We start from the raw sequence: 56,471 nt of genomic DNA on the forward strand, positions 1-56,471 counted from the left end.
CGCAGATGGTGGCCAATATGCGCGTGGGCAATATGGATGGCTTTTGCGTGGGCGAGCCCTGGGGTCACCGCGCGATCATGGATGGCATCGGCATCACGGCCATCACCACCCAGGACATCTGGCGCGACCACCCGGAAAAGGTGCTGGGCTGCACGCAGGACTTTGTCAGCCGCCACCCCAACACCGCGCGCGCGGTGACCATGGCGATTCTGGAGGCGGGCCGCTGGATCGATGCCAGCTTGCAGAACAAGCAGAAGATGGCCGAGACCATTGCCGGCAAGGCCTATGTGAACACCAGCGTCGATGCCATCAACCAGCGCATTCTGGGCCGCTACCAAAATGGCCTGGGCAAGACCTGGGACGACCCCAACCACATGAAGTTTTTTGCCGAGGGCGAGGCCAGCTACCCCTACCTGTCCGATGGCATGTGGTTCCTCACCCAGCACAAGCGCTGGGGTTTGCTCAAGAGCCACCCCGACTACCTGGCTGTGGCCAAGAAGATCAACCAGACCGCCCTGTACAAGGAAGCGGCTGCGCAGCTGAAGATCGCCGTGCCCAAGTCGGACATGCGCAGCAGCCCGCTGATCGACGGCAAGGTCTGGGATGGCTCGGACCCCGCCAAGTACGCCGACAGCTTTGCCATCAAGGCCTGACAAGGAGAGCCCCATGCCCGCTGCATTGCGAGAGAGTGTTTCGCCCCTGCCCACGCCGGCCCCGGCCGAGCGCAAAGTGTTGTCCATCCATGAGCACATGGCGCGGAGTTTGCCGGTGGTAGCGGGCAGCCAGCCTGCTGCTGCCACGCCTGCCGTGCCTGCCGCCGCCAAGCGCGATATGGCTGCCCTTTGGCAGCAGCGCTTTGGCGCGCTGGTGCAAAGCCTGCTGCCGCCGGTGCTGGGCTTTGGCCTGCTGCTGGTGCTGTGGTCCATCGTCGCCCAGGGCAACCCCGGCATTCCGGGCCCGCAGGAGACCTGGGCCCAGGCGCAGGAGATCTTCCGCGATCCCTTCTACCGCAACGGCCCCAATGACCAGGGCGTGGGCTGGAATGTGCTGGCCTCGCTGCAGCGGGTGAGCATCGGCTTTGGGCTGGCGGCACTGGTCGGCATTCCGCTGGGCTTTGTCATTGGCCGCTTTGACTTTCTCTCGCGCATGTTCAACCCGGTGATCAGCCTGCTGCGCCCGGTGTCGCCGCTGGCCTGGCTGCCCATTGGCCTGCTGGTGTTCAAGGGCGCGAACCCGGCGGCAATCTGGACCATCTTTATCTGCTCGATCTGGCCGATGGTGATCAACACGGCGGTGGGCGTGCAGCGCGTGCCGCAGGACTATATGAATGTGGCGCGGGTGCTGAACCTGAGCGAATGGAAGATTGCCACGACCATCCTCTTCCCCGCCGTGCTGCCCTATATGCTGACGGGCGTGCGCCTGGCAGTCGGCACCGCCTGGCTGGTGATCGTCGCTGCTGAGATGCTGACCGGTGGCGTGGGCATTGGCTTCTGGGTCTGGGACGAGTGGAACAACCTCAATGTCAAGAACATCATCATTGCGATCTTTGTCATCGGCCTGGTCGGCCTGCTGCTGGAATGGGCGCTGATCCGCCTGGCCTCGGCATTCACTTTTGAGGAGGTCAAGGCATGACGCCCAATACGCCCAACATTCCCGCGACGCCCCAGGGCAAGTACATCGAGATCCAGCAGGTGGCGCAAAGCTTCAAGACCGCCAAGGGCCTGTTCCAGGCGCTGCAGGGCATCAACCTGGAGATTGCCCAGGGCGAGTTTGTCAGCCTGATCGGCCACTCGGGCTGCGGCAAATCGACCTTGCTGAACCTGATTGCCGGCCTCACCAGCCCCAGCGAAGGCACCTTGCTCTGCGCCAACCGCGAGATCAAGGGGCCGGGGCCGCAACGTGCCGTGGTGTTCCAGAACCATTCGCTGCTGCCCTGGCTCACCTGCTGGGCCAATGTACACCTGGCGGTGGAGCGGGTGTTTGGCGGGCGTGAGCGCAAGGCCCAGTTGGCTGCGCGTACCGATGCCGCGCTGGCACTGGTGGGCCTCACCCATGCAGCGCACAAGCGCCCCGGCGAGATATCGGGCGGCATGAAGCAGCGCGTGGGCATTGCCCGGGCGCTGTCGATGGAGCCGCAGGTGCTCTTGATGGACGAGCCCTTTGGCGCCCTCGATGCCTTGACCCGCGCCAAGCTGCAGGACGAGCTGCTGGAGATCGTTGCGCGCACGCGCAGCACCGTGGTGATGGTGACCCATGATGTGGACGAAGCCGTGCTGCTGTCCGACAAGATCGTGATGATGACCAATGGTCCTGCTGCGACGATTGGCGAGGTGCTGCCGGTGCCCTTGGCCCGCCCGCGCAACCGGGTCGCCTTGGCCGAGGATGCGCAGTACCAGGCCTGCCGCAAGGCGGTGATCGACTTTCTCTACACCCGCCAGGCCCATGTGGAGAAGGTGGCCTGATAAAGCCTACTTAGCTAGCAACAGGCGCTCTATATGGAGCGCCTTTTTTGTGCACGCAAATGAGGCGAGGCGGCGCCTGAGCCGCACAAAAAATGTGCAGCGCTGAGTTCGGCTGCTGGGCGCTCCCCGCATGTCAACTTGGTATGGAACTTGCATAGTCCTTGGCGTGGCCATGGCGGCCACCGGGTGGCGGTGCACAGTGGCGCTGCCGTCCAAAGACAAAGACGTCTATGCGCGCATGCCTGGCATGCGGCGCCTAGACGTCTTTTTTTTTGTGCTGCCCACGGGAAACGCTATGAAAAAAATCAAGTTGGTCATGGTTGGCAACGGTATGGCGGGTGTGCGTGCGCTCGAAGAGCTGCTGGCGCTGGCGCCGGATCTGTACGAGATAACGGTATTTGGCGCAGAGCCCCACCCCAACTACAACCGCATCCTGCTGTCGCCAGTGCTGGCGGGCGAGCAGACCCTGGATGACATCGTGCTCAACGACTGGCGCTGGTACGAGACGCATGGCGTGCGCCTGCATGCCGGCTGCACGGTGCATGCGGTGGACCGCGCCCGCCGCGTGGTGCATGCCCGCAATGCCGATGGTGAGGCGGTGACGGCCGACTACGACCGGCTGATTCTGGCGACCGGCTCCAACCCCTTCATGCTGCCCATTGCCGGCAAGGAGCTGCAGGGCGTGCTGGCCTACCGCGATATTGCCGATACCCAGGCGATGATCGATGCGGCCCAGCACTGGCGCCATGCAGTGGTCATTGGCGGCGGCCTGCTCGGGCTGGAAGCGGCCAACGGCCTGATGAAGCGCGGCATGCAGGTGGCGGTGGTGCATGCCGGTGAGTGGCTGATGGAGCGCCAGCTCGATGATCAGGCTGGGCAGCTGCTGAAGAAATCGCTGATCGAGCGGGGCATGCAGTTTTTCATGCAGGCGCAGACGCAGGAGCTGCTGGGCAATGCCGAAGGCCGGGTGCGCGCGCTGCGCTTTGCCGATGGCCGCGAGATCGACGCCGATCTGGTGGTGATGGCCGTCGGCATCCGCCCCAACACGGCGCTGGCCGAGGCCATGCACCTGCATGTGAACCGGGGCATTGTCGTCAGCGACACCATGCAGACCATCACCGACCCGCGCATCTATGCGGTGGGCGAGTGCGCGGCGCACCGGGGCATTGCCTACGGGCTGGTGGCGCCTTTGTTTGAGCAGGGCAAGGTGCTGGCCAACCACCTGGCCGAGATGGGCATTGGCCGCTACCAGGGCTCGCTCACCTCCACCAAGCTCAAGGTCACCGGCATTGACCTGTTCTCGGCCGGGGATTTTCAGGGCGGGGAGGGCACCGAGCAGATCGTGCTGAGCGACCCCTACTCAGGCGTCTATAAAAAGCTGGTGATCAAGGAAGACCGGCTGGTGGGCGCGTGCCTCTATGGCGACACGGTCGATGGCAGCTGGTACTTCAAGCTGCTGCGCGAAGGCCGCAGCGTGGCCGATATCCGCGACAAGCTGATGTTTGGCGAATCCAACCTGGGCGATGCCGGCCACCAGGGCCAGAACAAGGCCGTCGCACTGGCCGATGGCGACGAGGTCTGCGGCTGCAATGGCGTGAGCAAGGGTGCCATCTGCAAGGCCATCAAGGACAAGGGCCTGTTCACCCTGGACGAGGTGCGCAAGCACACCAAGGCCAGTGCCAGCTGCGGCTCCTGCACCGGCCTCGTAGAGCAGATCATCATGTTCACCGTCGGTGGCGACTATTCGGCATCGCCCAAGACCAAACCGATGTGCAGCTGCACGGAGCACGGCCACCAGGCGGTGCGCGATGCGATCCGCGAGCACCGGCTGCTGACGACTGACAGCGTCTTTCGCTTTATGGAATGGAAGACGCCCAATGGCTGCGCCAGCTGCCGCCCGGCCATCAACTACTACCTGATCAGCACCTGGCCCAAGGAGGCGCGCGATGATCCGCAAAGCCGCTTTATCAATGAGCGCAGCCACGCCAATATCCAAAAGGACGGCACCTACAGCGTGATCCCGCGCATGTGGGGGGGCGAGACCACGGCCGCCGAGCTGCGCCGCATTGCCGATGTGGTGGACAAGTACCAGATCCCCACCGTGAAGGTGACCGGCGGCCAGCGCATTGACCTGCTGGGCGTGAAAAAGGAAGACCTGCAAGGGGTGTGGAACGACATAGGCATGCCCTGCGGCCATGCCTATGCCAAGGCGCTGCGCACCGTCAAGACCTGTGTGGGCAGCGAGTGGTGCCGCATGGGCACGCAGGACAGCACGCAGATGGGCAAGGACCTCGAACGCGCGATGTGGCGCATGTATGCGCCGCACAAGGTGAAGTTTGCCGTCAGCGGCTGCCCGCGCAACTGCGCCGAATCGGGCATCAAGGATGTCGGCATCATCGGCGTGGATTCGGGCTGGGAGATGTACATCGCGGGGAACGGCGGCATCAAGACCGAGGTGGCGCACTTTCTCACCAAGCTCAAGACCGCCGAGGAGGTGCTGGAGTACACCGGCGCCTTCATGCAGCTGTACCGGCTGGAGGGCTGGTACCTGGAGCGCACGGTGCACTACGTGAGCCGCGTGGGGCTCGACCATGTCAAGCGCCGCATCCTGGACGATGCCGCTGGCCGCCAGGCGCTGTGGGCCCAGCTGCAGCAGGCGCTGGAAGGCGAGCCCGACCCCTGGTTCGAGACCGACAAGGCGGCTGTGGATCTGCGCCAGTTCCAGCCGCTGCCGGTGCTGCCCCCACTGCAGGCTACGCCTGCGCTGCCAGCCCTTTCCTCACCCCTCACCACCGCCGGCGCATGATGCTGCGCCACCAGGAGACCGACATGAATGAATGGATCACCATCTGCGCCATCGATGAGATTCCGGTGCTGGGCGCCCGCCGCGTCGCCCGCGCCCAGGGCCTGGATGTGGCGGTATTCCGCACCGCCAGCGGCGAGGTGTTTGCGCTGCTCGACCGCTGCCCGCACAAAGGCGGGCCCTTGTCGCAAGGCCTGATGTTTGGCAGCAGCGTGGCCTGCCCCTTGCACAACTGGACGATTGCACTGGCCACCGGCGAGGCCGCTGCCCCCGATGAGGGCTGTACCCCGCGCTTTGCGGTACGGCTGGAGGGCAGCGCGGTACAGCTGCGCGCCGATGAGCTGGCCGGGCATGCGCTGGCGCAGACCCGGCCTGTAGCAGGGCCGGTGGGCCTGGGGCGCTGCGGTTCTGCCGCCTCCAGTTGCAGCCCGTCGCCATCCTCCGTGGCCGCTTAAGGCTGCCCCACCGGACGGAGCCGCCCATGCAAGAGACCCGATCGACCTGTCCCTATTGCGGCGTGGGCTGCGGCGTGATCATCACGTCCGACGGCCAGCAGATCACCGCCGTGCGCGGCGACCCGGCGCACCCTGCCAACCTGGGCAAGCTCTGCACCAAGGGCAGCAGCCTGCACCTGACGGCAGCGCCCGCGCTGGCGCGGCAAAGCCGCTTGCTGCAGCCGATGCAGCGCCTGCAGCGCGGCGCCGCACCCGAGGCCCGCAGCTGGGACACGGCGCTGGACAGCCTGGCTGCCCAGCTGCTGCAGATCCGCGCCGACCATGGCCCCGATGCGCTGGGCTTTTACCTGAGCGGCCAGTTGCTGACCGAGGACTACTATGTGTTCAACAAGCTGGTCAAAGGCTTGCTGGGCACCAACAACCTGGACACCAACTCGCGCCTGTGCATGAGCAGTGCGGTGGCCGGCTACAAGGCCACCCTGGGCGCGGATGCGCCACCGGCCTGCTACGAAGACATCGACCTGGCCGGCTGCCTGTTCATCAGCGGCAGCAATATGGCCTGGGCGCACCCGATCCTGTTCCGGCGCGTGGAAGAGGCCAAGGCGCGCCATCCCGAGCGCAAGATCATCGTTGTTGACCCGCGCCGCACCGAGACCGCCGAGCTGGCCGATCTGCACCTGGCCTTGCAGCCGGGCACCGATGTGATGCTCTGCCACGGCCTCTTGCACATCATGCTGGCCCAGGGCTGGGCCGATGCGGCCTTTGTCGATGCGCACACCAGCGGCTTTGCGCAGCTGCATGCGATCGTGCGCGAAGCGACGCCGGAACGCGTGGCCCAGGTCTGCGGCCTGGCGCTGGCAGATCTCTACCTGGCCGCCCAATGGTTGGCCTGGGGCGGGGCCGATGCGCCGGGCAGCAATAGCGAGCGCCAGCCCACGCTCAGCCTGTACTGCCAGGGGCTCAACCAAAGCAGCAGCGGCACGGCCAACAATGCGGCGCTGATCAACCTGCACCTGGCCACCGGCCAGATCGGCAAGCCCGGCGCCGGCCCCTTGTCCTTGACCGGCCAGCCCAATGCGATGGGCGGGCGCGAGGTGGGCGGCCTGTCCAACCTGCTCAGCGCCCACCGCGACATGGCCAACCCGCAGCACCGGGCCGAGGTGGCCCAGCACTGGGGCGTGGATGCGGTGCCGGCGCTGCCAGGCAAATCGGCGCTGGAAATGTTCGAGGCCGCAGCCGATGGCCAGATCAAGGCCTTGTGGATTGCCTGCACCAACCCGGCGCAAAGCCTGCCCGAGCAGGCCATGGTGCGCCGTGCGCTGGAGCGGGCCGAGCTGGTGGTGGTGCAGGAGGCCTTTGCCCAGACCGAGACGACGGCCTACGCCGACTGGCTGCTGCCCGCCACCACCTGGGGCGAGAAACTGGGCACGGTCACCAACAGCGATCGCCGCATATCGCGGGTGCGCGCTGCGGTGGCCGCGCCCGGCCAGGCGCGCCATGACTGGCAGATTGGCGTGCAGCTTGCCCAGCGGCTCGAGCGCCATCTGCGCCCTGGCCGCCCCAGCCTGTTTGCCTATGACACCGAGCAGGCCGAGCGCGGCTGCGAAGCCATCTGGATGGAGCACCGCGACAGCACGCGCGGGCGCGACCTGGACATCACGGGCCTGAGCTGGGCGCTGCTGGAAGCGCAAGGCCCGCAGCAGTGGCCGCTGCCCAGCGGCGCGGCCCAAGGGCGCCAGCGCCTCTACAGCGATGGCCGGTTTGCCACCGGCGATGGCCGCGCGCGCTTTGATGCCCAGCCCTGGAAGCCGGTGGCGGTGCCGCGCGATGCGCAGTTCCCCTTCAGCCTCAACACGAGCCGGCTGCGTGACCAGTGGCATGGCATGAGCCGCACCGGTCAGCTCGGCCGCCTGTTTGCTCAGGCCAGCGAGCCCAGCGTGCAGGCCCACCCGCAGGACATGTGCCGGCTGCAGCTGCATGACGGCGACCTGGTGCAGCTGCACAGCCGCTACGGCAGCCTGGTGGTGCCGGTGCAAGCCGATGCCGGCCTGCAGCCCGCGCAGCTGAATCTGCCGATGCACTGGGGCAGCATGCACCTGAGCGGCAGCACGGTGGACGGCCAGCGCCTGGCAGGGGTGAATGCACTGACCACACCCGAGCGCTGCCCGCGCTCCAAGCAGCCCGAGTTGAAGCATGTGGCGGTGCAGCTGGAAAAAGCCGAGCTGCCCTGGCAGTGCCTGGGCATGGCCTGGCTCGATGACCGCCAGGTGCTGGCCACGCGCCAGGCGCTGGCGGCCTTGATGGGCGAGTTTGACTTTGCCAGCAGCGTGCTGTTTGGCCGGGCCGTGCCGCTCGATGGCGCTGCCGGTCAGGGGCGCAATGGCGTGCAGTTCCGCGCTGCTGCGCGCCAGGCGCCGCCGGCGGCCTTGCTGGCGCGTTTGCAGCAGCTGCTGCAGCTCGATGGCCCGCAGACCCTGCGCTATGCTGATGCGCAGCGCCAGTGCAGCCGCGCCATCGCCATGGGCGAGCAGGCGGGCGAGCCGGTGCTGCAGGCCTTTTTGCTCTGCGGCGATGCCAGTGCCGGCCAGTGGCTGGCGCCGGTGCTGCGCGATGAGCAACCCACGCGCAGCTTTGGCCGCCTGCTGTTGGCCTCGGGCAGCCAGGCGCCAGCTGCTTTGCCGACCCGTGCGCGCCAGGTCTGCGCCTGCATGAATGTGGACGAGGCCGCCATTGGCGAGGCCCTGGCCACGATGGATGGCGCGCCGGAGCAGCGCCTGCTGCAGCTCAAAAACACGCTGGGCTGCGGCACACGCTGCGGCTCCTGCATTCCCCAACTCAAGCAGCTGGTGCAGCGCGTGGCCCCAGCCGCATTGGCGCCTTCTGTTTGATGCTCTTGAAAGGTCTTGCCATGCATGCCATTGCCACCACTCCCTTTGTCGCCGGCCGCTGCTACCTGGTAGGAGCCGGCCCCGGCGACCCCGAGCTGCTGACGCTGCGCGCCTGGCGCGCGATCCAGGCGGCCACCTTGCTGCTGGTGGATGACCTGGTCTCCGCCGACATCGTGGCGCTGGCACCGGCTGCCACCCGCACCATCTATGTGGGCAAGCGCGGCGGCCGGGCCAGCACCTCGCAGGCTTTTATCGAAAAGCTGATGGTGATGGCCGCCCGCCAGGGCGAGACGGTGGTGCGCCTCAAAGGGGGCGACCCCTTTATCTTTGGCCGGGGCGGTGAGGAGGTCGCGCACCTGCAGGCCCAGGGGGTGCAGGTGGAAGTCATCAACGGCATCACCTCGGGCCTGGCTGCCGCCACCAGCCTGGGTGTGCCGCTGACCCACCGCGACTATGCCCACGGCGTGGTCTTTGTGACCGGCCATGCCAAGCCCGGTGGCGCGCCTCTGGATTGGCGGCAGCTGGGGGCGACGGCAGAGGCGATGTCTCTTAGCTTGGTGGTGTACATGGGGGTGGCGGCAGCTCCTTTGATCGAAGCGGGCTTGCTGGCCGGTGGCCTGGCGCGGGATACGCCGGTGGCCTTGGTGCAGAACGCCAGTTTGCCGAGTCAGCGGGCGGTGTTGACGTCCTTGTCTTGTTTGGTGAGTTGTTTGCAGGGGAGTGGGTTGGGGAGTCCTTGCATGATGGTGATTGGTCGGGTGGCTGGGTTGGCGGATGCCAGTCTGTTGTGGCAAGGGTTGGTTGAGCCTCTTGAGCGGCAGGCTTGATTTTTTGTTTTTCGGCAGCGCTTGTTTATTGGCTCTGGTTACTACTGGCGTAGGGCAGCTGGCCGGGTCTCGCCCCGGCGGGCGAGGTACTTTTCTTGCTCAGCCAAGAAAAGTACCCAAAAGAAGGCTGCCCCTGCTGCCAGCGACCCCCAAAGCTTCGCGTAGCGAATCTTTGGGGGCAACCTGCGGGGACCAGAGCATGGGGTGTGCGGCCGAACTCACTACGCGCCAAGGCGCTCCGTTCAAACAGCGGCCGCAAGTCAGTTCACGAAGTTTGGCTGCTCTTCGGCAGCCAAACCACCCCATGCTCTGGTCTCCTCGGCGCTGGCAAAAGGGGTGATGGACAGCCAACAGCCTTCAGGCCATCGCTGCGCTCGGCCTGTTTGGGGGCCGAGCGTAGCGATGGCCCATTGGTATTTGGCTGTTGGGGTGTTCGCATTCCCCTTTTGCATGCGCCTGGGGCGTGGTGTTTGCGGGGTGGCGCTGGCACCGAAGAGTGCCAGCGCTTCGTCAACTAGCTTGCCGCGTCTGTTCGAACGGAGCGCCTACGGCGCGTAGTGAGTTTCGCGGCACACCCCGCAAACGCCACGACACAGGTTGCCCTTCGCAAAGCGAAGGGTCGCAAGCAGCAGGGGCGACCTTCTTTTGGGTACTTTTCTTGGTCGCCAAGAAAAGTACCTCGCCCGCCGGGCGAAATCCGGCCAGCAGCCCTACGCCAGTAGCAAACAGCGCCCACGATTAGGCGCTGTTAACAAAGAGCTAGCAGCTCTGCGCCACTAGTAAAACTGAAAATTAAATAAGCGCAGAGCAGGTACCGGTCACTTGACCGGAATAACCGTAGAAGCAGGCACCGCCACCGCCGTCACACTGTTCTGCGGCGAGCCCTCAATGACCTTGTCCGAATACGTCATGTACACCAAGGTATTGCGCGCCGCATCCACCATGCGCACCACCCGCAACCGCTTGAACAGCAGCGAAGTGCGCTCGCTGAACACCTCCTCCTGCTGCTTCAAAGGCTTGTCGATACTGATCGGCCCGGCCTGCACACAGGCAATCGAGGCTTCGGAGCGGTCTTCTGCCAGGCCCAGTGCGCCCTTGACGCCGCCCGTGCGGGCGCGGGAGACATAGCAGGTCACGCCCTTGACCAAAGGGTCGTCATAGGCCTCGACAACGATCTTGTGGTCGGGGCCGATGAACTTGAACACCGTGTCCACCGAGCCGATGGTGTCCGGTTGGGCCCAGGCGGCGGTGGCGGCCAGGCAGCCTGCGGCGGCGAGGGTGCGGCGCCAGGAAGAGGTGATCAGCATGGAGGGCGTCCGAAAAAGAAGAGAGGGCTGCACCGGCGCGCTGGCCGGTGCATGCGGGGTCCGGATCAGGCCTGAGCGGCGGCTTGGGCCACGTGGCGCTGCAGGTGCTCGAGCGCTTCTTCGACCTGGTCGACCAGCACCAGGCAGAGGTCGCCCGGTTGCAGGCGTGCGAGCGCGTGGTCGATGGCGATGAACTCGCCGTGGATATCGGTCACGTAGCTGGTGCGGCTGGCGCCTTGCAGGCCCTGGCGCAGCAGCGCGATGACTTCGCCGTCGGCGCGGCCGCGCTGGGCGGCATCCTGGTAGAGGATCACATCGTCAAAGGCCTCGCCCAGCATCTCGGTCTGCACGCGGATGTCTTCGTCGCGGCGGTCGCCGGCGCCGCTGATGACCACGCTGCGCTTGTTGGCGGGCATGGCTTCCACGGCCTGGATCAGCGCGCGGATGGCATCCGGGTTGTGGCCATAGTCGGCAATGATCGTCGCACCGCGGTAGTCCATCACATTGAAGCGGCCCGGGGCGTTGTCGCTGTCATTGACAAAGCCGGCGAGGCCTCGGCGGATGGTCTGCCAGGGCAGGCCGGCGGCCCAGGCGGCGCCAATCGAGGCCATGACGTTCTCGACCTGGAAGGTGATCGCGCCATTGCGGGTGATCGGGATCTCGCGCAGCGGGATCGACTCGCGCCAGGAGCCTTCGGCGGCCACGATGCTGTCGCCATCGACATACACCACGCGGCTGCCTTGGGCGCGGTGCGTGGCCATCACGGGGTGGTGACGGTCAGCGGCAAAGAAGATCACCTTGCCGGGGCAGACATGGGCCATCGCGGCGACCAGCGGGTCGGCGGCGTTGAGCACGGCGTAGCCAGTGGGGGCGACGTTCTGCACGATCACGCGCTTCAAGACCCCCACATCTTCCTTGGTGGTGATGAAGTTCAGACCCAGGTGGTCGCCTTCGCCGACGTTGGTGACCACGGCCACCTGGCAGCGGTCAAAACCCAGGCCTTCGCGCAGAATGCCGCCGCGTGCGCATTCGAGCACGGCCGCATCGGTCTCGGGGTGGGCCAGGGCGTTGCGCGCGCTGCGCGGGCCCGAGCAGTCGCCGCTGTCGATCTGGCGGCCGTTGACGTAGACGCCATCGGTGTTGGTCATCGCGGTGCGCCAGCCGTGCGAGGTGAACAGATGGGCGATGACGCGGGTGGTCGTGGTCTTGCCATTGGTGCCGGTCACGGCGACGAGCGGGATGCGGCCGTCGTTGCCGGCGCTGAACATCTCGTCAACCATCGGCACGCCGACATGGCGCGGCTTGCCGAACGAAGGCGCCAGGTGCATGCGCAGGCCAGGGGCGGCGTTGACTTCGACAATGCCGCCACTTTGCTCTTCGAGCGGCTTGAGCATGGTCTCGCAAACCACGTCCACGCCGCAGATGTGCAGGCCAATGGTCTGGGCCGCTTCGATCGCGCGGGCGGCAATTTCGGGGTGCACGTCATCGGTCACATCGGTGGCGCTGCCGCCAGTGGACAGGTTGGCATTGTTGCGCAGCACCACGCGCTGGCCCTGGCCGGGCACGCTGTCGGGGGTCATGCCTTCGCTGGCAATGCGGGCGATGGCGATGTCATCGAGGCGGATCTTGGTGAGCGCCGTGCCGTGGCCGGTGCCCCGGCGCGGGTCCTGGTTGACCAGGTTCACCAGCTCGCGGATGGTGTGCTGGCCGTCGCCCAGCACCTGGGGCGGCTCGCGGCGGGCCGCGGCGACCAGTTGGCCGCCCACCACCAGCAGGCGGAAGTCGTGGCCGGGCAAAAAGCGCTCGACCATGATCTCGTCGCCAAATTCGCTGGCCGTCTTGTAGGCCGCTTCCAGGCCTTCGCGGGTGGTGATGTTGACCACCACGCCCTTGCCCTGGTTGCCGTCCTGGGGCTTGACCACGACGGGCAGGCCCACTTCCAGCGCCACTCGCCAGGCCTCTTCCACATCGGCCACGGGGCGGCCCATGGGCACGGGCACGCCGGCGGCATGCAGCAGGCGCTTGGTCAGGTCCTTGTCCTGCGCAATGGATTCGGCCACGGCGCTGGTCGAGTCGATCTCGGCCGCCTGGAAGCGGCGCGCCTTGGAGCCCCAGCCCAGCTGCACCAGCGAGCCGCTGGTCAAACGGCGAAACGGGATGCCCCGAGCGACAGCGGCATCGACGATGGCGCCGGTCGAGGGACCGATGCGCTCGTCTTCATCCAACTCGCGCAGCGCCGCAATGGCGGCGTCGGCATCGAAGGGGCTGTCGTTCAAGGTGGCCTGGATCAGCGCTTCGGCCTTTTCCATCGCCAGCTTGCCCACCGCTTCTTCGGTGTATTCGACGACAACCTGGTAGGTGCCGGGCTCAGTGGTTACATGGGTGCGGCTGAAGGTGACCGGGCAGCCGGCCTGCGCCTGCAGCGACAGCGCGGCGATTTCGAGCACATGCGCGAGCGACAGCGCCTGGTCGGCGCCATGGGGCTGAAGCGGGGCGATATTGGGGAAGCGCGCACGCAGTTTTTCTTCAAAACCAGGGATGGTGCTGTAGCGCTGTTCGCTGTCTTCACAGCGCACGATGGTCTCGATGGCGGTGCTGCGGGTCCAGAGGTTGGGGCCACGCAAGGCACGGGTGCGGGAGAGCTGCATAGTGTTTCTTTCAGATGGAGGGCCCGCTGAATCAGCGGGCCGTGCATGCTTGTCGTCGTGGAGAGCCGTGTCCGGCGTATCAGGCGTTGTACTCGAAGGTCTTGATACCGGCGCCGATCAGATCGGGGGTGATATCCAGCGCCCAGGCCGTGGCGATGGCGGCAAGCAGGGCCGAGGTGTCGGGCTTCTTGCCACCCGGCAGGCTCAGCGCATCGAGGGTTCCCAGCACGCGCTCTTGCGCGCCGGTGGCCAGCACCACATTGTTGCCCTTGATGAGAACGGCGCGGCCGCCTTCGTGCTGGGCTTCGGTGTTGGCGCGGTGGGTGGCCACGGCTTCGTTGTTCGCATCGGTGGTGTACAGCACCACTTCGCCGTCGCACAGCTCGGCCAGATCGGCCACTTCGGGCAGGTCGGCATTGAGCACGCCGGCGCCATCGCTCAGCACCACATCGATCTGGGTGCGCATCACGCGGCGCATCTGGCCGGCTTCGAGCACATCGTGGTCCGCCAGGCTCTCAAAGCCTTGCATATCGGTCACCACACCGACCAGGCAGCGGTCGTAGGCCAGGCCTTCTTCCAGGATGGAACGGGCCGTCGTCTGGATCACCGCAGCCTGCGCCAGGCGGTTGGTCAGCAGGCGATGGGCGCCGGCCCAGTTGGCGGTATTGGTCTTCTGGGTCTGGCGGTTGGACAGGAACATGCCCTCGTCGCTGGCCACGCCGGTGAGCTTGCCCGACAGCTGCAGCAGCCAGCCTACGAGGCGCGCGATGAACGCATTGTTCTGCGTGCCGACAATGCCGACGATCGGGATACGGCCCGCGCCGGCACCTTCTTCGCGCGGGAAGAGGTGGTCGGCAATGGCCATGCCGACCGGGCGCGGCGCGCCGCTGGTGGGCTTGAGGTGCATCAACAGGCCCGGGCCAGCGTTGACTTCGAGAATCGCGCCCTGGCCTTGCATCGGCTGGGAGACGTCCTTCAGGATCATGTCCATGCCGGCGATGTCCAGGCCGACGATCTTGGCCGCCAGCACCGCGTAGTAGGCCACATCCGGGTGCACGTCATCAAGGCAGTCGATGGCCATGTTGCCATTGCGTTGCAGCAGCACGCCCTGGCCTTGCGGAATGACCGAATCGGGCGTGACATGCTGGCGGTTGAGTTCGAGCTTGACGGCGCCGGCTTCGAGCTTGATCCAGTCGAGCGGGTACTCCTGCTCGGGGCCTCGGCGGGGGTCTTCGTTGAGCACAGCCACCAGCTCGCGCAAGGTGGCCTTGCCATTGCCGTAGACGCTGACGGTCTCACCCTTGGTGGCCGCGACCACCTTGTCGCCCACCACCAGCAGGCGGTGCTCGACGCCGTCAATGAACTTCTCGACGATGACGTCCGAGCCTTCGGGCTGGGCCAGCGCAAACGCGGCCTTGATATCGGCCTCTTGCGACAGCTCCAGGGTCACGCCCCGGGCATGATTGCCGTCAGACGGCTTGACGGTGACGGGGAAGCCGATTTCCTGGGCCACTTCCCAGGCTTCTTCGGCGGTGGCCACGATCTGGCCTTCGGGCACCGGCACGCCGCAGGCGGTCAGCAGGCGCTTGGTGAAATCCTTGTCCTGGGCTATGCCTTCGGCAATCGCGCTGGTCTGGTCTGACTCGGCCGTCCAGATACGGCGCTGCGCAGCGCCATAGCCCAGCTGCACCAGGTTGCCATCGTTGAGGCGGATATGGGGAATGCGGCGCTCGCTGGCGGCATCGACGATGCAGCCGGTCGAGGGGCCGAGGTAGCGGTCATTGATCGCCGTCTTGATCGCATGGACCGCCGGCTTGATGTCGTAGGGCTCGTCGTTGATCGCGGCCATCAGCAGCTGGTGGCCATGCTCCAGCGCGACGCGGGCCACGGCCTCTTCGGGGCAGCGGAACACCATGCGGTAGACGCCGCGCTTGGAGATCTCGCGCGTCTGGCCAAATTCGGCCGGCATGCCCGCCAGGTTGAGCAGCTCGATGATCACGTGCTCCATCACATGGCCCATCCAGGTGCCGCCTTCGAGGCGCTGGATGAAACCGCCGCGTTCACCGACGCCGCAGGTGTGCTCGATCAGGTCGGGCAGCCAGGTGGTGAGACGCTCGTTCAGCCCGGGGATCTTGTTCGAGGGATAGTCCTCCAACTCTCCAAGGTCCAGCCAGACCTCCAGTACGGGGCGGTAAGTCCAGACGCTGGGGCCGCGCAAAAACGTGGTGCGCAAGAGTTGGATGGTATTGAATTTCGCCATATCGATCAACGGATAAACATAAGTAACAATTCCGGGGGGAATCGCCGTAGATGGGAAAGCATTGTGCGCCCAAATGAGGCAGATTAATCGCTGTCAGCCTATTGGGGCTGTCAGACGTTAAAGACAGATGAGGGCGGGGCGACCCATGCCGCCGTTCGCCACAATAATATGCGGTTGTTCACCGGACCACTGCCACCGCCCCGTGCGGAGAGAAAAAACGCCATATGCAACATCTTCATTCCGCGGACGCGTCAGCATTCTTTGCGGGTCCGCTAGGAACCCAATTGCGAGCCAAGCTCAACACCCTGGAAAACGTGCTTGCCGTCACTCCCGTTGACCTGACCTCGGATTTGCGCTTCGGCAGCGGCCAGGTGGTACTGACTTCTGAACGCCTTCTGGCCTTTGATCCCGATGCCCAACAGTGGAGTGAGTGGGCGCTATCGCCCGATTTGAGTCTGCGTTTTTTTGACCATGGCGGCGTAGGCAGCCTGGAGCTCCATGACAGCGCGCAGCGCCTGGGCCTGTGGCGCATCACCTTGAGCCACCAGACGGCGGTGCTGGGCCTGATGCAGCAGTTCGAGCGCCAACGTGAGCGCTTGCTGCGCAACGAGGCCTACCAAGTGGCCGAGGACGAGCGCTCGCTGTGCCCGGTCTGCGGCAGCGTGCTGCCCCCCGACAGCGAAGAATGCCCGGCCTGCGCCCGCCAGCAGAATGCACCGACCTCGAGCTGGGTGCTGCTGCGCCTGTGGCGCTTTGCCAAACCCTACAAAATGCAATTGTTGTTGGGTTTCGTCCTGACGCTCTGCACCACGGCTGCCCAGCTGGTGGCGCCGTACCTGACGATTCCGCTGATGGACAAGATCCTGATCCCGTTCCAGAACGGCGAGAAGATCGATGCCGGCCTCGTGCGTTTCTACCTGGGCGCGCTGCTGGTCTCGGCACTGATCGCCTGGCTGCTGGGCTGGGCGCGTACCTTTGTGCTGGCACGCGTCTCCGAGCGCATTGGCGCCAACCTGCGCACCACCACCTACAACCACCTGCTCAAGCTCTCGCTCGATTTTTACGGCAGCAAACGCACCGGTGACCTGATGGCCCGTATCGGCGCCGAAACCGACCGCATCAACCTGTTTCTCTCGCTCAACGCGCTGGATTTCGCGACCGATGTGCTGATGATCGTGATGACCTCGGCGATCCTGTTCTCGATCAACCCCTGGCTGGCCCTGGTGACCCTGGTGCCGCTGCCCTTTATCGCCTGGATGATCCACACGGTGCGCGACAAGCTGCGCACCGGTTTCGAGAAGATCGACCGCGTCTGGTCCGAAGTGACCAATGTGCTGGCTGACACGATTCCCGGTATCCGCGTCGTCAAGGCCTTTGCGCAGGAGCAGCGCGAGGCCGACCGCTTTGCCGCTGCCAACCAGGTCAACCTCGAAGCCAATGACCGCGTCAACAAGACCTGGTCGCTGTTCACCCCCACGGTCACCTTGCTGACCGAAATCGGCCTCTTGATCGTCTGGGCCTTTGGTATCTACCTGGTGGCCGGTGGCTCGATCACTGTCGGTGTGCTGACCGCCTTTATCGCCTACATCGGCCGCTTCTACACGCGTCTCGATTCGATGAGCCGCATTGTGTCGGTCACGCAAAAGGCCGCTGCCGGCGCCAAGCGCATCTTCGACATCCTCGACCATGTCAGCAACGTGCCCGACCCGGTCAACCCGGTCAAGCTGGGCAAGGTGCAGGGCGCCATCACGATGGAGAACGTCGGTTTCCGCTATGGCAGCCGCACCGTCATCAAGGACCTGAACCTGCAGATCCGCCCCGGCGAGATGATTGGCCTGGTGGGCCACAGCGGCTCGGGCAAAAGCACCCTGGTCAACCTGATCAGCCGCTTCTACGACGTGACCGACGGCTCGATCCAGCTCGATGGCGTCGATGTGCGCCGCATCGCCGTGTCTGACTACCGCAGCAATATCGGCCTGGTGCTGCAGGAGCCCTTCCTGTTCTTTGGCACCATTGCCGAGAACATTGCCTACGGCAAGCCCGATGCGACGCGCGAAGAGATCGTCGCCGCAGCGCGCGCCGCCCATGCGCATGAGTTCATCCTGCGCCTGCCCCATGGCTATGACTCGCTGGTTGGCGAGCGTGGCCAGGGCCTGTCCGGCGGTGAGCGCCAGCGTATCTCGATTGCACGTGCACTGCTGATCGACCCGCGCATCCTGATCCTGGACGAGGCGACCTCGGCGGTGGATACCGAGACCGAAAAGGAAATCCAGCGTGCGCTGGACAACCTGGTGCAAGGCCGCACGACGATTGCGATTGCCCACCGCCTGTCGACCCTGCGCAAGGCCGACCGCCTGGTGGTGATGGACCGTGGCGAGATTGTCGAAGTCGGATCGCATGACACGCTGATGGCCCAAGAGGGCGCCTACTGGCGCCTGTACATGGCGCAGGCGCGCCGCGCCGAGGAAGATGCCGAAGCCGCTGGCGTGGTCACCGCGCGCGCTGCGGGCGTGACCTATGACATGCAGCCCCTGCCCAAGTCCCATGTGGACGGGTCCGATGACAACCGCTGATCAGCAGCCCAGGAAAGCCCTTTCATGACAACCATTTCCTCTCCGCTGGCGCTCAGCCGCAATCCCTTTGGCCGCCTGGTTCTGGACAAGGACGGCAGGCCCCACCAGGTCAACCCGGTGCGCGCCTTTCCGCTGTCGGCCCCATCGCTGGGCATCTCCCTGGTCGGCGAAGACGGCAAGGAGGTGCTGTGGATCGCTGACATGGACGCGGTGGACCCGGCGGCCCGCGCACTGCTCAACGAAGACCTGGCCGCGCGCGAGTTCCAGCCGCTGATCGAGCGCATCGTCAGCGTCTCGACCTTCTCAGTCCCCAGCATCTGGACCCTGGAGACCGACCGGGGCCCTGTCCACATGACCTTGAAGGCCGAAGAAGACATCCGCAAGCTGCATGGCCGCCAGAACCTGCTGATCACCTCGGCCGATGGCGTGCACTACCGCCTGCCCGATACCAACCGCCTCGACAAGGCGTCGCGCAAGCTGCTGGAGCGCTTTTTGTAAGCAGCCTCTACCGCAAGCTGCAGTGCGGGGCCTGGAATTGCGGGCCCTTGCCTTTTTGCGGGCCTTGTCCCTTTCGGTGCTGCTTTGCCTGGCATTTACAGGCATAATGCAATTCATTTGCAATAGTGGCCGTCGTCTGCGCGGCCACTGGTTTGATTGTCTGCCCGGCCTGTGTCTTCCCTGCGCGCTCTCCACCCCCTGTCTGTCTCGGCGCATGCGCCGAGGCCGCTGCGTGGCTGGGCGATGGCGCTGCTGTGCTGGCTGTGTTTTGCGCAGCTGTGCCTGCCGCTCTTGGGCAAGGTCCATGACATCAGCCACCTCCATGCCCGCGCGCTGCAGACGGCTGCGGCCACGGCATCGGCTGGCGAGCGTGACGGCAGCGATACCGTGGTCAGCCCCGGCCATGGTGCGCATGACCTGTTTGGCAAGCATTCCGAGGCCGACTGCCAGGGCTTCTCGCACATGGCGCTGGGAGCTGGCCTGCTCTGCGATGCGCTGCAGGCTCCGTTGCTCGCGGCGGCGCAGGAAGCGGCACCCACCGTGCTGGCCATCTTGCTGCGCCAAAGCCCGGCGCTGTTCTTTGCGCGCGGCCCTCCCTCTCTCTCCCCCTCTTCGTTCCAGTGACACGGCCCCTTAGCCCTTGACCTTTGATGGTGCAGGGCAGCGCAGGCCGGTCTGTCTTGTTTTTTCGCGCAGCTGCCCGGCGCCACTGCGCCGGGCCGGTTCAGCCAGCAGTGCTGGGCTGCGCGCGCACATGCGCTGGATGCATGTGCTTTTCGAGGGGTAGACCATGGGTTTCCATGCACAACAGGCGCAGCCGCTGGTGGCGCGCACAGCAATTTTGAAGCCACAGGCGCGGGATCTGCGCCCGGTCGCAGCCGCCGTGATCGGCCTGCTGCTGGGCAGCGCCGCGCTGGCGCAAAACGCCGAGGGCAGCACGCCGGCAACGGCCACAAACACCACCACCTTGCCCGAGGTGACGGTATCGGCCAGCGGCACCAACCGGACGGTCGACGACATGACCACGCCGGTGACGGTGCTGCAAGGCGATGAGCTGGTGCAAAAACGCGGTGCCAGCCTGGGCGAGACCCTGGCCAATGAGCCCGGCATCCAGGCCACGCACTTTGGTGCCGGTGCCAGCCGCCCGGTGATTCGCGGCATGGATGGTGCGCGGGTCAAGGTGCTGAACGATGGCGCGGTGATCCAGGATGCCTCGACGATCAGCCCCGACCATGCCGTGGTGAGTGAGCCCATGCTGGCCACGCAGATTGAGGTGCTGCGCGGCCCCTCGGCACTGATCTATGGCGCCGGTGCGATTGGCGGCGTGGTCAATGTGCTGGACAACAAGATCCCCACCAAGGTGCCCGAGAAGGGCTATGAAGGCCAGGTCGAAGTACGTGCCGGCACGGGCGCCAACGACGCGGCGACGGCTTTGTCGCTGACGGCTGGTTCGGGCCCCTTTGCCCTGCATGTGGAGGGCATGGCCCGCAATGCCGATGACTACCGCGTGGGCAGCGGCTGGGGCCTGGGCAACAAGGTGGATGGCAGCCGCGCGCGCAATGCCGGCGGCAGCATCGGGCTGTCCTGGATAGGCGACAGCGGCTATGTGGGCCTGGCCTACACCCGCACCCAGGCACGCTACGGCCTGCCCGGCCACAACCACAGCTTTGAAGGCTGCCACACCCACGGCCTGCACCTGCACTGCGGCGGCCATGATGGCCATGACCATGGGGATGACGACCATGACCACGACCATGACCATGAGGAAGAAGGCGTGCCGGTGGTGGACATGCACAGCGAGCGCTATGACCTGCGCTCCGAGTGGCGCCAGCCGTTTGCCGGCGTGTCGGCCATCCGTGTGCGCGGCGGCGTGACGCGCTACCACCACGACGAGATCGAGGGTGGCGAGATCTCCACCAGCTTCAAGAACCGCGCGCATGACATGCGTGTCGATGTGCTGCATGAACCGATTGCCGGCTGGACCGGTCTGGTCGGCTTTGAGGCCGCGCAGCGCCGCTTCAGCGCCACCGGTGAGGAAGCCTATGTGCAGCCGACCCGCACGCAAAGCCAGGGCGTCTACCTGCTCGAAGAGCGCCGCTTTGGTGACTTTGGTGTCGAGGCCGCACTGCGCCACGACTGGCAAAGCGTCTACGCCAACGACGACGGCCTGGTGCGCAAGCACAAGGGCAATTCGGTGTCGCTGGGCGGCAGCTGGCGCTTTATGCCGGGTTACCGCCTGAGCGCCCATGTCACCTCGGCCAGCCGCCTGCCCACGGCCGAAGAGCTGTATGCACGCGGCCTGCACATGGCCACCTCGACCTATGAGCTGGGCAACCCCGACCTGCGCAAGGAGCGCTCGGGCAATATCGACATCGGCATTGCGCGCACTGCGGGCGACACGACCTACTCGGTCAATGTCTACCGCAACCGCGTGAACAATTACATCTATGGCCGCACCGTCGATGAGCATGAAGGCCTGCAGCTGCTGCAGTATGCGCAGCAGACCGCCACCTTCACCGGTCTGGAGGGCCAGATCCAGCACCGCATCAATGCGAACTGGACGGTGGGCGCCACCGGTGACCTGGTGCATGCCAAGCTCGAAGACGGCAGCAAGATCCCGCGCCTGGCTCCCGCCCGCGTAGGCTTGCGCGTGGCCGGCAAATGGGCCAACTGGAGGAGCGAAGCGCAGTGGCAGCTGGTCAAGCGCCAGAACAAGGTGGCCGATTACGAGACCGAGACCCCAGGCTACGGCATGCTGAACTGGCGCGTGAGCTACCACCAGACCTCCAGCGATGGCACGCCATGGCAGATTTACCTGAAGCTGGACAACCTGACCAACAAGCTGGCGTACGTCCACACCTCGTTCATCAAGAACGCGGCGCCGCTGCAGGGCCGTGCAATTTCTCTGGGCTTTATCAAGCAGTTCTAAGCCTCTGAAAACCCAGGCCTGAACGCCAAAGCCGCTGTCTCGATCAGGAGCCAGCGGCTTTTTTGCGTCTGCGGTGGCTAGAGCGGATCAGAGGTTGGAGATGCCGCTGCTGACATGGCCGGCCGGCACATGGGCCGCCGCGCTGGTGGCATGGCCCGTCTGGTCGTCAAAGAAGAAATCGGGCTCGAACTCGCGCAGAAATTCGCCCTTGGCCAGGCCGCCCAAGAACATGGTTTCATCAACGCCGATGTTCCAGTCCATCAGGGTGCGGATGGCGCGCTCATGCGCGGGGGCGCTGCGGGCGGTGACCAGCGCGGTGCGGATGCGCATCTGGCTTTGCGTATCTTGCTGCAGCCGGTGGAGCGCCGCCAGCAGCGGCTTGAAGGGGCCATCGGGCAGCGGACGGGTGGCATGCTCGATCTCATGGCGCTGGAACGCATCCAGCCCCTGGGCCTGGAAGACACGCTCGGCCTCGTCCGAGAACAGCACGGCATCGCCGTCAAAGGCAATGCGCACTTCATCGGGGTTGCCGTCCTGCGCCTGGGCCGATTCGGTCAGCACACGTGCGGCCGGAAAGCCCAGCTGCAGCGCCTGCTGCACATCGGTGGCATTGGCCGAGAGGAACAAATGCGCGCCCAGCGGCTTGAGGTAGCGAAAAGGATCGCGCCCCTGGGTGAACACGCCCCGCTGGATGGAATGGAGCCCATGGGCCTTGCAGCTGCGAAACACCCGCATGCCGCTGACCGGGTCATTGCGCGAGAGCAGCACCACCTCGACCTTCTGTGCCGTGCCGCTGTTGAAAGCCAGCAGCTTGCGCACCAGCGAGAACGCCACCCCGGGTGGCGCGGGGGTCTCCAGCCGCTGCAGCTGCAGCCGGGCATAGGCCTGGTCCTTGTCCTGCTCGAAAACCCGGTTTTCTTCTTCAAAGTTGAACAGCGCCCGCGACGAGATCGCGACCACCAGCTTGTTTTCGAGAGTGGCAGCCATGGCCGTCCTTGTTGCTGAACTGAGGGCCAATATAGCGCAGTCTTCCCAATCAACAGAGGTACTTTCTCCAGGGGCTAATACGGCCCAGCCAACCCAAGGTTGGCGGTTGAAGCTAGGCGCTCCCAACGACGCGTGAAGCCGCAGGCAGTACTGAAAGTACGACAAGGCTTGGCGCGGCCGGCCAGGCAACGACGTATCAAGGGCTGTATTAGTCCCTCTCAATACCAGGCCTGGGAGAACTGCGAGATCACCCGCCCCAGATGCTGCTGCATCGCCTGGCGCGCCTGCGCGGGCTGGCGCTCGGCAATCGCGGCAAAGATGGCCTGGTGGTCCTTGAGGCTGGCCTCGCGCAGCTGCTCGGAGTGGAAATGCTGCTCGATCTTGTCCCAGCGCGGGTCCTGGCGGGCGTTGTCCCACATGGCCTCCACCATGTGCTGCAGCACGCGGTTGCCGGTGGCCTCGGCAATGGCAAGGTGAAAACGCCGGTCGGCCGCGTCGTAGGCGTCCTTGTCGGCCAGCTGCAGGCGCATGGTGGCAAGGGCGTCGAGCATGCGGTCCAGGTCGGCATCGCGGCGCTCGCTGGCAGCGGCTGCGGCAATCTCGGCCTCGACCAGCACGCGGGCGCGCAGGGTTTCCAGCGGGCCGGGGCCCGTGGGCACATCAAAGGCGGGCAGGCGGCTGGGGCCGCTGGCACCCGTGGGCTGCAGGTAGATGCCCGAGCCCAGGCGCACCTCGACGAGGCCTTGCACCTCCAGCGCAATGATGGCCTCGCGCACGGCAGTGCGGCTGACGCCAAACATATCGGCCAGGGTGCGCTCCGAGGGCAGGCGCTGGTCGGCCGCCGCGCTGTCTGTGGCAGTTTCTTCCAGGATTTTTCTGGCGAGGTCCTGGTAGGACCTGACACCGGTGGTGCGGCTGTCGTCGTCAACCGGAGGGACCAGCTTGTTGGGCATCTTGCGCGTATTCCGTTCATCGGCCGATCCGCCAAAACCGGAAGGCCAGCAGCAGTGTAAGCCGCCGTCTGGCCCAAATGCGGCAAATACCGGACATAGTGGTAAACCATCAATCTAAATGGTCTAGCCAGTTTGTAGAATTGGTCTAACCAAATTTTTGATTGCAGCAAAAGGTTTTCCATGAAGATGTCGTTTCGTTGGTTTGGCAGCGCAGACCCCGTGTCCCTGGCCTATATCCGCCAGATCCCTGGGGTCACACATATCGTCTCTGCGATCTATGACGAGCCGGTCGGTGCCGTCTGGCCGCTGGCCAAGATTGAGGCGCTCAAGCAGCAGATTGAAGACGCTGGCCTGGCTTTTGAGCTGGTCGAATCGGTGCCGGTGCACGAGGACATCAAGCTTGGCCGCGACAGCCGCGACCAGCTGATCGCCAATTACCAGCAAACCCTGCGCCATCTGGCCGCCGCCGGTGTGCAGGTGGTTTGCTACAACTTCATGCCGGTGTTTGACTGGACGCGCACCGAGCTGGCCAAGCAGCTGCCCGATGGCTCCACCTGCCTGGCCTTTGACAGCCGCCAGGCCGACAGCATCGATGCGGAAAAAGGCATCTCGCTACCCGGCTGGGACAGCAGCTACCGCAGCGATGAGCTGCAAGGCCTGCTGCAGGCCTACCGCCAGGTCGATGCCGAGCAGCTCTGGCAGAACCTGGCTTATTTTCTGCAGGCCGTCATCCCGGTGGCCGAGGAATGCGGCATCAAGATGGCCATCCACCCCGATGACCCACCGCGCCCGATCTTTGGCCTGCCGCGCATCGTCAAGAACCGCGATGACCTCGCCCGCATCGTCGACCTGATCGACAGCCCCGCCAATGGCCTGACCTTGTGCTCGGGCTCGCTGGGCGCCGGCCCGCAGAACAATGTCGAGGCGCTGGTGCGCGAGTTTGGCGGGCGCGGCCGCATCCACTTTGCGCATATCCGCAATGTCAAGGTATCGCCCGAGGGCGACTTTGAAGAAACCGCGCACCTCTCGACCTGTGGCTCGCTCGATATCGCGGCCATCGTCAAGGCCTACCACGATGTGGGCTTTGCAGGCTATGTGCGCCCGGACCACGGCCGCATGATCTGGGGCGAAACCGGCAAGCCCGGCTATGGCCTCTACGACCGGGCGCTGGGCGCCGTCTATATCAATGGCCTGTGGGAGGCGGTGGACAAGTTCTCGCCCGAGCAGCAAGACAGCGCAGTGCCTGCTGCCCTCTGATTTCACACCAAGGAGACATAACAATGACGACCGTTCAACTATCGCACGCCATGCTGCGTCGCAAACTGACCCTGGGTCTGGCGCTGGGCGCCAGCTTGATCGGCGCGGGCGCCCCGGCGCTGGCGCAGACCGCCTACCCGACCAAGCCGGTCACCCTGATGGTGGGCTTTCCGCCAGGGGGGCAGACCGATTTTGCCGCCCGCGTGCTCAGCAACAGCCTGGCGGCCAATCTGGGCCAGGGCGTGGTCATCGAGAACAAGGCCGGCGTCAACGGCAACCTGGGCTCGGCCGACATCATGCGCTCAGCCCCCGATGGCTACCGCATGCTGGTGGGCAATGGCTCGATGACGGTGACCCCGCACGTCTTCCCGACCTTGGGCATTGTGGACCCGACCAAGTTTGTGCCCGTGGGCATCTTGCTGCAGTCGCCACTGGTGCTGGTGGTGCCCACCTCGTCGCCTGTCAAAGACTTTGCGCAGTTTGCGGCCCTGGTCAAGGAGCGCGCCAAGGCTGGCAAGGGCGTGGACTATGGCACGCCCGGTGCCGGCTCGCTCGTGCATGTGACCACCGAGCTGATGCGCGAGCGCCTGGGCAGCCCGGCGATGAACCATGTGCCCTACAAGGGCAGTGGCCCTGCCGTGATCGACCTGATGGCCGGCCGCATCGAGGCCATGTTTGATGCGACCTCGGTGTTTGATCCCTATATCAAGTCCGGCAAGGTGCGCCCCATCCTGGTCACCAGCAGCAGCCGCGTGGCGTCGCTCCCCGATGTGCCGACCCCCGCCGAAGTGGGCCTGAAGGATTTCGAGATCATCTCCTTCATCGGCATGTACGGCCCGCCCGGCACCCGCCCTGAGGTGGTGCAAAAGCTCAATGCCGCCATCAACACGGTGCTGAAGGAACCTGCGGTGATCCGCAGCTTTCAGGAGCGCGGTGACCAGCCTGGCGGCGGCACGCCCGAGCAGCTCGACGCGATGACGCGCGCGCAGTACAAGCTCTGGGGCGATGTGGTCAAGGCCAACAAGATCCACGCCGAGTAAGAGTCGCTAACACAACCCTTGATACGTCGTTGCCCTGCCTTGTCGTACTACTGTACTGCCTGCGGCAGGACGCCTAGTCTCAACCGCAAACCTGCGGTTTGCTGGGTCGTGTTAGCGACTCTAAAGTGGGCCCCGCTGGCCTTGGCAGAGCCAAGCGGGGTCAGACTGGTTGTTTAACGCACAAACTGGTTGAGCTGGATGATGGGCATCAGCACCGCCATCACGATGATGCCGACAATGATGCCCATGCCGACGATCAGCAGCGGCTCCAGGATGGTGGCCAGGCGCATCGCACGGCGCTTGACATCGCCAGCCAGCTGGTTGGCCACGCGCTGCAGCATCTGCGGCAACTCGCCGGTCTGCTCGCCCAGGCGGGCAAACATCGACAACAGCGCGGGGAAGCGCTTTTTCTGCGCCAGGGCCGAGGCGAGCGGCGCGCCCTCGCGCACCTGGTCCAGCGCATCGATGGCATCCTGGCGCATCGCCTGGTTGGAGACGGTCTGCGCAGCGGCCTGCAGCGCCTTCAGGATGGGCACACCGGCATTGCTGAGCATGGCCAGGGTCGAGGCAAAGCGGGCGGCGTTGTAGTTGCGCGAGAGCTTGCCGACGACCGGCAGCTGCAGCCAGCCGGCATCAAAGCGCTGGCGAAAGGCGGGCTGGCGCAGCGACAGGCGCAGCAGCACGGTGCCAACAACCGCCAGGCCCGCGCCCAACCACCACCAATGGCGGATCAGATCGCTAAAGCCCAGCATGATGCGGGTGAGCAGCGGCAGCGCATGCTTGGTGCCCGAGAACACCTCGGCCACCTGGGGCACCACATAGCTCATCAGCACCATCACCACGACAAAGGCAAAGCAGGTGACGATGGCCGGGTAGAGCGAGGCACCGATGAGGCTGTTCTTGAGCTGGTCGCGCTCTTCCAAATCATCGGCCAGCCGCGACAGCACCTGGTCGAGGTGGCCGCTGTGCTCGCCCGCATCGATCACGGCGCGGTATATCTGCGAAAAATCACGGGGGTAGAGGGCCAGCGACTTGGCAAAGGTGGAGCCGCCATTGACTTCGGCGCGCAGGCTGGCCACCAGCTGGCGCTGGGGCTCGCTGTCGATCTCTTCCATCAGCGCGGTCAGCGCGCGCTCGAGCGGCAGGCCCGAGCTGATGAGGCCGGCGAGTTGGCGCGTCCAGACCGCCAGGCCCGTGGCATTGAAGACCGCACGCCGGCTGCGCACCATGCTGGCACCGCTGTCGTCGACATCGCCCAGCGGCTCGACCGCCAAGGGCACCATGGCCTGGGCACGCAGCAGGCTGCGCGCGGCCTTGGCGCTGTCGGCTTCGATCATGCCCTTGCGGGTCTGGCCCTGGGCGTCTAGAACTTCGTACGAAAAAGCGGGCATGGGGCAGGTGGATAAAACAAGGTGGCTCCATGGCCACCCCGGGCTATTGTGCCTGATCCCCATGGCATGCAGATGGCAGTGGCCCGATCAGGCAGCGGCTGCGGCGGGCATCTCTGCGGGGCCATCGAGCGCATCGGCGCGCTGGGCAGCGGGGCGCTGCAGCAGCGGCAGCGCGTAGTCCTGGAACTCGGGCAGGCTGGGCAGGGTGCCTTCGTGCATGCTCCAGCCGATATAGCTGGCCAGGTACAGGTCGGCGGCGGTGAAGTGGTCGCCACAGGCATAGCGCTTGCCGGACACCGCCAGCTGCAGGCTGCGCAGCACATCGTCAAAACGGCCATAGCCGGCCGACAGTGCCTGGCGCTCGGTCTGGTTCTGCAGCCAGCCTTCGGCCTTGGCGGTGGACACCGCCTCGACCGGGCCCGCCACCAAGAACAGCCAGCGGTAGTAGCTGCCGCGCTCGGCGCTGCCCAGCGCCGGTGCCAGCTTTTTCTCGGGGTAAAGGTCGGCCAGGTAGGCCAGGATCGCGCCGGTCTCGCTCACCACCGTGTTGCCATGCTGCAGTGCCGGTACCTTGCCCATGGGGTTGAGCGCCAGGTAGTCGGGCGACTTCATCGTGCCGCCAAACTCCAGCCGCACCGGCTCGTAGACGGCATCGCACTCTTCGAGCATCCAGCGCACCATGCGGGCGCGGGACTGGGGGTGGTAGAAAAAGCGCAGCGGGGCGTTGTGGGGGGTCATGTCTTGGTCCTTCGGGTGGCTGGCAAAATCGCCATGCCCGTAGGTTAGGCAGGGAGGCTGACAGAAACTGTCAGCAGCTGGCATCAAGCCGCAGATGAGCGCTTACGACCAGCCGTCCAGCGTATAGCCGGTCTCTGCCAACCACTGCTGGATGAGGCTATGGCGGCTTTGCGGATAGCGCTCCTGCAGCTCCTGCATCGCATGCACCCGGTCGGCGCGAAAGTGGCGAAAGCCCTGGCGCAGCTCGCACCAGGCGGAGACCACCCGGCTGCGGTCGAAATAGGCCATCGCAAAGGGCCAGACCAGGCGCTCTGTCAGGCGGCCGTGCTGGTCCTCATAGTGCAGCACTACCTTATGCTCGGCACGGATCGCGCGGCGCAGTCCAGTCTGCCAGGTCTCGGGCGGGGGGCTGGGCTGCATGTTGGGAACCATCAGGCCGCTGGTATCGACGGCGATGCGCAGCTCCAGCGGCAAGGCGCTGCGGATGCGATCCATCGCGGCGCTCGCCGCACTGGCCAGCTGCGGGTCGGCCTGCAGGCTGGCCCAGCGCGCGCCCAGCAGCAGGGCTTCGAGCTCATCGGCATTGAACATCAAAGGCGGCAGCAAAAAGCCAGGCCGCATCTCAAAGCCAATTCCCGGATCGCCCTCGATCGCCGCACCTTGCTCACGCAGGCTGGCGATATCGCGGTAGACGGTGCGCAGGCTCACCTCCAGGGTCTGGGCCAGCGCCGGGCCGGTTTGCGGTTGGCGGGCGCGGCGCAACAGATCGAGCAGGCGGAGCAGGCGGGCAGGGCGGGACATCGCGCAAGCATAGCCGGTCTGCCAGGCCTGCCATAGACTCAGGCAGGTGCCTTTTGCCCGATCTCGAAATTGGCCTGGATCTCCAGCGCGCGCACCAGGCCGGAATGGTCCCAGCCCGCACCGCCATGGGCCACGCAGCTGTTGAACAGCTGCAGCGCCTGGGCGGTGTTGGGGAGGGACACGCCCAGCTGGCGCGCGCTGGCCAGCGCCAGGTTCAGGTCCTTTTGGTGCAGCGCAATGCGAAAACCGGGATCAAACGTGCGATGGATCATGCGCTCGGCATGCACTTCGAGAATCTTGGATGACGCAAAGCCGCCCAATAGCGCCTGGCGCACCCGCGCTGGGTCGGCACCGGCGCGCGATGCAAACAGCAGTGCCTCGGCCACCGCCTCAATGTTCAAGGCGACGATGATCTGGTTGGCCACCTTGGCGGTCTGGCCGTCGCCATTGCCGCCTACCAGGGTGATGTTCTTGCCCAGCGTCTCGAACAGCGGTTTCACCCGTTCAAACGCCGCCTCCGGACCGCCCACCATGATGGACAGGGTCGCATTCTTGGCACCCACTTCGCCGCCCGATACCGGCGCATCCAGGTACTGCGCGCCCAGCGCGCTGATGCGTTTGGCAAAGTCCTTGGTAGCGACCGGCGAGATGGACGACATATCGACCACGATCTTGCCGCTGCTGCCCTTGAGGCCGGCGGCCAGGCCATCGGGCGCAAACAGCACTTGCTCGACGTCGGGGGTATCGGGCACCATCACAAAGACGATATCGGCCCGCTCGGCTACGCCGCGCACCGATGTGCATTGGGTGGCGCTGCTCTCTGCGATGGGGGCCGGCACCTTGCCGCGCGTGTTGATGAACAGTTGGTGGCCGGCGGCAATCAGGTGGCTGCACATGGGCGCGCCCATGATGCCCAGGCCGATGAATCCCAGTTTGAGGGGCGTTGCATGCATGCAGAAATCTCCTTGGTTTTTATGGAAAGAGGTGTGGGTTTCGGGTCTCGATCAAGCGGTAGCCGTTGCGCGCCTTTGGCCCGCCACGGTCTGCAGCCAGTGCAGGCCCGCCTCGGTGCCCTGCGCGGGCTTGTACTCGCAGCCCAGCCAGCCGCTGTAGCCAATGCGGTCCAGGTGCGCGAACAGGAAGGGGTAATGGATCTCGCCCGTGCCCGGCTCGTGGCGGCCCGGGTTGTCGGCCAGCTGTACATGGCCGATGCGCGCCAGGTGCTTGTGCAAGGTGGCGGCCAGCTCGCCTTCCGTGCGCTGGGCATGGTAGATGTCGTACTGCACAAAGGCATTGGCGGCGCCCACTTCATCCAGAATGGCCAGCGCCTGGTCGGTGCGGCTCAGGTAAAAGCCGGGAATATCAAAGGTATTGATGGGCTCGACCAGCAGGCGCAGCTTGGCCAACTTCAGCGCCGCTGCGGCAAAGCGCAGGTTGTCCACCAGGGTGCGGCGCAGGGTGGCGGCATCCACATCGGCGGGCGCTTTGCCTGCCAGGCAGTTGAGCTGGGGCACGCCCAGCGCATGGGCGTAGGTGACGGCCTGGGCGACGCCGGCGCGGAACTCGTCCACCCGCCGGGGATCGCAGGCAATGCCGCGCTCGCCCGATTCCCAGTCGCCCGCAGGCAGGTTGTGCAACACAATCTGCAGGCCAGTGGCATCGAGCCGCTGCTGGATCTCTTCAACGGTATGGGCATAGGGAAACAGAAACTCCACGGCCTCAAAACCGGCCTGGGCGGCGCGCTCAAAGCGGTCGAGAAACGGCACTTCGGTAAACAGCATGCTGAGGTTGGCAGCAAAACGGGGCATGGCAAAACTCCGGTTAAAAAACGAGGGATTCATCAATCCAGCAGCGCAAGGGCGCTGGGCGCATCGGCCTTGCCGCTGGCCAGGTCTTCGAACTCGATGACGTTGTCGATCTCGGTGCCCATCGCGATATTGGTCACGCGCTCCAAGATGCATTCGATGACGACCGGCGTGCGGTGCTCGGCCATCCAGGCCTCGGCCTGCTGCATCGCCGGGGCAAAGTCTTCGGGGCGGTGTACGCGGATGGCCTTGCAGCCCAGGCCTTCGACGACCTTGACATGGTCCACGCCATAGCCGCGTGCGGCCTCGTCGGGCTCCATGTTGATGTTGTCAAAGGCCAGCTGCACGCAGTAGTCGATGCTGAAGGCGCGCTGCGCCTGGCGGATCAGGCCCAGGTAGCTGTTGTTGACCAGCACATGGATATAGGGCAGCTTGAACTGCGCGCCCACGGCCAGCTCCTCGATCATGAACTGGAAGTCGTAGTCGCCCGACAGCGCGACGATCTTGCGCTGCGGATCGGCCACGCGCACGCCCAGCGCGGCCGGTGTCGTCCAGCCCAGGGGGCCGGCCTGGCCGCAGTTGATCCAGTTGCGCGGCTTGTAGACATGCAGAAACTGCGCCCCGGCGATCTGCGACAGGCCGATGGTGGAGACATAGGTGGTGTCGCGGTCCAAGCTCTGGTTCATGCACTGGTAGACACGCTGGGGCTTCATCGGCACGTTGTCGAAGTGGGTCTTGCGCAGGTAGTCGATGCTGTTCTTGCGGCCCTGGCAGTCTGCGACCCAGGCGCTGCGGTCGCGCAGCTTGCCCGCGGCCTTCCAGTCCTTGGCCACGGCGACGAACTGCTCCAGCGCTGCCTTGGCATCCGAGACGATGCCGAAATCGGGCGCAAACACGCGGCCAATCTGCGTGGGCTCGATATCGACATGGATGAATTGGCGGCCCCGGGTGTAGACATCGACCGAGCCGGTATGGCGGTTGGCCCAGCGGTTACCGATGCCCAGCACAAAATCCGAGGCCAGCATGCTGGCGTTGCCATAGCGGTGGCTGGTCTGCAGGCCACACATGCCGGCCATCAAGGGGTGGTCGTCGGGGATGCTGCCCCAGCCCATCAAGGTGGGGATCACCGGCAGATTGAGGGTCTCGGCCAGCTCGACCAACAAGTCCGCCGCATCGGCATTGATGACGCCGCCGCCGCTGACGATCAAGGGGCGCTCGGCGGCATTGAGCATGGCGATGGCTTTTTCGGCCTGTTTGCGTGTGGCGGCAGGTTTGTAGACGGGCAGGGGCTCGTAGGTGTCGATGTCGAATTCGATCTCGGCCAGCTGCACATCGATGGGCAGGTCGATCAGCACGGGGCCAGGGCGGCCCGAGCGCATCAAATGGAAGGCCTGCTGGAAGGCGCCGGGCACCTGGGCGGGCTCCAGCACCGTGGTGGCCCACTTGGTGACGGTCTTGGCGATGGATGCAATGTCCACAGCCTGGAAGTCTTCCTTGTGCAGGCGCGCGCGCGGCGCCTGGCCGGTGATGCAGAGGATCGGGATCGAATCGGCGCTGGCCGAGTACAGGCCCGTGATCATGTCGGTGCCGGCCGGCCCGCTGGTGCCGATGCAGACCCCGATATTGCCGGCCACGGCGCGGGTATAACCCTCGGCCATGTGGCTGGCGCCTTCGACATGGCGGGCCAGGATATGGCCGATGCCGCCATGCGCCTTCATCGCTGCGTACAGCGGGTTGATGGCAGCGCCAGGAACGCCGAATGCGACGCTCACACCTTCTTTTTCCAGCACGCGGACTGCGGCTTCGATCGCTTTCATTTTGGCCATGGGGTCTCCTTTACAGCTGGGATCGACTGTAGGGAAGGCGAGCGTTTGCCGGAAGGCGCAGGCGGACCATAAAATTTATTCCAGCCAGGAATGGACAGCACTGCGCTGCATGCCGCATCATCGGGCGCAGAGGCGCCACGAACCTGTTCAGAAAAGCGCCCAGCATGTGACATGCGGCAAGCCATGCCGCAGCAATCCCAGGAGACACAACCATGGACCGACTCGATGCCATGCACATGTTTGTGCGCGTGGTGGAAACGGGCAGCTTCACCAAGGTGGCGCAGGAGTTCTCATCGACCCAGCCCACGGTGACCAAGCAGGTCGCAGCGATGGAGGCGCGGCTCAAGGTGCGCCTGCTCAACCGCAATACGCGGGGGGTGAGCCTGACCGAGCCGGGCGCGCTGTACTACGAAAAATGCAAGCGCATCGTGAGCGACGTGGCCGATGCCGACAATGTGGTGCAGGTGCGGCAGACGCAGGTGCAGGGTCAGCTGCGCATTGGCAGCTCAGTCGCGTTTGGGCGGCGCGTGTTGATTCCGCTGGCGATGGAGTTCATGCAACACAACCCGCAGGTGCAGGTGGACCTGAGCTTTGAAGACCGCTACACCGACCTGGTGGCCCAGGGTATCGATGTGGCGCTGCGCCTGGGCAAGCTGGCCGATTCGTCGCTGGGTGCGCGCATGCTGGGCGTCAATCCCTGGGTGCTGGTAGCCTCGCCCGCCTACCTGCGCAAGCACGGCACGCCGCGCCGGCCATCGGATTTGAAAGAGCACTCGGCGCTGATCTACAGCAGCGTGCAGGGCAACGATGTCTGGCGGCTGAGCAATGCCAGTGGCGAGTCCGTCTCCGTGCCGGTCACCGGGCGGCTGCGTTCCAACAACCTCTCGGCCTTACTGGCCGCGGCGCGCTCGCACATGGGCGTGGCCGCACTGCCGCGCTATGTGGCGCATGAGTCGCTCAAGGCGGGCCGCGTGGTCGAGGTGCTCAAGACCTGCCGCCTGCCTGAGCAGGAGATCCACGCCGTCTACCCCTCGCCGCGCCTGGTGCCGCAAAAGGTGCAGTCCTTTATCGCGTTCTTGCAGGGCAGCTTTGATGCCGCCTGGTGGGAGAACCTGGCCCAAGGAGGCTAGGCGCGGAGGGTCTGGCAAGCCTGGCAGCCCGCATCACAGGATCAGAATGGCCCGGAAATCGTTGACGTTGGTGTGCGTAGGCCCGGTCACCACCAGGTCGCCCAGCGCCTCGAAAAAACCATAGGCATCGTTGCGGTCCAGGTGGTCGCTCAGGCGCAGCTGCAGTGCAGCGGCGCGCTGCAGCGTGTTGGGTGCCAGGCGCGCGCCGGCATTGTCTTCGACGCCATCGATGCCATCGGTATCGGCCGCCAGCGCCCAGATACCGCCCTGGCCTTGCAGGGCCTGCGCCAGGCCCATGCAGAACTCGCCAGCGCGGCCGCCGCGCCCCTTGGCGGCGCCCGGCTGGCGCGGGCGGATGGTGACGGTGGTCTCGCCTCCGGAGAGGATGACGCAAGGTTTGGCAAAGGGGCTGCCGTGGCGGGCCACGGCGCGTGCCAGCGCCGCATGCATCTTGCCGATCTCGCGCGACTCGCCCTCGATCTCATCCGACAGCACATGGGCGGCGATACCGGCTGCACCTGCGGCTTCGGCCGCCGCATCCAGCGATTGCTGGGGCGTGGCGATCAGATGCACCTCATGGCCGGCAAAGCGCGGGTCGCCGGGTTTGGGCGTCTCCAGTGAGCCATCTTCCAGTGCGGCGCGCAGGCGCTCGGGCAGCGCGATCTGGTAGCGGTTCAGAATCGCCAGTGCCTCGGCGCAGGTCGAGGCATCGGGCACCGTGGGGCCGCTGGCGATGACCGAGGGGTCGTCGCCGGGCACATCGCTGATGGTCAAGGTCACCACCTTGGCGGGGTAGCAGGCAGCGGCCAGGCGCCCGCCCTTGATGCGCGAGAGGTGCTTGCGCACGCAGTTCATCTCGCCAATGGCGGCGCCGCTCTCCAGCAGGGCCTGGTTGATGCGCTGCTTGTCCTGCAGGTCCATGCCGTCGGCTGGCAGGGTCAGCAGGGCCGAGCCGCCGCCCGAGATCAGGCAAAGCACCAGGTCATCGGCCGTCAAGCCCTGGGTCAGCGCCAATATACGTTCGGCAGCGGCCAGGCCGGCGGCATCGGGCACGGGATGGGCGGCTTCAACCACCTCCAGGCGCTGGGCCAGCCCAGGCGGGCGCGGCGGAATATGCCCATAGCGGGTGACGACCAGGCCCGACAGCGGCGCGTCCTGGGGCCACAGGGCCTCGAGCGCCTGGGCCATCGAGCCGCCCGCCTTGCCGGCGCCCAGCACCACGGTGCGGCCTTTGGGCGGCGGGGGCAGGTACTGCGCCATGCTGTGCAGGGGCTGGGCGCGCTGTACCGCGCGCTGGTACAGGTCCAGAAGAAACTGCAGGGGATCGCGCCGGGGATCGGCCAGCGCTGGCTGGGGGGTGTGGCTCATGCGGTAGGTCTCCGCTGGCCATTATGAAAGCAGGCGGCAGGCGCAGGTGGAATAGGCGTTATTCCTGGCCAGGGGGTGTTCAGCAGTGCGATAACGCCGCGCACGGCGCCGCGTGTCAACCGGGTGGCGTGCGGTTGCCCCAGTCGGTGTAGAACACGCCCGCCGCATCCTTGCGGATATAGACATAGGCCGGGCCGGCATGGGTGTCGCCATGGGCATGGGCCTTGTCGGGAATGCGCCAGTAGTAGACGGTGCCATCCAACTCGGCAAACTGGCCGATGTACTGCAGATCTTCGGCACGCACCGGGTCGGCGCTGGCGAGCGACTGGCCCAGCTCCATGCGCACATAGCGGGGCACGGAGCGCTCCTGGGCCTCCGTCAGGCCCGTGCTGCCCAACCAGGGGGCGCTTTCCTGCACCTCGGCCTCGGTCTGCAATTGCTCCTGCTTGCTGCGGTATTCGCGGCGGAACTCGGGCGTTTGCATATGCGCGGCCAAGGCCGGGTCTTCGCTGCGAGCGCTGGGCTGGGGCTGCGCGGCTGCGGCAGGCGGGGCCACGGCCGGTGCGGCCTGCTGGGCCTGGGGCGTGGGAGCTGGGGGATCGTCGGGGGGCTGCTGCATGCAGCCGGCCAGCAAGCTGCAGGCCGTCAGCGCCGCTGGCAGGGTGGTTCTATAGGAGACAGACATGGCGCAAGCATAGCCTGGGTGGGACGGGATCAGCGTCGCTTTTGCTGAAAAAAGGGCGCCGATCAGGGAGTAAAGGCCGTGTTTAGGCTGCGTAGCCGGCCCGCAGGGCCTGCGCAGCAATATCGAGCGAGCGCAGACGCAGATCGCCATCATAGATATCGCAAACCAGCATCAGCTCGTCGGCGCCGGTGTGCTGGGCCAGCACCTTGAGGCGCTGCTGTACACGCTCGGGGCCGCCGATGGAGGCCACCGCCAAAAAGCCTTCGATCGCCTGGCGCTCGGCCATGTTCAGGCCCTCCATAAAGCCTTCGACCGGTGGAGGCAGCAGACCGCGCTTGCCCGTCACAATGCCCAGCACGCGCTGGTAGGTGCTGCTGGCGAGGAACTCGGCCTCGCTGTCGGTAGGCGCTGCGATCACCGGCGCGCCGACGATCACATAGGGCTTGTCCAGCGTGGCCGAGGGCTTGAACAGGTCGCGGTACAGCTGCACCGCCTGCTGCAGCATGCGCGGCGCAAAGTGCGAGGCAAAGGCATAGGGCAGGCCCAGGTGCGCGGCCAACTGGGCCGAGAACAGGCTCGAGCCCAGCAACCACAGCGGCACATTGGTGCCAGCGCCCGGTGTGGCCACCAGCTTTTGCCCGGGTTGGGCGGGGCCCAGCAGGCGCTGCAGCTCCAGCACATCGCGGGGAAAGTCTTCTTCGGTCTCGACCCGGTCACGGCGCAGCGCCCGCATCGTCATGCCATCGGTGCCGGGCGCGCGGCCCAGGCCCAGGTCGATACGGCCTGGGTAGAGCTCGGCCAAGGTGCCAAAGGCCTCGGCCACCACCAAGGGGGCATGGTTGGGCAGCATGATGCCGCCCGAACCCACACGGATGTGCCGGGTGGCGCCCGCCACATGGCCGATCAGCACGGCCGTGGACGAGCTGGCAATGCCCGGCATATTGTGGTGTTCGGCCATCCAGTAGCGCGTAAAGCCGAGCGACTCGACATGCTGCGCCGTGCGCACGGCCAGTTGCAAAGCCTGAGCAACGGTGCCGCCTTCGCGCACAGCCACCAGGTCCAACATCGAAAGCGCGGGGGGTGTTTTTGTCTCAGTCATGCGGACATTCTTGCCTAGGCAAATATCCTTTGCTGACTGTGGGTATGGGGGAAATGCGAAGGTCGGAGCCTTGTTCTTGCCCGACCGGCCCCTTGTACAAGGAGCCTGAATTCAACGCTGCCGAATCGCCCGCGCGCAGCTGATGCCCACCAGAATCCCCCAGAGCAGCACCAGCAGCGCGGTCGCCAGGTAGCGCTCGCCTTGCTGCATCGCAAACCAGGAGATCACCAGCGCCATCAGGCCGGCGATGCGCATCAGCCGGCGCAGCTGTGCGGTGGACATGCGCGGCTGAAAATGGCGCAGCGCTGCCAGGCTGGCGATGGCCAGCACGGTGAGCCAGAGAAACAACATGCCGCCGTAGGGCGCGACGAGGGTATTGAGCGATTCCAACATGGGGCGATTGTGTCAAATCGCCAATACCCGTTGGCGTGGGCGGCGCCTACGGGGTATTCGGCGAATTTTGGTTAATCGCGGGTGACGCGCACGACCTCTTCTGCACTGGTGATGCCTTCGCGCACCAAGCGCTCGCCATCCTCGCGCATCAGGTGCATGCCGGCGGCCATCGCCTGGTTGCGGATTTCGGTTTCCGGCGCCTGGGCGTGGATCTGGGCGCGGATGGCCTCGTCCACCACCAGCAGCTCGAAGATGCCGGTGCGGCCCCGGTAGCCGCTGGGGTCGCTGTCGTCGATGCGGCGCACCAGGCGCTGGGCCAGCACGCCCAGCAGCGACGAGGACAGCAGAAAGGGCTCGACGCCCATGTCGGTCAGGCGCGTGATGGCGCTGGTCGCATCGTTGGTGTGCAGGGTGGCCAGCACCAGGTGACCGGTGAGCGAGGCCTGGATGGCGATCTGCGCGGTCTCGAAGTCGCGGATTTCGCCAATCATGATGATGTCCGGGTCCTGGCGCAGGATGGCCCGTAGCGCTTTGGCAAAGGTCAGGTCGATCTTGGGGTTGACCTGGGTCTGGCCGATGCCCGAGAGCTCGTACTCGATCGGGTCTTCCACCGTCATGATGTTGCCCTGGCTGGCGTCGAGGCCGCTCAGCGCCGCATACAAGGTGGTGGTCTTGCCCGAGCCGGTGGGGCCGGTCACCAGCACGATGCCGTGCGGCTGGGCCACCAGTTTTTCAAAGCGCCGCAGGGTTTCGCCCTGCATGCCGACCGAGCCCAGGCTGAGCTTGGATTCGCTCTTGTCGAGCAAACGCAGCACGGCGCGCTCGCCATGGGCGCTGGGCAGGGTGGAGACGCGCACATCAATGGCGCGGGTGCCCAGGCGCAGGCTGATGCGGCCGTCCTGGGGCAGGCGTTTTTCCGAGATGTCCAGATCGGCCATGATCTTGAGGCGCGAGATCAGCGCCGCATGCAAGGCGCGGTGGGGTTGCACCACTTCGCGCAGCGAGCCATCGATGCGAAAGCGCACGCTGGAATGGCGCTCATAGGGCTCGATGTGGATGTCCGAGGCGCCGTCGCGCGCCGCTTGCGTGAGCAGGGCGTTGAGCATGCGGATGATGGGCGCGTCGCCCGCCGATTCGAGCAAGTCCTCGACGGCAGGGATGTCCTGCATCATGCGCGAGAGGTCGGTGCCTTCTTCGACCTCGCTGATCACGGTGGCGGCATTCGATTCGCTGTGCGAGTAGGCAGCGCTGATGCGCTGGGCCAGCTCGGCATCGCCCAGCTGGGCCAGGTGCTGCACGGGGTACTTGCGCAGCACCTCGGACAGCGCCGAGCCCTGGGGCTGGGCGCCGTGCCACAGCAGGTGCTGGCCGGCATCTTCTTCGAGCAGCAGCTGGCTGCTGCGCGCAAAGGCATAGGGCAGGGGGTGGCGCATGGCTTCGGGTCTCTGTGGGCGCTATCAGGGCTCGAAGCGCATGCCTTGCGGCGTCACGGTCAGGGGGCGCGATTCGATCACCGGCGTCTCGGACGCACCCAGCGGCAGGCCGGAGGTCTGCTGGGCCAGCGGCGTGATGATCGACGACTCATTGATCGGCACGCGGGTGCTTTGCTCGGGCTGGGCGGCGATCTGGGCGCCGCGCATCAGCTCGTAGCGGTCCATGCTGACCTGCTGGGTGGCGGCGGCATCGCGCATCACCACGGGGCGCAGGAAGACCATCAGGTTGGTCTTCTTGCGCGAGCGGGTGTCGCTGCGGAATAGCGCGCCAATGCCGGGGATATCGCCCAGGTAAGGCACCTTCTGCACCGAGCCGGAGTACTGGTCCTGCAGCAGGCCGCCAATGACGATGACCGAGCCATCGTCCACCAGCACGGTCGATTCGATCGAGCGCTTGTTGGTGGTGGGGCCGTTGGCATTGGTGGTCGTGCCGGCGAGCACGTCAGACGTCTCCTGGTAGATCGTCAGCTTGACGGTGCCATTGGCATTGATCTGCGGGCGCACGCGCAGGGTCAGGCCCACATCCTTGCGCTCCACCGTGGTGAAGGGGTTGACGGTGCTGCTGCCGGTGCTGTTGGCGTAGGAGCCGGTGACAAAGGGCACATTCTGGCCGACCAGGATCTGCGCTTCCTGGTTGTCCAGGGTGAGCAGGTTGGGGGTGGCCAGCACATTGCCATCGGCATTGGACTGCAGCAGGTTGGCCAGCGCGCCCAGCACATACTCGCCGTTGTGCTTGAAGGCGATACCGGCGTTCATGCCGGCGCTGGGCAGGGTGCTGTAGGTGTTGTTGGCAATGCCGGCGGCCAGGTTGAACAGGTTGGCCCCGCCCACGGTGAAGTTGTTGCCGATGACGCCGACAACATTGTTGCCCTGGCCCAGCAGGCTTTGCCACTGCACGCCAAACTGCGCGGCCTTCTCGGCGCTGACTTCGACGATCAGGCTCTCGACCAGCACCTGGGCGCGGCGGCTGTCGAGCTGGTCGATGACCGAGCGGATCTGGCGGTACAGCGGCTCGGGCGCGGTGATGATCAGTGAATTGGTGGCCGTGTCGGCCTGGATGATGCCGCCGGTGGCGCTGCCGCTCTCCCCCGAGGTGCCCAGCGAGGTGCCGGTGCCCAGGCGTGCGCCCGAGCCCAGGCCGCCCGCACTGCTGCTGCTGGCGCTGTTGCCCAGCGTGCCGCTGGTGCTGCCGCCCAGCGACGTGGCGCCGCTGCGCGTGTTGCTGCTCAGGCCCCCGCTGCTGCCGCTGCTCGACAGGTTGGTGGCGGGGCTGGCGCTGTTGCCGTCCTGGCCGGCGAGGGCCGCGCGCAAGGTGGTGGCCAGCGCGGTGGCATCGGCATTGCGCAGATAGACCACATGGATGTTGCCCGAGGCATTGCCGCCACGGCTGGGGCTGTCGAGCTTGCCGATCAGCATCTTGGCCTGCGACAGGCGCGCCGGGTTGGCTGCGCGCAGCAAGATGCTGTTGGTGCGCGGGTCGGCCAGCACCGAGGTGCGGTAGGCATTGTCGGTCTGCGCGGCGCCGGGGGCTGCACCGGCGGTGGCGCTGCCGCTGGCAGACACGGTCTGGCCGCCTTCCAGCAGGCGCTGCAGCATGGGCACGATGTCGGTAGCGACCGCGTGTTCGAGCTGCACCACTTCGACATCGCTGGCGTTGGCCACATCCATCGACGCGATGATGCGCGAGAGGCGCTGCAGGTTGTCGGCGTAGTCGGTGATGACCAGGGAGTTGTTGCCCGGGTTCACATTGATGGTGTTGTTGGGGCTGATCAGCGGGCGCAGCACCGGCACCAGGTTGTTGGCGCTCTCGAAGTTGAGCTTGAAGATCTGGGTGACGATCTGGCCGCCACCGGGCACCTGGCCGCCCGCGCCGCCCTGGGTGATGCGCACCGTGCCGCCTTGCAGCTTGGCATCGGCCTCGGGCACCACCTTGTACAGGCCTGCGGCCTCGACCACGGTGTAGTTCTGCAGGCGCAGCGCTGCCAGGAACTGCTCGAACGCGGCCTGGGGCGAGACGGGCCGGTCGGTCACCAGGTTCATCGTGCCCTTGATGCGCGGATCGACCACCACGCTCTTGCCGGTGATGGTGGCCATGGTGCGCGCGATGGACTCGATGTCGGCGTTGGCGAAGTTCAGCGTCACCGGCTCGCCGGCGCGAATGCTGGCCGTGCCGGTGTTGATGGCTGTCTGCGCCAGCGCCGCGCCGTTGCCGCCCATTAGAAGGACGCTCGCTGCGATGGAGTGCAGCGCAAATCGATAAATGGGAGAGTGGTATTGCATCATATGTTCAGCCAACCGAGAGCAGCACGCGGCTTCCGCTGCGCTGCCCAATCATAGTCAATAGATTCGCAAGAGCCGCCTCGCGCCCTTCGGCAGCCCAGGCTTCTCCCTGAAAACGCAGGCGCTGGCCCACCCATTGGCCCTGGCCTTTGAGCTGGAGCGCGCCGTCCAAGGTGGACAGCTGCAAGCTGGTGCTGTCACCGCCTTGCAGTTGCAGGCGGTAGCTGCCCAGCGGCTGTATCGTGGACAGGCGTGAGGTCACCGCCATCACATCGAGATCGGCGCCGCCCTCGACCTGCAGGCGCCCGGCGTTGAGTGCCAGCGACAGCTCACGGGTCTTGAGCAGCAGCTGGCCCTGGGGCTGGATGGTGTTCCAGGGCGTGCCCAGGCCCACCAGCAGCGATGCCGGCCAGCGGCTTTCATGGGCGCCCAGCTGCACCTTGGCGCCACCCCAGTGGGGCTGGATGCGGATGGGCATCGGCGCGGCCATGCAGCAGCTGGCATTCCAGCGCATGTTGAGGCCGCGCAGGCTGGGGCGCAGTGCCCAGTCCACCCGGCCGGGCAGGGCCATCTGGTCGCGGCTGGCCTGGCCACCAGTAAATACCCATTGGGCTGAACCGTTCCAGACGGTGCCACGCGGCTCGCGCAGCTGCAGCTGACCCTGGCTGGCCCAGGCCAGGCCCTGCGCCAACCAGTGTGCGGGCGCAAACAGCACCAGGGCGGCCAGGCCGCCGGTGCAGGCGCCCACGGCGGCCCAGCGCCAGGGCGCACGGGCGCTGCCGTGGGGCAGGGTGGGGTTCGAGTGTTGCCGGGCCATGCGCTGTGTGCCGCTTATTGGGCCGGCAACTGCAAGACGATATTGCCCGACCAGGTGGGCGCGGCAGCCGGGCCTGCGCCCTTGGCCGGCTCATCGCGGGTCAGGCGCAGCTCGGTGGCAATCGCATGCGCATTGGCACGCACCTGGCCCAGCCAGCGCTGGGTGGATGCGGCCGAGGCGCGGCTCAAGGTGACGGTCACGCGCTCGCCGAGCACGGCCAGTTTGGCGCTGGTGCCCAGCTGCTGCGTGAGCGAGGCTTCGAGCTGCTGGCGCGCTTGCGTGGTGGTCACCGTGGTGGCCGATTGCAGCTGGCGCGCTTCGGCCTGCAAGGCTTGCATGCGGGCGAGTTGCTGGTCGAGCTGGGCATGCGCGGCGGGCGCGCTGCGCCAGGTCTGCAGTACCGGCGCAATCGCCAGCCACCACAAGAGCGCCATCAGCACCAGGGCAGCGGCCAGGCTGACGCCCCGGCGCTCACGCGCATCCAGCGCGCGCCAGCGTTGGCGCAGCAATTGGGCTGCGGGGGACGAAGCCGCTGCAGATGCCGACGGTCGGGAGGAATTTTTCTTCATGGCTGGGCCTGCGCGCGGATGACCCACTGGTCGTTTTGCATCTGGGCCTGCAGGCCCTGGGCTTGCAGTTTCTGGCTGAAGGCATCAAAGCCATCGGTGGGCAGGCCGCGCAGGCGCAGCTCGCCGCCACTGTATTCGACCGTGCTGGGCACCGTGCCTGCGGGCAGGCTGGCCAGCGCCTGGCCGGCGGCGGCCAGCAGCGGCTCGGCGTCCGATGGCGACAAGCCACCCGAGGCCTGGCGCAGGTTGGCGACTTCGCGCGCCATCTGCACGGGCGCATCGACGACCACCTGCACCTTGGGGAAGGCCTGCGTCAAGCTGCTGCGCACCAGTGCGGCCTTGGCCTGCAGCTGCTGGCGCTCTTGCCACGCCCAGATATTGGCGCCCACCAAGCTGAGCACGACCAGGGCCAGCAGGGCCCAGCGCGCCGGGCGCCAGGCGGGGGTATGGAGCACATCATTGAGGCCGCTGCCCAGGCGCCGCTGCAGGCGGTTGCGTCCACTGTTGGCAAATTCGAGCTGCGCCAGGTCCCAGTCGCTGCGCGCGGCATCGCGCATGGTTTGCGCCGGGCTGTAGAGCTGTACCGGGCGTTGAAGCCAGTGCTCGGCGGTGCTGACCACGGCCGGCTCGGCATGGACGATGCTGTCGGGCCCGAGCGGGGGCAGCAGCGCTGCGCTTTCGCGCGAGACTGGCAGCACCAGCACCGCGTCGGCGCTGTCCGTGCCATAGACCACGGCCTGCGCCAGCTCGGGGCTGCCGGTGACCAGGATCTGCGCGCCATCAGGTGCGGGCTCGCCCGGGGCATGGCTGGGCACCACGCGGGCCACGGCGCGGCCTGCGGCTTCGAGCGCCTGCAGGTGCTCGCGCAGCCACTGGCGCGGGCAGCAGGCGATCCAGATCGGCTCGCCCTGGCCGGCGGCACGGGTGTCGGGTTGCAAGGCAAAGTGCAGTTGGGCGGGGTCGTCGAGCAGGCGCTCTTCCAAGAGACCTTCGAGCACCGCTCGCAGCCGGGGCGAGCCCGGGCCGACGCCCTGGGGCAGGCTGACCCGTTGCCACGACAGCATGGCCGCGGGCACCACGGCCACCACTTCACCGGCGCGGCCGGGCTGGGGCAGCAGGCCGGCGGTGGTGCTGCCTTGCTGGCCGATGGTCACGCCATCGGGCGACAGGGCATAGCTGTAGCTCCAGGCCGAGCTGGGCCCTGTATCTGGCCCCGAGGCCAGCGGCAGTGAAATCAGTAATGTACTCATGAGCGTGTTGTGCGCTGCATTGTAGAGGGCCCGGCTTCACCAAACTGCAATACGTTTGTCATCATGTTCCTGTTAGCGCGCCGCCACCGGGTTGGCGCTGCCATCGCCCATCAGGCTGGTGGCCAGTGCGGCACCACGCTCACGCACCACGGTTGTTACATTCAGCCCCTGGCGGTAGACCAGGGATTTCTCCTGCACCACCAGGTCGTCAAAGCGCAGCCGCGCCCAGACCTCGAAATACACCGATTTGACATCGAGCACTGCGTTGGCATTGTTGAGCGCGGTGTTGCTGCTAAAGCGCTGCTGCAGCTCGGCGCTGCTCTCGAAAGCCTTGTTAAGGCGCAGCTGGGCGATCTGCTGGGCAGTTGCAAAATCCATGCCCTCGACAGCGGCCCAGATCACGGTGGCCGAGGCGGTGTTGACGTTGACCTTGCTCTCCTGGGGCAGCAGCACCACATAGGGCTCCAGCTGGGTCAGGGTGGACGGCGACAGGCCCCACCAGGCCAGCTCCTTGTAGGTGCGCGGCAGCAGCGGCGCATTGGCCGCCTTCCCCTCGGTGCGCAGCGCGGCCAGTGCCTGCTGGCTGAGGACGGTCAGTTCGGCGCCGGGCAGGCCCAGGCGCTCGAACAGGCGCTGGAACTGGCGCAGCGCGACGCTGTTGATCTGGTTGTTGGAGACCAGGTTGCGGATATTGAGCCGCGCCTGGGCATCGACAATCGCACCCGACAAAAACGCCTGGGCCGCATCGATGCTGCTGTCGTCGGCATTGCTCTGGTTGTTGGAGGCCTGCAAGAAGGTGGACAGGCGCGCTTCGGCCAGCGGCACCGACCAGGGCTCGGAGAGCGAATCGGGGCCGCCCACACGCGCATCCTGGCGCAGCACCTGGCGCGAGAAATCCAGCCCGCCCAGCAGCAGCCAGGCGGCCTGCACGCGGGTGCGCTCGGCGCCTTCGACCTCCAGATTGCGCCACTGCTGCCAGACGGCGCTGGCGGCAATCGTGGCCACCAGGGTGACGGTGAGCATGGCCGCCAGCAGCGCTGCGCCGCGCTGGCCACGGCGGGGAATGCGGAGCCGCTTCATGATTTGTTGCCCGACACGATGGGGTTGACCCAGTCGTTGGTGATGACCCCGGAGAGCGCACCGGGCGCGGGCAGCTCCAGACGCAGGCGGATGCCGTCGGGCAGCGCCACCGTCGTGGGGTTGTTGGCATCGGCCTGGGGATTGGCGCCCTGGCTGGACAGCGGATTGCTCCAGCTGTTGCCCCGGAAATACAGCAGCTGCCAGCCGCTGATGGGCATCAGCACCGTTTGCTGCGGGCCGCCATCGGCGTTGTTGGTCAGCGCGCTGTTGGTGACCGCATGCGCGGCCATGTCCCAGGCCTGCTGCCACTGCTGCAGATCACGCACGGGGGCCGACTGCCAGCGCACCCAGTAGTCGCGGTTGCCCAGGCGGCGCTGGGCCCAGCTGACCACGCGCAGGCCTTGTTCATTGATATCGCTGCTGCGGCGCGTCAGGCGCAGCACGCGGCCATCCCAGTCGATCGGGGTGGTGGCTGCGACGCGCTCAATGCCATTGAGGTCGGTGTTCCACTGCGACAGCGCCGCCTGCACCACCATCACCTCTTCGCTGTAATCACGGGCCTGCTGCTGGGCGCGCACCATGCCATCGATGCCGCGCCAGCTGGCAATGGTCATCACCGCCAGAATGGAAATCGCGATTAGCAGCTCGATCAAGGTAAAGCCCTGGCTGCGTGGCTGGCTACAACGGGGGAAGCGCTGCATCAGTACCTCCCCACGATGGTGCTCAGGCGCAGCAAGGGCGCGCCGCCGGAGAACACATGGGCATCGATGCGGCGGAAATCCGGGTTGGGCGTGGCAAACACGCCCACGCGCACATCGAACATGCGGCCGGCCTGCTCACAGGCCACGCTGGTGCTGCCCAGTCCCGGCAACTGCTGCGACAGGCGCGCGGCGATCAGCTGGTTTTCGGCGCAGATCTGCGCGAGCATCACATCGCTTTGCCGCCCTGCCGTCTGGGTCAGCGCGTTCATCGCCTTACCGCCGGCGAGCAAGGCGATGGCGACAATGGCGAGCGCGACCAGCACCTCTATCAGGGTGAAGCCGGAATGGGGAGAGGGCTTGCTGGGCACGCGGGGCTGGTCGGGAAAGGGTTCAGGGGGCCTGTAGTTCAAACGGGCGCACACCATCGGTCGCCACGGCAATGCTGCCCGCATTGCGGCTGGGGTAGGCCAGCAGCACCGTCTGCGGGCCGATCAGTGCCTCGGGCCCCAGGATGATATCGCCACTGCTGCGCACCGCCACCGGCGGGTGCAGCCAGGCGCCCTGGCGGGTGCCGCCTTGCAGGCCTTCGATGACAAAGCCCTGGCTGTCGGCCCGCCAGCGCACCGGCTGGCCACTGGCGCGGGACTGGGCACGCGCGGCTTCGAGCTGGGCGGCCAGGCGCTGGCCTTCGCGCTGGAGCTGGTCCTGGCTGTTGTCACCTATCGCAAACACCACGCCGGCGCTGGCCAGCGCCATCAAGGTGATGACGACCAGCAGCTCCATCAAGGTAAAGCCGCGCTGGCGGCGCGGCTGGAAGGGGTGGGCAAGGGCGCAGGGCATGGGGCCGGAGAGCGGGGCAGCGGGAAAAGGCAGAAAGCAGCGATCAGGCGGGCTTATTGCCGCTTATTGCCAGCTGCCGATGTCGGCATTGTTGCCTTCACCACCGGCCTGGCCATCGGCGCCAAAGCTCATCACATCGACTTCGCCTTTGACGCCGGGGTTCAGGTACTGGTAGGGGTGGCCCCAGGGGTCATTGGGCAGCTTTTCCAGATAGGGCTTCCAGTTCATCGGCGCGGGGCCGCTGCTGGGGCGGTTGATCAGCGCGGCCAGGCCCTGCTCGGCGGTGGGGTAGCGCTGGTTGTCCAGGCGGTAGCGCTTGAGCGCACCACTGATGTTGGTGATGTCGGTGCGCGCTGCGGTCACGCGCGCTTCGTCGGCAGCGCCAATCACATTGGGCACGATCAGCGCGGCCAGCACGCCGATGATGACCAGCACCACCATCAGCTCGATCAGGGTAAAGCCGCGCTGGATATTGGCTTGGATGCGGCGTGCAGCCGACTGCGGGCGGAAGGAAAACATCATGCTCTCAGGTCAAAGGGGGTCAAAGTGGTGAAACTGACATCTGGGTGCATCATAATCTGCGAATGGTGACACTATCACGCAACCCCTGGTCTCCTCGGCTGGCGGCCGGCCTTTTGTGGGCTGGCGCTGCGGCATTGGCGGTGTTCTGGGGGCTCAAGCTGTCGGCGCCACGCCAGGTGCTGTTGGCCCCGCAGGCCGGTGGCCCCGCCCAGGTGCAGGTCGATGGCGCTGCGATGGCGCGGCTCTTTGGTGTGCAGGATGGCGCGCCCGTTGCGGCGCCCGCTGCCCCGACCCGCTGGCGCCTGCTGGGCGTGATGGTGGGCAAGGACAGCGGTGGCGGCGCGGCCGTCATCGCCGTGGATGACCAGCCTGCGAAGGTGTTCCGCGTGGGCACGGTCGTGGCCGATGGCCTGGTGCTGCAGGCCTTGCGCAGCGATGCGCCCCGTGCCGTGAGCCTGGGCGCCGGTGTCGATGGCCCGGCAGCTGTGACGATCAACCTGCCGGCCTTGCGCCCAGTGGATACGGTGGCTGCGCCGATCCCGGCCACTGTGCCCAATGCCCAGAATGCCCCAAATGCCGTGGCTGCGGCACCGCAAGGCGCTGCCCCCGTACCCGCTGCCGCACCGAATGTGGACCGCAGCACCGGTTCCTTGCGCGACTGATCGCCGGCGCTTTACGTAAAAGTTTGTTGGGGGCGGCCTGAAGCGGCTCTCAGGCCTCGCCGAACAGCGGCAATCGGAGCCATTCCCCATACGTGAGCTTGACCGAGGGCCAGTCCTTGGCCAGCGGTAGCCTTTGGCCCCGGGTCAGCAGCCAATGCGCGCATTGCGCAACACCTGCGTGGCTGATCCACAGCACGGGCTGGCCGGTGTCCAGCGCCTGTTGGCGCGCGGCATCCAGCGCACGCGCCACGCGCGCCATCATCGTGGCCAGCGCCTCACCACCGCCTGGTGCATAGGCCATAAAGTCAGCGGTCCAGGCCTGCATCTCTTCGCGGGCGATGCCGTCCCAGCGCTGGCCTTCCCAGGCACCAAAGTCCATTTCTGCCAGATCGTCGCAGGCGCGCAGCGCGAATGCCGGTGCCTGCGCCTGCAAGGCGGTGGCCAGCTGGCTGCAGCGCTGCAGTGGCGAATGCCAGACGGTGCCGGCCGGCAGTGCCTCAGCCGCCCAGGCACTTTGCAGGGCCAGTGCGGCGGCAGCGGTGGCCTTGTCATCGGCGGCGATGTTGGTGCGGCCGTAGCAGATGCCCGGCGCCACCAGGGGCTGGGCATGGCGCTGCAGCCACAGTGCGCTCATGCCACAGCCTTGGCCAACCACAGGCCTGCGGGGCCCAGCGACAGCGCCGCGCCCAGGTAGAACGCCATCTCGCTGACCTGCTCGGCAGCGCCCAGGCCATCACCGGTAAAGCCTTGCAGGCGGCGCTGCAGCCACTGGCGCATCCACAGCGCAGCGGCGGCGCTGAGCACCAGCGCCAGCAGCAAGACCACCCAGCCTTGGCTGAGACCCAGCAGCAAGGCGGCGGGCAGCGACCAGAGCAGGCAGCAGGCCAGGCCTTGGCGGCTGATAAAGGCAGCCAAAGGCTTGCTTTTGGACGAGGCGCTGTCGCCCACATGGGGCAGGCTGCGCACGACAAACATGGGCCATAGCCGGGCAATGACATGGGCGGCCACCAAGCTCGCCATGGCCAGCGCCAGGCTATGGCTGGCCAGCAGCGCGATGAGGGCCGTCTTGCTGAGCACGGCCAGCACCATCGCCATCGCGCCATAGGCGCCGATGCGCGAGTCCTTCATGATCTCCAGCGCGCGCTGGCGCTCGTGGCTGCCGCCCAGGCCATCGACCACATCGCTCAAGCCATCCTCATGGAAGCAGCCGGTGAGCAGCACGGTGGCCAAGGTGCTGAGCACGGCGGCGACCAGCGGGCTGTAGGCGTTGCCAGCTGGCAGCAGCAGGCTGCCAGCGGCGAGCACCCCGGCGGCCACCAGGCCCACGATCCAGCCCACGCCGGGGAAGTGGCCGGCGCTGGCGCGCAGCATCTCGGGGCTGTAGCCCACCCAGTCGCCCAGCTTGCCGGTGACCGGGATGCGGGTGAAAAACTGCACCGCGAGCAGAAAATGGCGCAAGGCTTGCATGCTGCGGCTGGGCCCGTTTGGCGTTAGGCCTGCAGGAACAGCTTGTAGGCCGGGTTCTGGGTCTCTTCGATCCAGGGGTAGCCCAGGTTGTTCAAGAACTGCTCAAAGCTGTGCGAGTCTTCCTGGGGCACCTGCATGCCCACGAGGATGCGGCCGTAGTCTGCGCCCTGGTTGCGGTAGTGGAACAGCGAGATGTTCCAGTTCGGCGCCATCAGGCTCAGGAACTTGAAAAGCGCGCCGGGCCGCTCGGGGAAGATAAAGCGCAGCAGGCGCTCGTCCTGCGCGAGCTGCGAGCGCCCGCCCACCATGTGGCGCACATGCTCCTTGGCCAGCTCGTCAAAGGTCAAATCCAGCGCTTCAAAGCCGTTCTTCTGGAAGTTGCGGCAGATTTTTTCCGACTCACCCTTGCTGTTGGTCGAGATGCCGACAAAGACATGGGCGCGCCGGTCATCGCTGATGCGGTAGTTGAACTCGGTCACGCTGCGTGCGCCACCGGGCAGGTTGCCGATGACTTCGCAAAAACGCTTGAAGCTGCCGCGCTCTTCGGGGATGGTCACGGCAAACAGCGCTTCCTTTTCCTCGCCCACATCAGCCCGCTCGGCGACAAAGCGCAGGCGGTCGAAGTTCATGTTGGCGCCGCTCAGGATGGCGGCATAGGTCTCGCCCTTGGTCTTGTTCTTGGCAACGTATTGCTTGATACCGGCCACGGCCAGCGCGCCCGAGGGCTCGACGATGGAGCGGGTGTCGACAAAGATATCCTTGATCGCGGCGCAGACGGCATCGGTGTCGACGGTGATGTATTCATCGACCAGGCCATGGGCGACGCGGAAGGTCTCCTCGCCCACCAGCTTGACGGCCGTGCCATCGGCAAACAGGCCCACATCGTTCAGTGCCACGCGCTTGCCTTCGCGGGCCGACTGGATCATCGCGTCCGAGTCGTTCATCTGCACGCCGATGACCTTGATCTCGGGCCGCACTGCCTTGATGTAGTTGGCAACACCTGCAATCAGGCCGCCGCCACCAATCGCGACAAAGACCGCGTTCAGCGGCGATGAGCCGATTTTCTGCACCTGGCGCATGATCTCCATCGCAATCGTGCCCTGGCCGGCGATCACGTCCGGGTCATCAAAGGGGTGGACAAAGGTGAGGTTCTGTTCCTTTTGCAGCTTGAGCGAGTGCTCATAGGCATCGCTGAAGCTCTCGCCGGCCAGCACCACCTCGCCCCCCAGGCCCTTGACGGCATCGATCTTGAGCTGCGGCGTGGTGGTGGGCATCACGATCACGGCGCGGGTGCCCATGCGGCTGGCCGACAGCGCGACACCCTGGGCATGGTTGCCAGCCGATGCACAGATCACGCCGGCCTTGAGCTGCTCGGCCGTCAGGTGGGCCATCTTGTTGTAGGCGCCGCGCAGCTTGAAGCTGAACACCGGCTGCTGGTCTTCGCGCTTGAGCAGCACCTTGTTGTGCAGGCGGCGGCTGAGGTTCTTGGCCGAGTCCAGGCTGGATTCAATGGCCACGTCATAGACACGCGCAGTGAGGATTTTCTTCAGGTAATCGGCCGGCGTCAGCGCGGCTGCAGTCTTGGAGGGCATAGGGATGCACGCTAGAGAAAGGAGGCAACGAGAAGGTAGCGCATGCGGATGGCGCGCCTGGTTGATGTGCCAGCCAGCAGGGCATGCGCGGGTGGCGGCATGGGCGGGGTGGCGAACATCAGGTGATCGAGAGACCGATGCACTATAACCGCTGGCATTCACTGGAGCGGACCGGCGGTGGAATTGCGCCGGCGCCGGGCAGAAAAAAAGCCCCTGATGTGAATCAGGGGCTTGAAACCACCATTTGAGAGGTGGAGGAGACAACTTGCAAGCTGCATCCCGCAGTGGGGGCTTTCGCCTGGCTGTGGAGCAGCAGATGAGTCCAAGTATAGCGATGTTTCTGCTGCGTTGCAGCAAAATAATGCCCGCAACCATTTTTTTTCCCAATGCTGTTGATAGACAGCAACAAGTGGCAGGGGAGAGGGCAGATCTGCCACACTGGTGGCGTTTGATTTTTGGAGTCTTGCAATGGAATGCACGGTAACGTGGACGGGCGCGAGCGGCGCCCGCTCGGGAATGGGCTTTGTCGCAGAAACGGGCAGCGGCCACGTGGTGGCCATGGATGGCGCGCCTGATGCGGCCAATCCTGCCAACGGCGGCCAGAATCTCGCCGCCCGCCCGATGGAGCTGCTGCTGGCCGGCACCGGCGGCTGCACCGCCTATGACGTGGTGCTGATCCTCAAGCGCGGCCGCCACGATGTGAAAAACTGCACTGTGGCGCTGAAGGCTGAGCGCGCCGACACCGAACCCAAGGTCTTCACCAAGATCCATATGCAGTTCACCGTCACCGGCAAGGGCATCCCCGCAGCGGCGGTGGAGCGTGCGATTGCGATGAGCCATGAGAAATACTGCTCGGCCAGCATCATGCTGAGCAAGACGGCCGAGATCACCACGGGGTTTGACCTGGTGGAAGCCTAAGCACGGGCGTAGACCTCCCGCAATGCCCAGGTGGCCATTGTGCGGGATGTCAACCTGACTGGAAGTTCGATGCAAAAAAGGCGACAATTGACGCCTTATATGAATCAATCTCTGATTGCCTTGTTGCTGCCGGAGTACCGGCGACGTGTCCTGGGGTTGCTGCTGCTGCACCCTGATGCACAGCTGCACGGGCGAGAAATTGCCAGGCGCACGGGGCTGCCGGCAGGCACCATCACCAGAGAGCTTGGCAAGCTGACATCGGCGGGCCTGTTGCAATGAGAAAAACGGGGCAACCAACAGCTGTACCGCGCAGACTGGAGCTGCCCCGTTTATACAGAGCTGGCCCGTATTTTGCGCAAGACATCAGGCGTGGCAGATGTCTTCGCGACCGCCCTGGCACCTGTCGCCGACAAGATCGATGTGGCCTTTATCTATGGCTCTGTGGCGCGCGGGCAAGAGACTGCGGGCAGCGACATTGACCTGATGCTGGTCGGTACACTAGGCTTTGACGAGGCGGTGCATGTGCTGTGGCCGCTGCAAGCGGAGCTGGGCCGGGAGATCAATCCGCAGGTACTGGGCCAGCAAGAGTTCGCGGCGCGCGCCCAGGCGGCGTTCATGCGCGATGTGCTGTCCAAGCCCAAGATCTTTGTGATGGGGGGTGACGATGAGCTTGCAAAACTTAGTCGGCATCAGTCTTGAGACCGTGGAGCCCAACGCAGCAAGTGCAGTCTTTGCTGGCTGCGCCTGACCGCAATATTGCCGATGCGCACATTGCCGGCTTAAGTGAAGAAAACCAGTTTGATGCCGCCTACAAGGCCATCATGCAGTTGGCCATGCTGGGCCTGATGGCCAATGGCTACCGCACACTGAAGAGCAAGCCCGGCCACCACCAGACCGCCATCCAGACGCTTGCGCTCACCGTGCAGTGGCCCAGCGAGAAGATATGGCCGCTGGATGCCTTGCGCAAACAGCGCAATTTGACGGACTATTCGGGAGACTTGGTCTCCCAGGCGGCGGTAGGCAGCTGCCGGAGCAATGCGATGGCCTTGCTCGCCCATGTGCATGCCTGGCTGCTGGCGCAGCGGCCTCACTGGCTCGATTGAGTGCTTTTGCAGGCCACCTCTGAGGCAGCCTTTGCATGGGGTCCCCGTCCGGGCCCTATCTATCTCTCTATCTCTATATATGGTGCGCCGTCACGGTCATCACCTTGGAGGCGATCTTCATCAGCATCCGGGCGGGCAGGGGCACGGGCAAGGCGCCGGCGTCCACCGCAGCGGCCGCGTGGCGCTCCTCGTCGGCTTTCATCTGGCTGACGACAGCCCGCGATGGTGCGTCGTGTGCTGGCAACAGGTCCAGGTGGGACTGCAGGTGCAAGGACACCTGGTTTTCCGTCTCCTCGACAAAGCCCAGGCTGGCGCGGTCGCTGACCTTGGCGGCCACAGTGCCAATCACAAAAGCGCCGGCAAACCACAGTGGGTTAAGCAGGCTGGGGCGTTCGCCCAAATCCTGCAGGCGCTGGTGGGTCCAGGCCAGGTGGTCCATCTCCTCCTGGGCCGCTTCCAACAGGTGCTCGCGCAGATGCTCGTCGCGCGTGACCATGGCCTGGGCGGTGTAGAGCGCCTGCGCGCAGACTTCGCCCACGTGGTTGACCCGCATATAAGAAGCGGAGAGCTTCTTCTCCTCAGGGCTGAGGTCCGCCTCATCGATGCCCGCAGCGGGCGAGGGGTTGGCCGCACGGGGCGTGGCAAACAGGGTGCGCAGCGCAGTATCTGCTGCGCAAAGGAGTCGATCTTGCATAGGGTGCCATGCTAACCAGTAGAATACACCCCGCTGCAAACATGGCGAATCTCCTCTGGAGGGGCTTGTTTTGCAGCAAATTTTTGTCGAAAAATTGGACGGCGGCTGACATTCGTTAAACGTTGCACTCAAGCAACGATTTACAGCGAATAGGTCCTCAAGTGGGGGAATTTGTTTGCGCAACCGCCTGCGGTCTGTTGAAATAGAGAGAACTTCCACACTAGGAGGTTGGCGCGGGAGCAGGTAGAAGTTGTGCAGAACCGTGAGGCTGACATCAACCCCCCCGTACCAGCGCCGTCTGTTAAACCTTGGAGTAACTCGCAATGAAAAAATCTCTTGTTGCCTTGGCAGTGCTGGCCGCTTCCGGCGCCGCAATGGCTCAATCTTCCGTGACCCTGTTCGGTATCGTTGATGCTGGCGTGACCTACGCTAAGACCAGCGGTGGCGAAAGCAACTACGGTCTGACCAACTCCGGTAACGCCACCAGCCGTCTGGGCTTCCGCGGCGTGGAAGATCTGGGTGGCGGTCTGAAGGCTGGTTTCTGGCTGGAAGGCGCAATCCAGAACGACAGCGGTACCGCTTCCGGCGGCGGCGCTGCAGGTCCTGGCTTCGAGTTCAAGCGTCGTTCCACCGTGTCCCTGATGGGCAACTTCGGTGAAGTGCGTCTGGGTCGCGAACTGACCGCAGCTTACAACACCGTGTCTGGCTACGACGTGTTCGGCCAAGTCGGTATCGGCCAAAACTTCAGCTTCGGCAACGGCACCTACGGCTTCGGCGACCCAGTTCGCGTGGGCAACATGGTTTCGTACTACACCCCTAACATGTCCGGCTTCACCGCTGGCGTGAACTACGGCTTCGGCGAAACCGCTGGCGACAGCTCCGCTAAGCGTTACATCGGCGTGTCCGCTGGTTACAACAACGGCCCTCTGAGCGCCGGTATTGCTTACGACCAGCAAAACGATCCTACCGCCAGCTTCGAAAAGGCTCAAGGTCTGGGTCTGGGCGCTGCTTACAACTTCGGCGCTTTCAAGCTGTCGGGTCTGATCCGTCAAGTGCAAAGCACCCCAGTGGGTGGTGGCAGCAAGGCTAAGTTCCAGTCCGCTGGTCTGGGCGCAACCGCTGCTGTCGGCGCTGCTGGCGAAGCCCGTCTGGCTTACAACTACTACGACAACAAGGAAATCGAAGGCAAGGCTCACCAGCTGTCGCTGGGCTATGTCCACAACCTGTCGAAGCGCACCGCTCTGTACGGCACCTACGCTTTCCTGAAGAACCAGAAGAGCGAAACCATGAGCCTGTCGGCTAACGGCCTGGGCATCGACCCAGCCCGCGCCGGCAAGAACCAAAACGCTATCACCGTTGGTGTGCGTCACGCTTTCTAATGAATGGCTAGGGGTTCCTAGCTACTCAATCTGAAAAGCAAAAAGCCCGTCGAAAGACGGGCTTTTTTTATGCCTGCTCGCCGCTGCCCTGTCCAGGCGCTCGGCCTTGTTCTGGGTAGATGGGGTCACTGCAGCGGCGACAGCGGCTGCGCCCGCTCGTGTTATCAGCCTGTCAAAGGTCCCATCTTGAAGCCCCACGCCGTGGGAAGCGCGAGACCCGTTGTGCTTTCCTGCCGATGCGGCAGGAGCGCTGCGGCGCTGGCTTGTGGCAGGCTTGATACATACCGCATGCTGTATCGGCGCTGGTAGCCGCCAAGATGCGCCTGTATCGCTTTTTTGACATGTGGGAATGGAAGGGCAGGCGTGGTCTGGCAGGCAGCGCGTTTTCATAATTAGCAGATGAAGCCGTGTTTTGCCCGACAAAACACCTGCTTTTGCCGGTCACCTAACAGAAATAAACGCGACTCGGGAATATCCCCGCCCTGGGGGAAGCACCATGCGGAAGATCGATTCCTTGCGGCATAGTGAAGCACTACTATTCTGCGAGGACTTATGAAACAGCCTTCTCTTGCTCTGGTTGCGATAGCGGTAGCCACCGTTTTGTCAGCTGGCGTGGCCCAGGCCAAGCCCTTCAAGTGGGCCAGCCAGGCCGACGTTGCCAGCTGGGATATCCATGCGCAAAACAATGGCCTGCACAACGCCATTCATCCCTATGTCTACGAGACCCTGGTCACCTACAACAGCAAGACCTTTGCGGTCGAGCCGCTGCTGGCTACCTCGTGGAAGGAAGTCACCCCCAAACAGATGCGCTTTTCATTGCGCCAGGGTGTGAAGTTCCAGGATGGCTCGAACTTCACCGCCGATGATGCGGTGTTCTCGATCACCCGTGCGATGGCCAAGACCTCGAACTACGGCCCCTTTGTCCAGGGCATCGAGAAGGTCGTCAAGGTCGATGATGGCACCATCGATATCTTCATGGTGGACCCCAATCCCGTGCTGCTGCGCCAGATGACCGAGCTGCGCATGATGAGCAAGGCCTGGTCGGAGAAGAACAAGTCCACCGAGCCGATGGACATCAAGAAGTCCGACGAGAATTTTGCCCACCGCAATGCGATGGGCACCGGCCCGTTCATTCTGGAGTCCTGGCAGCCCGATGTGCGCATGGTGCTCAAGAAGAACCCCAACTGGTGGGGCCAGATGCCGGGCAATGTGACTTCGATCACCTACACCCCGATCAAATCGGCGCCGACCCGCATGGCGGCGCTGCTGTCCGGTGAAGTGGACATGGTGCTCGATCCAACGCCGCAAGACTTGAACCGCCTGCGCGCCAGCCCGGACCTGAAGATCCTTGAAGGCTTGGAGAACCGCACAATTTTCTTTGGCATGGACCAGTTCCGTGACGAGCTGCCCGGCTCCAGCGTCAAGGGCAAGAACCCGCTCAAGGACCAGAAGGTGCGCCAGGCGCTCTACCAGTCCATCGACATCCAGGCGATCACCAAGACCATCCTGCGCGGCCTGGGCAAGCCCACTGGCACCCTGGTGGCGCCCCAGGTCAATGGCTGGACCGAGACCGTGGGCCAGCGCCTGCCCTATGACCAGGACGCCGCCAAGAAGCTGCTCACGCAAGCGGGCTACCCCGATGGCTTCGAGGTCGACTTTGCCTGCCCCAACAACCGCTATATCAGCGACGAGGCGATCTGCCAGGCGGTCACCGCGATGTGGGCCAAGATCGGGGTCAAGGCCAAGCTGCGCACCTTGCCAATGGTCACCTACTTCCCGATGATCCAGCGCAACGAAGCGAGCATCTACATGCTCGGCTGGGGTGTGCCGACTTTCGATTCGCTCTACAGCCTGCAGTCACTGGTGCGCACCGTCGGCAAGGGCGGCGACGGAAACTACAATGTCGGCCGCTACAGCAACGAGCGCATGGATTATCTGGTGGACCGCGTGAAAACGGAAACCGACCAGCCCGTGCGCACCC

The 56,471-nt window shown here is 65.5% G+C and carries 51 protein-coding genes (2 of these 51 running past the window's edge); 22 read left to right on the forward strand and 29 right to left on the reverse strand.

The genetic code is table 11. The annotated features are described in order from the left end of the window. The 7 genes from F0Q04_RS06655 to cobA form a co-directional block, all read left to right on the forward strand. A protein-coding gene (locus tag F0Q04_RS06655) for a CmpA/NrtA family ABC transporter substrate-binding protein (protein ID WP_182345004.1) crosses the window boundary here: on the forward strand, positions 1–653 show its 3' portion. The gene continues 643 nt to the left of window position 1, outside the view; 653 of the gene's 1,296 nt are visible here — the last part of the coding sequence; its start codon lies beyond the left edge, outside the window; its stop codon occupies positions 651–653. A 97-nt stretch (positions 654–750) separates the two neighbouring features. Next, positions 751–1,632, forward strand: a complete 882-nt coding sequence (ntrB, locus tag F0Q04_RS06660) for a nitrate ABC transporter permease (protein WP_182345565.1) — start codon at positions 751–753, stop codon at positions 1,630–1,632. Next, the gene (locus F0Q04_RS06665) at positions 1,629–2,462 is read left to right on the forward strand and encodes an ABC transporter ATP-binding protein (RefSeq protein ID WP_116924534.1); all 834 of its coding nucleotides are present in this window, start codon (positions 1,629–1,631) and stop codon (positions 2,460–2,462) included. The genes ntrB and F0Q04_RS06665 overlap by 4 nt, the downstream gene beginning before the upstream one ends. A 295-nt stretch (positions 2,463–2,757) precedes the next feature. Then, entirely contained in the window at positions 2,758–5,268 is a 2,511-nt protein-coding gene (nirB, locus tag F0Q04_RS06670; protein WP_116924535.1) for a nitrite reductase large subunit NirB, read from the forward strand. Positions 5,269–5,291: 23 nt separating this feature from the next. Beyond that, positions 5,292–5,720 (forward strand): nitrite reductase small subunit NirD, encoded by a 429-nt coding sequence (nirD, locus tag F0Q04_RS06675; protein WP_182345005.1) that lies wholly within the window; start codon positions 5,292–5,294, stop codon positions 5,718–5,720. 26 nt (positions 5,721–5,746) lie between these two features. Next, complete coding sequence (locus tag F0Q04_RS06680; RefSeq protein WP_182345006.1) at positions 5,747–8,608, forward strand: nitrate reductase; 2,862 nt, start codon at positions 5,747–5,749, stop codon at positions 8,606–8,608. Positions 8,609–8,628: 20 nt separating this feature from the next. After that, entirely contained in the window at positions 8,629–9,435 is an 807-nt protein-coding gene (gene cobA / locus F0Q04_RS06685; protein ID WP_116924537.1) for a uroporphyrinogen-III C-methyltransferase, read from the forward strand. Between the two features lie 818 nt (positions 9,436–10,253). Here cobA and F0Q04_RS06690 read toward each other — a convergent pair. The 3 genes from F0Q04_RS06690 to cphA (F0Q04_RS06700) form a co-directional block, all read right to left on the reverse strand. Then, positions 10,254–10,742, reverse strand: coding sequence for a CreA family protein (locus tag F0Q04_RS06690; RefSeq protein WP_021025503.1), 489 nt, complete (start codon positions 10,740–10,742; stop codon positions 10,254–10,256). Between the two features lie 65 nt (positions 10,743–10,807). Further along, positions 10,808–13,390 carry a cyanophycin synthetase gene (cphA, locus tag F0Q04_RS06695; RefSeq protein ID WP_116924538.1) on the reverse strand — a complete coding sequence of 861 codons (2,583 nt, stop codon included), beginning with the start codon at positions 13,388–13,390 and terminating at the stop codon, positions 10,808–10,810. A 79-nt stretch (positions 13,391–13,469) separates the two neighbouring features. Then, positions 13,470–15,650 (reverse strand): cyanophycin synthetase, encoded by a 2,181-nt coding sequence (gene cphA / locus F0Q04_RS06700; RefSeq protein ID WP_182345007.1) that lies wholly within the window; start codon positions 15,648–15,650, stop codon positions 13,470–13,472. A 224-nt stretch (positions 15,651–15,874) separates the two neighbouring features. Between cphA (F0Q04_RS06700) and F0Q04_RS06705 the strand changes: the two genes are divergently transcribed. The 4 genes from F0Q04_RS06705 (at position 15,875) to F0Q04_RS06720 (ending at position 21,650) form a co-directional block, all read left to right on the forward strand. Next, positions 15,875–18,223 carry an ABC transporter ATP-binding protein gene (locus F0Q04_RS06705; protein WP_182345008.1) on the forward strand — a complete coding sequence of 783 codons (2,349 nt, stop codon included), beginning with the start codon at positions 15,875–15,877 and terminating at the stop codon, positions 18,221–18,223. 24 nt (positions 18,224–18,247) lie between these two features. Then, complete coding sequence (locus tag F0Q04_RS06710) at positions 18,248–18,721, forward strand: DUF1854 domain-containing protein (protein ID WP_182345009.1); 474 nt, start codon at positions 18,248–18,250, stop codon at positions 18,719–18,721. A gap of 171 nt (positions 18,722–18,892) precedes the next feature. Next, positions 18,893–19,345 (forward strand): hypothetical protein, encoded by a 453-nt coding sequence (locus F0Q04_RS06715; protein ID WP_133248055.1) that lies wholly within the window; start codon positions 18,893–18,895, stop codon positions 19,343–19,345. A gap of 166 nt (positions 19,346–19,511) precedes the next feature. After that, positions 19,512–21,650 carry a TonB-dependent receptor domain-containing protein gene (locus F0Q04_RS06720; RefSeq protein WP_116924542.1) on the forward strand — a complete coding sequence of 713 codons (2,139 nt, stop codon included), beginning with the start codon at positions 19,512–19,514 and terminating at the stop codon, positions 21,648–21,650. Positions 21,651–21,737: 87 nt separating this feature from the next. On the opposite strand, the gene F0Q04_RS06725 is transcribed toward F0Q04_RS06720, so the two are convergent. Both F0Q04_RS06725 and F0Q04_RS06730 read right to left on the reverse strand, forming a co-directional pair. Beyond that, positions 21,738–22,637: a 5'-nucleotidase gene (locus F0Q04_RS06725; RefSeq protein ID WP_116924543.1), complete on the reverse strand. Its 900-nt coding sequence runs from the start codon at positions 22,635–22,637 to the stop codon at positions 21,738–21,740. Between the two features lie 218 nt (positions 22,638–22,855). Next, positions 22,856–23,590 carry a FadR/GntR family transcriptional regulator gene (locus F0Q04_RS06730; RefSeq protein ID WP_182345010.1) on the reverse strand — a complete coding sequence of 245 codons (735 nt, stop codon included), beginning with the start codon at positions 23,588–23,590 and terminating at the stop codon, positions 22,856–22,858. A gap of 180 nt (positions 23,591–23,770) precedes the next feature. Between F0Q04_RS06730 and uxuA the strand changes: the two genes are divergently transcribed. Both uxuA and F0Q04_RS06740 read left to right on the forward strand, forming a co-directional pair. Next, positions 23,771–24,847, forward strand: a complete 1,077-nt coding sequence (gene uxuA, locus F0Q04_RS06735) for a mannonate dehydratase (protein ID WP_182345011.1) — start codon at positions 23,771–23,773, stop codon at positions 24,845–24,847. Positions 24,848–24,870: 23 nt separating this feature from the next. Beyond that, positions 24,871–25,887: a Bug family tripartite tricarboxylate transporter substrate binding protein gene (locus F0Q04_RS06740; RefSeq protein WP_116924545.1), complete on the forward strand. Its 1,017-nt coding sequence runs from the start codon at positions 24,871–24,873 to the stop codon at positions 25,885–25,887. Between the two features lie 173 nt (positions 25,888–26,060). On the opposite strand, the gene gspF is transcribed toward F0Q04_RS06740, so the two are convergent. The 6 genes from gspF to gcl form a co-directional block, all read right to left on the reverse strand. Then, positions 26,061–27,278 (reverse strand): type II secretion system inner membrane protein GspF, encoded by a 1,218-nt coding sequence (gene gspF / locus F0Q04_RS06745; RefSeq protein ID WP_116924546.1) that lies wholly within the window; start codon positions 27,276–27,278, stop codon positions 26,061–26,063. A gap of 87 nt (positions 27,279–27,365) precedes the next feature. Next, positions 27,366–28,016: a glutathione S-transferase family protein gene (locus F0Q04_RS06750; protein ID WP_116924547.1), complete on the reverse strand. Its 651-nt coding sequence runs from the start codon at positions 28,014–28,016 to the stop codon at positions 27,366–27,368. A gap of 102 nt (positions 28,017–28,118) precedes the next feature. Then, on the reverse strand, positions 28,119–28,817 hold the full coding sequence (locus F0Q04_RS06755; protein ID WP_182345012.1) for a helix-turn-helix transcriptional regulator: 699 nt from the start codon (positions 28,815–28,817) through the stop codon (positions 28,119–28,121). Between the two features lie 38 nt (positions 28,818–28,855). Further along, positions 28,856–29,770, reverse strand: a complete 915-nt coding sequence (locus F0Q04_RS06760) for a 2-hydroxy-3-oxopropionate reductase (RefSeq protein ID WP_182345013.1) — start codon at positions 29,768–29,770, stop codon at positions 28,856–28,858. 51 nt (positions 29,771–29,821) lie between these two features. Next, on the reverse strand, positions 29,822–30,625 hold the full coding sequence (gene hyi, locus F0Q04_RS06765; protein WP_182345014.1) for a hydroxypyruvate isomerase: 804 nt from the start codon (positions 30,623–30,625) through the stop codon (positions 29,822–29,824). Between the two features lie 32 nt (positions 30,626–30,657). Further along, positions 30,658–32,448, reverse strand: a complete 1,791-nt coding sequence (gene gcl / locus F0Q04_RS06770) for a glyoxylate carboligase (RefSeq protein WP_182345015.1) — start codon at positions 32,446–32,448, stop codon at positions 30,658–30,660. A 212-nt stretch (positions 32,449–32,660) separates the two neighbouring features. Here gcl and F0Q04_RS06775 point away from each other — a divergent pair, with 212 nt between their 5' ends. Then, on the forward strand, positions 32,661–33,578 hold the full coding sequence (locus tag F0Q04_RS06775) for a LysR family transcriptional regulator (protein ID WP_182345016.1): 918 nt from the start codon (positions 32,661–32,663) through the stop codon (positions 33,576–33,578). A gap of 33 nt (positions 33,579–33,611) precedes the next feature. On the opposite strand, the gene F0Q04_RS06780 is transcribed toward F0Q04_RS06775, so the two are convergent. From F0Q04_RS06780 to gspG, 14 genes are all read right to left on the reverse strand, one after another. After that, on the reverse strand, positions 33,612–34,946 hold the full coding sequence (locus F0Q04_RS06780; protein ID WP_182345017.1) for a glycerate kinase type-2 family protein: 1,335 nt from the start codon (positions 34,944–34,946) through the stop codon (positions 33,612–33,614). Between the two features lie 115 nt (positions 34,947–35,061). After that, entirely contained in the window at positions 35,062–35,631 is a 570-nt protein-coding gene (locus F0Q04_RS06785) for a hypothetical protein (RefSeq protein ID WP_182345018.1), read from the reverse strand. Between the two features lie 82 nt (positions 35,632–35,713). Then, on the reverse strand, positions 35,714–36,730 hold the full coding sequence (locus F0Q04_RS06790) for an LLM class flavin-dependent oxidoreductase (RefSeq protein WP_198424348.1): 1,017 nt from the start codon (positions 36,728–36,730) through the stop codon (positions 35,714–35,716). A gap of 111 nt (positions 36,731–36,841) precedes the next feature. Then, positions 36,842–37,123 (reverse strand): hypothetical protein, encoded by a 282-nt coding sequence (locus F0Q04_RS06795; protein ID WP_021025524.1) that lies wholly within the window; start codon positions 37,121–37,123, stop codon positions 36,842–36,844. 71 nt (positions 37,124–37,194) lie between these two features. After that, positions 37,195–38,556: a GspE/PulE family protein gene (locus F0Q04_RS06800; RefSeq protein WP_021025525.1), complete on the reverse strand. Its 1,362-nt coding sequence runs from the start codon at positions 38,554–38,556 to the stop codon at positions 37,195–37,197. 24 nt (positions 38,557–38,580) lie between these two features. Beyond that, positions 38,581–40,899 carry a type II secretion system secretin GspD gene (gene gspD / locus F0Q04_RS06805; protein ID WP_182345019.1) on the reverse strand — a complete coding sequence of 773 codons (2,319 nt, stop codon included), beginning with the start codon at positions 40,897–40,899 and terminating at the stop codon, positions 38,581–38,583. Between the two features lie 4 nt (positions 40,900–40,903). Beyond that, on the reverse strand, positions 40,904–41,713 hold the full coding sequence (gene gspN, locus F0Q04_RS06810) for a type II secretion system protein N (RefSeq protein ID WP_182345020.1): 810 nt from the start codon (positions 41,711–41,713) through the stop codon (positions 40,904–40,906). 14 nt (positions 41,714–41,727) lie between these two features. Beyond that, positions 41,728–42,282 (reverse strand): type II secretion system protein GspM, encoded by a 555-nt coding sequence (gene gspM / locus F0Q04_RS06815; RefSeq protein ID WP_182345021.1) that lies wholly within the window; start codon positions 42,280–42,282, stop codon positions 41,728–41,730. Continuing rightward, positions 42,279–43,532: a type II secretion system protein GspL gene (gene gspL / locus F0Q04_RS06820; protein WP_182345022.1), complete on the reverse strand. Its 1,254-nt coding sequence runs from the start codon at positions 43,530–43,532 to the stop codon at positions 42,279–42,281. Before gspL ends, gspM begins: the two co-directional genes overlap by 4 nt. Before the next feature lie 72 nt (positions 43,533–43,604). After that, on the reverse strand, positions 43,605–44,612 hold the full coding sequence (gspK, locus tag F0Q04_RS06825) for a type II secretion system minor pseudopilin GspK (protein WP_165841113.1): 1,008 nt from the start codon (positions 44,610–44,612) through the stop codon (positions 43,605–43,607). Beyond that, positions 44,609–45,313 (reverse strand): PulJ/GspJ family protein, encoded by a 705-nt coding sequence (locus tag F0Q04_RS06830; protein ID WP_116924560.1) that lies wholly within the window; start codon positions 45,311–45,313, stop codon positions 44,609–44,611. The genes gspK and F0Q04_RS06830 overlap by 4 nt, the downstream gene beginning before the upstream one ends. Then, a complete protein-coding gene (gene gspI, locus F0Q04_RS06835) occupies positions 45,313–45,681 on the reverse strand; it encodes a type II secretion system minor pseudopilin GspI (RefSeq protein ID WP_232539648.1) in 369 nt (122 codons plus the stop codon). The genes F0Q04_RS06830 and gspI overlap by 1 nt, the downstream gene beginning before the upstream one ends. Before the next feature lie 22 nt (positions 45,682–45,703). Beyond that, the gene (locus F0Q04_RS06840) at positions 45,704–46,153 is read right to left on the reverse strand and encodes a pilus assembly FimT family protein (protein ID WP_116924562.1); all 450 of its coding nucleotides are present in this window, start codon (positions 46,151–46,153) and stop codon (positions 45,704–45,706) included. Positions 46,154–46,216: 63 nt separating this feature from the next. Continuing rightward, positions 46,217–46,672 carry a type II secretion system major pseudopilin GspG gene (gene gspG / locus F0Q04_RS06845; protein ID WP_182345023.1) on the reverse strand — a complete coding sequence of 152 codons (456 nt, stop codon included), beginning with the start codon at positions 46,670–46,672 and terminating at the stop codon, positions 46,217–46,219. A 65-nt stretch (positions 46,673–46,737) separates the two neighbouring features. Between gspG and F0Q04_RS06850 the strand changes: the two genes are divergently transcribed. Then, positions 46,738–47,337 (forward strand): type II secretion system protein N, encoded by a 600-nt coding sequence (locus tag F0Q04_RS06850; protein ID WP_182345024.1) that lies wholly within the window; start codon positions 46,738–46,740, stop codon positions 47,335–47,337. Between the two features lie 49 nt (positions 47,338–47,386). Here F0Q04_RS06850 and F0Q04_RS06855 read toward each other — a convergent pair whose 3' ends face one another. The 3 genes from F0Q04_RS06855 to ilvA are packed head-to-tail and all read right to left on the reverse strand — an operon-like array spanning position 47,387 to position 50,396. Continuing rightward, complete coding sequence (locus F0Q04_RS06855; RefSeq protein WP_182345025.1) at positions 47,387–47,971, reverse strand: histidine phosphatase family protein; 585 nt, start codon at positions 47,969–47,971, stop codon at positions 47,387–47,389. Beyond that, complete coding sequence (cobS, locus tag F0Q04_RS06860; protein ID WP_182345026.1) at positions 47,968–48,804, reverse strand: adenosylcobinamide-GDP ribazoletransferase; 837 nt, start codon at positions 48,802–48,804, stop codon at positions 47,968–47,970. Before cobS ends, F0Q04_RS06855 begins: the two co-directional genes overlap by 4 nt. Before the next feature lie 23 nt (positions 48,805–48,827). Then, positions 48,828–50,396, reverse strand: coding sequence for a threonine ammonia-lyase, biosynthetic (ilvA, locus tag F0Q04_RS06865; protein ID WP_182345027.1), 1,569 nt, complete (start codon positions 50,394–50,396; stop codon positions 48,828–48,830). 265 nt (positions 50,397–50,661) lie between these two features. On the opposite strand from ilvA, the gene F0Q04_RS06870 reads away from it, so the two are divergent. From F0Q04_RS06870 to F0Q04_RS06885, 5 genes are all read left to right on the forward strand, one after another. After that, entirely contained in the window at positions 50,662–50,880 is a 219-nt protein-coding gene (locus F0Q04_RS06870) for a hypothetical protein (protein ID WP_133248057.1), read from the forward strand. Continuing rightward, positions 50,865–51,314, forward strand: a complete 450-nt coding sequence (locus F0Q04_RS06875) for an OsmC family protein (protein ID WP_116924567.1) — start codon at positions 50,865–50,867, stop codon at positions 51,312–51,314. The genes F0Q04_RS06870 and F0Q04_RS06875 overlap by 16 nt, the downstream gene beginning before the upstream one ends. A 99-nt stretch (positions 51,315–51,413) precedes the next feature. Further along, positions 51,414–51,593, forward strand: coding sequence for a MarR family transcriptional regulator (locus F0Q04_RS23980; protein ID WP_232539531.1), 180 nt, complete (start codon positions 51,414–51,416; stop codon positions 51,591–51,593). A gap of 90 nt (positions 51,594–51,683) precedes the next feature. Further along, positions 51,684–52,013, forward strand: coding sequence for a nucleotidyltransferase domain-containing protein (locus F0Q04_RS23985; RefSeq protein WP_232539532.1), 330 nt, complete (start codon positions 51,684–51,686; stop codon positions 52,011–52,013). A gap of 23 nt (positions 52,014–52,036) precedes the next feature. Next, entirely contained in the window at positions 52,037–52,417 is a 381-nt protein-coding gene (locus F0Q04_RS06885; RefSeq protein ID WP_232539533.1) for a DNA-binding protein, read from the forward strand. Between the two features lie 73 nt (positions 52,418–52,490). Here the strand turns inward: F0Q04_RS06885 and coq7 are convergent, their stop codons facing one another. Continuing rightward, on the reverse strand, positions 52,491–53,111 hold the full coding sequence (coq7, locus tag F0Q04_RS06890) for a 2-polyprenyl-3-methyl-6-methoxy-1,4-benzoquinone monooxygenase (protein ID WP_116924568.1): 621 nt from the start codon (positions 53,109–53,111) through the stop codon (positions 52,491–52,493). 323 nt (positions 53,112–53,434) lie between these two features. Between coq7 and F0Q04_RS06895 the strand changes: the two genes are divergently transcribed. Both F0Q04_RS06895 and F0Q04_RS06900 read left to right on the forward strand, forming a co-directional pair. Then, positions 53,435–54,490 carry a porin gene (locus F0Q04_RS06895; RefSeq protein ID WP_182345028.1) on the forward strand — a complete coding sequence of 352 codons (1,056 nt, stop codon included), beginning with the start codon at positions 53,435–53,437 and terminating at the stop codon, positions 54,488–54,490. A 552-nt stretch (positions 54,491–55,042) separates the two neighbouring features. Beyond that, positions 55,043–56,471, forward strand: partial view of an ABC transporter substrate-binding protein gene (locus F0Q04_RS06900; protein ID WP_182345029.1) — the 5' portion only. It continues 152 nt past the right edge of the window; only the first 1,429 of its 1,581 coding nucleotides appear in the window; the start codon lies at positions 55,043–55,045; its stop codon lies beyond the right edge, outside the window.

The organism is Comamonas koreensis (genome assembly GCF_014076495.1).
Classification (GTDB): Bacteria; Pseudomonadota; Gammaproteobacteria; order Burkholderiales; family Burkholderiaceae_C; genus Comamonas; species Comamonas squillarum.

Bases quoted from the DNA above. Each gene is read 5' to 3' on its own strand.
- F0Q04_RS06730 (WP_182345010.1), bottom strand. From the start codon at position 23,590: ATGCCCAACAAGCTGGTCCCTCCGGTTGACGACGACAGCCGCACCACC.
- coq7 (WP_116924568.1), bottom strand. From the start codon at position 53,111: ATGCAAGATCGACTCCTTTGCGCAGCAGATACTGCGCTGCGCACCCTG.
- cphA (WP_182345007.1), bottom strand. From the start codon at position 15,650: ATGGCGAAATTCAATACCATCCAACTCTTGCGCACCACGTTTTTGCGC.
- F0Q04_RS06775 (WP_182345016.1), top strand. From the start codon at position 32,661: ATGGACCGACTCGATGCCATGCACATGTTTGTGCGCGTGGTGGAAACG.
- ilvA (WP_182345027.1), bottom strand. From the start codon at position 50,396: ATGCCCTCCAAGACTGCAGCCGCGCTGACGCCGGCCGATTACCTGAAG.
- F0Q04_RS06795 (WP_021025524.1), bottom strand. From the start codon at position 37,123: ATGTTGGAATCGCTCAATACCCTCGTCGCGCCCTACGGCGGCATGTTG.
- uxuA (WP_182345011.1), top strand. From the start codon at position 23,771: ATGAAGATGTCGTTTCGTTGGTTTGGCAGCGCAGACCCCGTGTCCCTG.
- hyi (WP_182345014.1), bottom strand. From the start codon at position 30,625: ATGCCCCGTTTTGCTGCCAACCTCAGCATGCTGTTTACCGAAGTGCCG.
- gspD (WP_182345019.1), bottom strand. From the start codon at position 40,899: ATGATGCAATACCACTCTCCCATTTATCGATTTGCGCTGCACTCCATC.
- ntrB (WP_182345565.1), top strand. From the start codon at position 751: ATGGCGCGGAGTTTGCCGGTGGTAGCGGGCAGCCAGCCTGCTGCTGCC.
- gspG (WP_182345023.1), bottom strand. From the start codon at position 46,672: ATGTTTTCCTTCCGCCCGCAGTCGGCTGCACGCCGCATCCAAGCCAAT.
- F0Q04_RS06850 (WP_182345024.1), top strand. From the start codon at position 46,738: ATGGTGACACTATCACGCAACCCCTGGTCTCCTCGGCTGGCGGCCGGC.
- F0Q04_RS06830 (WP_116924560.1), bottom strand. From the start codon at position 45,313: ATGCAGCGCTTCCCCCGTTGTAGCCAGCCACGCAGCCAGGGCTTTACC.
- F0Q04_RS06705 (WP_182345008.1), top strand. From the start codon at position 15,875: ATGCAACATCTTCATTCCGCGGACGCGTCAGCATTCTTTGCGGGTCCG.
- F0Q04_RS06665 (WP_116924534.1), top strand. From the start codon at position 1,629: ATGACGCCCAATACGCCCAACATTCCCGCGACGCCCCAGGGCAAGTAC.
- F0Q04_RS06800 (WP_021025525.1), bottom strand. From the start codon at position 38,556: ATGCGCCACCCCCTGCCCTATGCCTTTGCGCGCAGCAGCCAGCTGCTG.
- F0Q04_RS06750 (WP_116924547.1), bottom strand. From the start codon at position 28,016: ATGACCCCCCACAACGCCCCGCTGCGCTTTTTCTACCACCCCCAGTCC.
- F0Q04_RS06680 (WP_182345006.1), top strand. From the start codon at position 5,747: ATGCAAGAGACCCGATCGACCTGTCCCTATTGCGGCGTGGGCTGCGGC.
- cphA (WP_116924538.1), bottom strand. From the start codon at position 13,390: ATGCAGCTCTCCCGCACCCGTGCCTTGCGTGGCCCCAACCTCTGGACC.
- F0Q04_RS06690 (WP_021025503.1), bottom strand. From the start codon at position 10,742: ATGCTGATCACCTCTTCCTGGCGCCGCACCCTCGCCGCCGCAGGCTGC.
- F0Q04_RS06875 (WP_116924567.1), top strand. From the start codon at position 50,865: ATGGAATGCACGGTAACGTGGACGGGCGCGAGCGGCGCCCGCTCGGGA.
- F0Q04_RS06780 (WP_182345017.1), bottom strand. From the start codon at position 34,946: ATGAGCCACACCCCCCAGCCAGCGCTGGCCGATCCCCGGCGCGATCCC.
- F0Q04_RS06895 (WP_182345028.1), top strand. From the start codon at position 53,435: ATGAAAAAATCTCTTGTTGCCTTGGCAGTGCTGGCCGCTTCCGGCGCC.
- gspK (WP_165841113.1), bottom strand. From the start codon at position 44,612: ATGAAGCGGCTCCGCATTCCCCGCCGTGGCCAGCGCGGCGCAGCGCTG.
- F0Q04_RS06740 (WP_116924545.1), top strand. From the start codon at position 24,871: ATGACGACCGTTCAACTATCGCACGCCATGCTGCGTCGCAAACTGACC.
- F0Q04_RS06855 (WP_182345025.1), bottom strand. From the start codon at position 47,971: ATGAGCGCACTGTGGCTGCAGCGCCATGCCCAGCCCCTGGTGGCGCCG.
- gcl (WP_182345015.1), bottom strand. From the start codon at position 32,448: ATGGCCAAAATGAAAGCGATCGAAGCCGCAGTCCGCGTGCTGGAAAAA.
- F0Q04_RS06755 (WP_182345012.1), bottom strand. From the start codon at position 28,817: ATGTCCCGCCCTGCCCGCCTGCTCCGCCTGCTCGATCTGTTGCGCCGC.
- nirB (WP_116924535.1), top strand. From the start codon at position 2,758: ATGAAAAAAATCAAGTTGGTCATGGTTGGCAACGGTATGGCGGGTGTG.
- F0Q04_RS06725 (WP_116924543.1), bottom strand. From the start codon at position 22,637: ATGGCTGCCACTCTCGAAAACAAGCTGGTGGTCGCGATCTCGTCGCGG.
- gspL (WP_182345022.1), bottom strand. From the start codon at position 43,532: ATGAGTACATTACTGATTTCACTGCCGCTGGCCTCGGGGCCAGATACA.
- F0Q04_RS06720 (WP_116924542.1), top strand. From the start codon at position 19,512: ATGGGTTTCCATGCACAACAGGCGCAGCCGCTGGTGGCGCGCACAGCA.
- F0Q04_RS06760 (WP_182345013.1), bottom strand. From the start codon at position 29,770: ATGCATGCAACGCCCCTCAAACTGGGATTCATCGGCCTGGGCATCATG.
- nirD (WP_182345005.1), top strand. From the start codon at position 5,292: ATGAATGAATGGATCACCATCTGCGCCATCGATGAGATTCCGGTGCTG.
- F0Q04_RS23980 (WP_232539531.1), top strand. From the start codon at position 51,414: ATGAATCAATCTCTGATTGCCTTGTTGCTGCCGGAGTACCGGCGACGT.
- gspM (WP_182345021.1), bottom strand. From the start codon at position 42,282: ATGAAGAAAAATTCCTCCCGACCGTCGGCATCTGCAGCGGCTTCGTCC.
- cobS (WP_182345026.1), bottom strand. From the start codon at position 48,804: ATGCAAGCCTTGCGCCATTTTCTGCTCGCGGTGCAGTTTTTCACCCGC.
- F0Q04_RS06785 (WP_182345018.1), bottom strand. From the start codon at position 35,631: ATGTCTGTCTCCTATAGAACCACCCTGCCAGCGGCGCTGACGGCCTGC.
- cobA (WP_116924537.1), top strand. From the start codon at position 8,629: ATGCATGCCATTGCCACCACTCCCTTTGTCGCCGGCCGCTGCTACCTG.
- F0Q04_RS06710 (WP_182345009.1), top strand. From the start codon at position 18,248: ATGACAACCATTTCCTCTCCGCTGGCGCTCAGCCGCAATCCCTTTGGC.
- gspF (WP_116924546.1), bottom strand. From the start codon at position 27,278: ATGCCCGCTTTTTCGTACGAAGTTCTAGACGCCCAGGGCCAGACCCGC.
- gspN (WP_182345020.1), bottom strand. From the start codon at position 41,713: ATGGCCCGGCAACACTCGAACCCCACCCTGCCCCACGGCAGCGCCCGT.
- F0Q04_RS06840 (WP_116924562.1), bottom strand. From the start codon at position 46,153: ATGCCCTGCGCCCTTGCCCACCCCTTCCAGCCGCGCCGCCAGCGCGGC.
- F0Q04_RS06790 (WP_198424348.1), bottom strand. From the start codon at position 36,730: ATGACTGAGACAAAAACACCCCCCGCGCTTTCGATGTTGGACCTGGTG.